Below are 40,790 nucleotides of genomic sequence, written 5' to 3' on the forward strand. Positions count from 1 at the left end.
GAACTAAAGATTAGTTGTAGATTAGGAGGTATATAAATGAAAAATATATAGTTTGAAATTTATGTAGAATCACTGCTTAAGAAAAATAATACAGGGTTTTGTTCAGCTTCGTTAAAAATTCAGAATAATTGTTTATATTAATAATTTTATATTTAAAAAAGGATAAGGGGGCTGATTTTACATTACATGCCCATTAACTTAAGACATTTTACTACCACCAAGTGTAAAAAAACTATAAAGCTAAACTTTTTATTTTGAAGGTCTTTACAAAAAAGAAACCCTTATTAAGTTCTAAAATTCAAAAAAATTTAGGGGGATTTATTATGAAAAAATTAAAAGTTGCTGTTTTAACAGGTATTTTCGCTACATCAATAGCTACAAGCGCTTTCGCTGCTTCTCTATCATTTAGTGAGACTTCAACCGAACTTGAAAAAAGTTCTAGCTTGATAACAGCAGTCGGAACAACGGTTGGTGGGTCTGGAACTGGATATGCTAAAGCATATACTGAGACTTATATTAATGGTGTTTACTACACTAGTGATGATAGCGGTAAAGTGAATGGAAAAGAAGCAACTACTAAAGCTAAAGTTGCGTATGGTAAAGGTAAAGTAACTGCAAAAACAGATCACAGAATTTGGGATTCATCTGGAGAAAAGAGTATCAGTGATGTTTCAAGAGCAACTTGGTAAAAATCTCACACAAGAGGTAATAAATATATGAACTTAAAAAAAATACTTCTTTATAGCTTATTACCCACCTGCATTCTCGCCTTTACAATTTCAGCAGTTGTAACTAAATTTTACACTAAAGATAATGTAGAATTAGTAGAAGCGGGAGCAAAAGTAGCCGATACCCGCAATGAAGAATTAAATAAAAAAATCAAAGCATCCTGGGAAAGAGCTAATACACAATTTAATATTAAAGAAACAAATTACACAAAAACTGAATGGCTAGATATTAATCATATTGCAGATAAATTAGAAGAACCAGCTAAGACAAATTATCTGGATACTTTAAGGGAATCCATCAACAAAGTTCGTCAAAAAGGCGACTATATTCCTGTAGTATATACAAACGCTGATTTATCTGAAAACATTATCTTATTTGAGAGAGAAAATAGGAAAATAGTCAAATTGGTAATAAACGAAGAATCGTCTAATCAAAAACAAGAAAGACACTGGATACTTACTTCTACGGAAGAAAAATAATAAATGAGCGTTCATAATGTCAGCCCCCTCAAAAAATGAGGGGGTTCTCCTGTTACAATTATTTGTTTGCATCAAAAGATAAAATAAGTACTTCTACTCCTTAGTTCCATATATGGTGACCCCTTAAAGCTGAAACTTTCTATTGTTATCATGGTGGAAAATTCACTTTATAATTGGGAGCTAAACGTAGAAATTTAGGCTTGACGGTGGATTCACTCATTAATTTCATCCGAAGACTTAACATAATGCAGTAAGCAGCAGTGAGCATATACCTTTATTATTCCTATTAGTTTATAAATTTTTTCATATCTAGCAAACCTCATGTAAGCATCCAAATAGGATACTTTTTTCCTTGTTATATAAAATTTATATAATAAACATGAAGTTGAACAAATTAGACGACTTCTAGAACTAATGTCTTAAACAAATGTTTGTTAAATTTCCCCACAATTAATTTCTACATAATATAGCTAGGCGATAATCTAAATGGTTTCCCTGTTTTGTATGTTGAATTAGTTTGTTTTACCCTTCTTTACATTATCTGAAAAAGAACTTGTAGTGATTCCTACAAGTTCTTTTTGTTTTTCTAGCTCAACACAAAATACAACGTTCAAACAACCGTATACCTTGAAAATAGAATAAAAAAATACAAATGAGGTATTGGTTCAAAGTGCTGAGAGTGCAATTGATTAAATTAATATTTGTAAATTGAAAATTAGTTTTACAAAACATACAAAATGTTCGTAAAATTATCTTTCTTGTCCCTCTGTTTGATTGGCTTGGAACTCCATTTTTAGTGCGATACTATCCCCCTGGAACATGTTTTGATCCATTCCGTTGTCTTCAAATATAAACTTCATCCAAAACCAATCCATTTTCCCAGACTTTAATCCCCCTGTTTCAGCCCACTTAGGATGAAATACTTTTTTGGAGGCAATTTCTGGACTTTGTGATTTTAGTTCTGCAAGAGTTGTTTCGTGTACAGGGCTTTTTGCTGGATCCCAATCCCAAAGAAATTGTACTTTAATATATTTGCCGAAATCCTCTGTATTATTATTTTGTTTTAAATCGTTTACAGTATAATCAATTTTCATCATGATATCTTTAATATCTAATGTACCACTATTTGTTAAATTGAATTTCTTTAATATTTTGTCCCCAGGTTTCAAATTTCCTAAGTTAAGTGAAGTAGTTGGTTGCATAGCTAAATCTAATGTACCTGCAGCAAATGTATTATTTGTTACAGCTTGATCGCTAAAATATGCATATGTTCCCCCACCAATTAAAGATAAACCAAGAGCGGCTGAAACCACTCCAACACCTAATTTCTTTTTCAATGACATTTTTTGTTCCTCCCATATCATTTTTATAATTTTTCTCCCTAATTAACTGAAAAGCTCCCCTCAATACAGGTATAGCATTAATTGTAAAAAATTTATATTAAAATCAAAAAATTACTTATTGAGAAAATTATGTTATTGTTTAGCTTTTCTATTTTTCAACGCCCCAAAAAATAAAGATTTTGGGATGTTCAAAATAGGCATACGCGTCCTCTTTTGGTATTTCAATACCTTTGCATAAAATCCTTTTTTGTACTTAGGGGGTATGAAAATTCTTAAGTTGATGGGCATGGGGTCCCGCCAACATAACGCGAATTTCGTACGCTTAGGAATTTTATATTTAAAAAACTTGATTTCTCCGTACGTTAAGAAGGTTCCAGAAACGATATTTATTGTTTAGTATGATACTTTGTTTTTGGTAATGAGTTTTAGAACTAGATTTCAAACATAATTCAGTCAGTTTTGATAGATGTAAATAAAGTTCCTTAAACGACGAGTTTTGGAACAAATAATAATATGTGTGCTTTTTTAACTTTGTTCAGCAATCGGGCCAGATTGTTGAATAACAGTCTTTTAAGAAATGTTATCTAACGACGCTTGTGCAAAAATAATATTGTTGTTTAATTTACAATAAAGTCATTTAAAAAATAATATTAGTTGTTTAAAAATCCTTATTCCACGAACGGAGCAAGTTAGTGAAAGCAATAGTAATTAGGTTTGACTGGGAAAATTGTCGATGATATTAAAAAAGACACCGAAGTGTCTTATGTTTTTCAAATTAAGCATACCGATAAATTGAAATTTAATTACTTAACATTATGCTTATCTTGGGAGCGAGGTATTTTATCGGTGAGTGTATACAAACCATGTAATGCTTGCTGTTAATAATGCTGACGAAATCAAAGCTGTAAGAACACTATATGTTTGCCAAATAAGTATCGTTGACCAATCGAAAGCACAGCACAGTATACCCAGGGCAATCGTAGCGATCAGGAAAATAACTGTTACGATTATTCTCTTTTTTGTCATTGGCTGCCGCTCATTCGTTTTCCTTCTGCGTAATCCTAAGAGAAATAGGAGAACGGCCAATAGGCAAAGAATAATAGTGATAGACGACAAAATGATATCCAAAAGCTGTGTGCCGCTTATTTCATATGACTGAGTTAGATTGCCGTCTAATATATCTTTAACTTTTAGTACCAGATTTATATTGGTATTTGCACCGTTGCTCAGCAAGCAGACGGCTGTTCGTTCATTTAGCAGTATGACTACTTCGGTTCTGAAATTTGGATTGCCCCCAGTGTGTTCTATAATCGTTTGTTCGGCGTTTACCGACCAGCCTGCCGCATAATACATATCGTTGACAGCCGAAACAGACATATCACCCCTATGTGATTTTTCGATAACCGTGTGAAATATTTCGGGTATGTCCTGCACAATACCCATCTGTATGCCCATCCAACGCGCCATATCTTTTGTATTAGAAATGATGTAGCCTGCGGGCTTATTCCCAGCATAATCCGGAGCTTTAAATGGAGTTGTCATAAAAAAGGAAGAACGGTAGCCCTGTGCCAACTGTCCAGTGGCTTGAGCATCTTCTTTATAAACATACGTCTGGTAAAGACCTAACGGCTGAAATACCTGTTCCCTCATAAAGTCTTCATAGCTTTGTCGCGACACAATCTCAATAACCAAACCCAATACGTCATAATTAACGGTTCCATAGTTATACTGTTCACCGGGAGGGAACGCCAATTCAGCATCTACGAGCATTTCCACAGTCTTTTGCAACATATCCGGTGTATTGCCTTGTGGAATACTTTGAGTATGCCTAATATTTGTTAGACCACTGGTATGGTGAAGAAAGTTATTTAGTGTAAGGCTTTGCATATCAACAGGTTTCCCTTGATACTTTAACGTAAACCAAGGTAAATATTTTTGGACAGGGTCAGTCATTGAGAGCAGCCCTTGCTCTTCCAACAGCATAATACCCATACCGGTAAAAGCTTTACTGACCGAGGCTAACTCATAGAGTGTATTTTCACTTGCAGACAACCCCTTTTCACGGTCTGCATACCCTGAAGAAAAGTAGAACACTTCATCATCAGCAAGTATTGAGATTGACATTCCCGGCACACCTGATATACGAGAGGCATCATCTAGCAACGCTTGTATTGCCGCAGATTTCGAATCAGACAACGCATAACTTTGTGTGGCGAATCCTGAGAATAATATAAATATCGTTAATACAAAAACAATAATCTTTTTCATAAACTCTCCTTTTTGAAAAAATATAATAGAATAATATAAATAACCTACTTTTACAACTACTAAACTAAATTTTAGTTTATCTTTCTATTCACCTATATAATATCAAGTAATTGTGAAGAGTTACACCTAACGAACAGATGCGTTAGTTCAATAAGAAAAACGAGCTTCAACAATCGGGCGCTTTTCCGGAGTAACGATAAAATCCCAATTTCTCAATTTTAATGCGAGAAATTGGGCTTATTTATGTTTACTTATAGTGCAAAATAACGCTTAAAATAAGCGCAAATTACCTCCTAAAGTGACACTTTGTAATAAAGTTTGATCAAAAAAGCCTTATAAATCCATATTTTACGATAAATCAATAAAATCCATTTTGAAAAAAGTTTGATCAAAATGGATTCTTCTTCAGTAGAATTAAAATTAGTTTTTATAAAAAAGTTTAATCATTTTTTGCCTTTGTTATTCAAAAATCGTACCCGATTGTTGAATAATTCTACTTTTATCTAATACTCTGGTCAAACATCCTACAAATAATCCTGGCTATTATAAATCAGGATGAGTCCAACTATACACATAATCCACGAAAGAGCCGATCCTGTATTATTAGCGATTTTCACTCGAAGCTTCTCGAGAGATGTTTGCATCCACCGCCCAAACAGGAGATAGAAGAGAAACAGCACGAGGGAAGGCAAGACCATGATAAAGTTGTATCCAGCTAAAATAGAAGACCATTCCACCCACGATAGATTAGAAGTAGTCATTATGCCAATTGCTACAAAATACGGAAAAGCAGTACCTACTTCAATTAGTGAGGTAGTGAATCCCAGCGCAACCATTGAAAGAATGCTTTTTGATTTTGGTGCAGGTAGGTCTGAACTTTTCTTTGTTGGAACATAAAAACTTGCTATGAACAATATCACCCCAATAATAAAGAACGTCCAGCTTACGATTCGATTTTGAAATACGCCAGAAATAATCTCAAGCAAGAAATCTAATCCTAACATGAGTGAAACTCCAACAGCAAAATAAAATCCTGCTATCGTCAATAAATAAACCAATAAACGTTTGGTAAGTCTCTCTTTATCTGTTAAAAGCAAATATACTGTTACCCCTAATGTGGCAGGGCTTAGCGTGTCCAGTAGGGCCAATCCCCCTATTAGGAGAAGTAGTTCTGTACTCATCATTCTTTCCCCCTTATTCCGGTTGAAGATTATTCTTTTCAGCCATAAAAATGGCATATGCCTGATCCATAAACTCAAGCACATCCTGTTCAATTGGGTATAATCCCAGTTTCTCTGATTGCTTTGGCGACATCCTTATTTCCCACAGCTTATCTAAAAATTCATCCTCACCTTCAAACTCCTCTAAGCATTTTTCATCCATTCTTCTAATGATATTTTGGACTTTGGGTGCTTTTGGGCCGTCCCCCATATAATGCTTTAACTGACCTATCAGAGCAATCCATTCGAGCGACTGAGGGTTGTCACTCGTCATACTGGGAACCTTTTCCCATAATTTTATATCTCTGTCTTTAAATAAAGATTCACGATAATACTGCTGTATTTCTTTATCTTTATTGGATAATTGCATAATCTTTTGAATCGCGGTCCAGTTTTCTATTCCTTCTATCGCAATTCCATGTATCAATTCCCTTATGGATAACTCTATTTTCTTTAAATTTTCCTGTTCTTTTATTACAAAAGATAATTGACTCTTTAAACTCTCCGACCAATCCCACTCACTGGAAGCGAGCATATTTTTAATCTCGTGTAACGAAAATCCAATCTTTTTTAAAAATTGAACTTGCTGTAGTTTTTTTATCTCTTCATTCGTATATAAACGATGGCCGCCTTCTGTTTTGGATGCTGGTTTTAACAGGCCAATTTTATCGTAGTAACGCAGTGTTCTTACTGTAACACCTGCCAGCTCTCCAACCTTATTAATGTGTATCAACTAATAAACCTACCTTCCTGTACGTTAAGATTCTAGCATTAACAACTGCCTTATTCTTTTCTCACTTGTCCTTACCATAAGTCTTTATGTATTTATTCTTCTTTACTAAAAAAATTCTGAAGTAAGTATCCTGCTCCCAAGCCAATCAGTACACCTGGAAATGCATGATGCATGATCAATCCAATACCTGCACCTATAATGACACACCCATAAATAATAATATCTTTTTGTTTCATTTATAAACCTCCTAATTTTTTAATCACATTTATCTCGAGAACACTAAGTAGTTACTAAATAGTATATAAAATGACCTAACGTCAGCTTCAAGTTTTTATTTTCTTTTTTGATTTCCATATATTAATTTATACGGAAATTACAATTACTGTGGCATCAGCATATTCTGTAGGTTTGAAATAAAGTTCGATTAAAAATACTTCGCAAACTCATGCTTTACGATAAATAAAAAGAAACCATTTTGAAAAAAAGATTGATTAAAATGGTTTCTTCTATAGCAGATTTAAGTTTGATTTACATAAATAAGTTTAATCATTTTCTATCTGTGTTATTCAACAATCGTGCCCAATTGTTGAATAACATAACTGGCGTTTTTTAAACAACTTTATTATCGCTGTACATAAAGATTGATTAAAACAGATTAAAGATTTAAAATGAAGAATAATTAACATAGCGGGAGGGGAAATACGTGATTACACTAAAGCCTATGGCCGAAGAGGAGTTTCAGCGTTATTGTGAATATGCGATTGAAGATTATGCGAAAGAGAAGGTTGCTGCTGGAAATTGGAGTGAAGATGAAGCCGTTAACTTGTCCAAAATAGAATTTGACCGGCTGTTACCAAAAGGTGAAAAAACTGAGTACAATTATTTATACTCTATCTTTCATGATCAAAATCTAGTTGGAATGATTTGGATTGCGCAAAAAGCGCCTACAAGTAATGAGGCAGGTTTTATTTATGACTTTATTATTTTTGAACAATATCAAGGGTTAGGGTATGGTAAAAAGGCAATGAAAGAACTTGAAGTGATTGCTAAAGAATTAGGAATGAAAAAAATTGGACTTCATGTTTTTGGTCATAACAAAGTTGCTCGTGGATTATATGAAAAATTAGGCTATGAAATTACAAATATAGATATGATAAAATCCATTTAAGAAAGCTATTTATAAGTATTAAAAGGGGACTTATGCTCATATCATTGCATTCACAAGTGAAAGTTATCGTTTACGAAATGCTTTATCTTCTGGAAATACCAAAATTAACATTTAAAAAAGTAGCTGCGCGCCTCTGGAATTTTTTCTGCATTTTTCAGGAATTGCTGCTTGCACAAAACATGATTAAATTACAACTTTTTATAATAAAGTCTGATCATTTCTTACTCCACAAAAGCCCCTGTTAGCGACATAAGGATACTCTCGCTTTTTTAAATTCTTTTGAGATCTCCTTGAATGATTGCGTACATATATAAATCATCAAATTTCCCACAAGTGTATTCATAATGCCTCAATAAACCTTCTCTTTTAAACCCCTGATTTTCTACTAATTTTTGTGATGATAAATTCGCAGGATCAATTAGAGCCTCAATTCGTTCTATTTCAAAGTGTTTATAGCCATATTTAATAACAGCTTCTAAAGCTTCACCAGCTATTCCTTGTCCCCAATATTCTTTATTTAATTCAAACCCTATTTCAGCTCGATAATGTTTAGGGCGCATATTAAGAAAGCCACAACTACCTATAACAACACCAATGTTTTTCTGTGTAATCCCCCACCTTATACCTGTACCTTCTTCCAATATAGATTTATACCATCTTATTTCGCTCAAGACGTCATTTGGTGATTTGTATGGTTCTAACCCCATATGTTTAACAACGTCTTTATCTGAAAGGTATTTATACATATCGTTAGCATCCTCTGGTGTCACTTCTTTTAAAATTAACCTTTCTGTTTCTATGATTGGAAATTTATTCATCAGAAAGTCTCCCTCTATAAGTATTGGTTTTAGTAATCTTATAATATTTTCTATTCGGGGTCACCATCAACTTAAGAAATTGATTGTTCTCCATAACAAAAGAAATGAACCGAATTCTCATGAATAACTGTAAAAAGTTAAAATTTTCGTTATGGAGGTCTCTCAAAATCTTAGCTTGATGGCGATGTGGCGGTACCCATTAAATAGCAAGTGTAGAGATTGCTTGTTTGTAGATTAGTTGTTGTTTACCATGAATCATCATTAGGACGGTAAATTTATCTGTTGCAAGGATCTTCCCACGTACTGGAACGCCATTCTTTAAAAATACTGTAACTGCTCCTTTTTTCTCTTTCAATTGTTCATACATATCTTCTTGTAAATTAAACATGAAATGCGCCCCCTGGTTTCTTTGTATTTACTATTCTTCTAATACCTGCTGCTTTTCACTGTTGGATATTTGTGATTCCCATTCACTTTCTATTTTTCTAAACCATTTTCCTATTTTGCTTAGATAATATCTTTTTACTTCACCATTAGGAATCCAAATTTCACGTTCTTGTATTTGATTCATCACTTCATGAAGAATCTCATCATGTTCATACTTCCTAGGTTTTCTATAATGTGTTTTTACAAACTGTGTATATTCTCTACGTAACCAATTAGAAATATGTTGCCTTTGTCTTTGCTTGAGATGTGACCATTTTTTATTTGTTTGAAGGATTTTTCCATTTACTTTTATGTGGTTTTTCATCGACACTCATCCCCTTTTACTAGCAAAACGAATATATCACTATCGTATCACATTTAAATCGAAATACTGCTCTAGATACATATTTCGCAAGAAATCTATCCGAAACAAACCATACATGATCTATTTAGCGGCTGACTTCAACATAAGATTAAATGTAGAATATTAATTAGGTATTTAGTTTTTTATTAAATATTACGGTACGTGAAATTTTATATTTCCTTTATTAAAAAAAGCCCCTTGAAAGGAGCATTTATTTTACAAGATACTGTTCTACTTCTTTTAGTAATAATTCTGCACCTTCTGGACTTAATGTTATCTTACCATTTGCTAATGCTATGTTACGATTTGACACTTCTCCTGTTAATGCACAAACATGACCAGGCTGATACTTCTGTAAAATGATGTCTTCCCCTTCTACAAAAATCTCTAAAGGTGATTTTTCTTTAATCCCAAGCGTATTTCTAAGTTCCTTTGGAATTACTATACGCCCTAATTCATCCACTTTTCTAGTTACTCCGGTTGCTTTCATCCAGCATATTTCCCCATTTCATTATCAATTTGTACCCAAGTTATTCTTTACTATTGTAACAGGCTTTTTCCATACACGGGAAACATAATGATCCAAAAACTAACGATCATAACCAGAATTTCTTTAAACCTTTGCTGAAAGGAAATACGCCCTTCTCCCATTCTACATGCCCCTTTTCTCTACATCTTTTTATATGTTAAAACATAGAGGAACGAAACCTGCCCATTTATTTTCCTGATGATCACTCATGACTTTGCTCTTTGTTTTCTTTTGCCAATCAATACCTTTTATTTTACATACTTATACTTGTTTCCCAGCATCACAAAACATAAACTCTTTAATTTTCTTGACCTTGCTTTATTAAAAATAGAAGATTGTTCATCACTTTATTGATTTTTCGATCCATTCTCTGTTTCCCCTCTTAACAATTTTATAACTAATAATCCATTTTATAAAGGAGCTTGTAAAATAGCCGTTTATAAAAGAACAAGTAAAATATAGTAAGGATTTTCAATATCATTCTTATATTTATACAATTTTATCGTCATTGTATACATCACATACTTTAATTAAACTAAAAGTAATTAGATATTATTATATATACTATTTCATCTATAAATTTGTTGTAAAACTTTAAAAAATAAACAAGAGTTTTTTCTCTTCAGGGATACCTAGTCTTGTACGTCAAAGTTACGGCATTAAACAGGTATCTAATTCTGCTATTAACTATTGATTTAATAGGCTTTATGAACTTTTTCTTATTGTTAGGCCGGAATACTATTTGATATCTAACAAACCTTTGAATAAAAAATCTTAAATAATTAAATGTTAGGACAGAATAGCATTTAATATTGGTTATACACTTAAAACTGAGGTATTCTAAATATACAGCAAATATAACAAAATATGACTGAATTCAATTTTAAGTTTTTATTAATTTTTAATTTCTAAAACATGATTTATTAAATCTAGTATTTTGTCTCTTTTTGTTGATTTTTAGGGAGACTTAGTATATCTACTAGAAGATTCCCTAATTTTTTACTTAATTAGATAAACTGTACTCATATTAGTTGAATAGATACAATTAAATTTTATTTTTTTATTCCTTGAACCACTGCTACTACATAGTCTATATTTTGCTTCAATATATTATCTATTGTTTTAAGCATTTATTGGAAATCTTTCATGTTAACAATTATTTGATAGGCTAAGATTAACGGGATGGAATTTCATAGTATTACATTTTTTACTTTTTTGAAGCAGGATTTATATATTATTGTACCCATAATATATAAACTTTCATTGTCTATCCTTAAGGAAGTCCGTCATTCTAACAGTTAATATGCAAAATTGTATACTTGCATTGTATTGTATTCCTTTAAATCTAACAAAATAATATTAAATTCTTTCTTCCATTTATTTTTTCTTTTAATATATTTTAGTTCAAAGTATGATCGTCACACTAATAAATGCCTAAATCTATTGCCCCTTCCCCCTATATTCATTTCATATCGAATTATAGATGTATATTATTCAGAAATCTGGCCCATACTAATACACATGAAACCTAAAACTGAGTTTTTAAAGCTATGTATATTTAATATTTAAACAACACATTTAATCTCCGAATAACCCTCATTTGAGATTCACAACCTAACAAATAATATCAGCACCTTTTTAAAATTCAAGTAATACATACTATGCAAACTTTTATACAATAACAAAACGCTACTTTAACGCATAGCGTTCACATATAAATAAAGCTTTTTATTTGCTTTTTAGGCATATGTAATATAAAAACCGTACTTAATTGCTAATTCTATTAATGAAAGCTTTGATTCTATTGCAAATATCTAGTAAAATTCTTATATCAGCAACAAACTTCTAATATTAATAGTTAGTTTTAAAATAATTTTCTACGTACATTAATGTTGTATAAATACTTGTTCACTTCCAACAATAAACGCTATTAGAACGAATAGCGTTTATTATTGAAAAAACATTAACGCTAGATGTATAGACTGACTTAATATATAAGTATGTATACAAACAAACTGATATGAGTACAAATGATTAGATGGCTGCCTATAAAAATTTCTACTCTTAAAGGAAAGATCTTTTCAAGAACGAATCAATATCTAACACACAAATAATGGAGGTGTGAAGTTTGGAATATGGATATTTTGCACAAGAAGTAGCAAAACAACTAGATATAAACACCAATACACTTCGCAGATGGTCAATTGAACTAGAAAAAATGGAATATATATTTGAAAGAAATGAGCGTAATCAACGAATTTACTATGAGAATGATATAGATATCTTAAAGCAAATGAAAGAATACTTAAATCAAAACTGGAAACTAGAAGAAGCTGCAACAAGAAGCATGGAAAACACTGAAGAGAACGCTCGGAAAACGGATAGCGTTCATGAGGAAAATGAAGTTCAAGTAACGCTCAGAAAACGTTCAGAAACTGATATTTTGATGATTCAAGAAAAATTTTCTCACATGCTTGAGCAACAAGATAAAATTGTACAACAGAACCAAGATATCATTAAATTGTTATTACAGGAACGTTCAGAAAAAGAAGACAAAGATCTACAGATTCAGTTATTACAAGAAAAACTAGATAAAGCAATTGAACTATTAAATGAAGATCGCCAAGAACAGCAAGATAACACCAAAAAAACGTTCATTCAACGTTTATTTAATCTAAATTAAATCATATATACGTTTTTTATCAAATATATCTAATTGGGCAAAAAAAAGCGGTAGCTACCGCTTTTTTTTACTCATTCTTACAACACGAATACGTAGTTCTGTAAAAAAATTTCTATGATATGTTTTTTTCTCGTTTAATTTCAAAGAGTGTAACTTGTGTTACTATTCCTAACTAGAATAAACAGCCCCTGATAATTGAATGAATCCATGAACATGATGCTATTATAAGGGTTGATTAATTACATAAACTTTATACTAAAATCATCAAAAAGCATCCTGTCATTGGCAAAGAATACTTATAATTCAGTGGTATGCTCAAAAATAGAAAGCTTGTAAAAGCGATTAGTGACATGTCTTGGTCACAATTTCAAACAATATTGAAATATAAAGTAAAGTGGTGTAGTGAACAATTAGTTGTAATATCTAAAACATTTGCTTATAGTCAATTATGTTCCAATTGCGACTATAAAAACATAGATGCTAAAAATCTAATCATTCGTGAGTAGGATTATCCTTATTGTGGCACACATCATGATGAAGATCATAACACAGCGCTCAATCTTAGAAATGAAGCTAACCGTAGGAACTCTCGGGATAGCCTACTGAATTAGAAACCGTTAGGATTCTGTACTTAGGTATCTATTACCTCAAGGATACTAAGTGCTCAGTTGTCCAATATATATTGCTAATAGAAACATGTTAATCCTATTTCCTAAAATTAGTTAAGTGTATTCTTTGCCGATTTTTAGGGAGGATTGACTAATCCTCTAATTCCTCAACTACATAATAAATCCATATAGGAAACCGCATGCTTTTTCTAGTATTCTTTAATTCATTTTGCCAGATTAGATTTTTTTATATAAATTGTCATCAATCACAGCATTCATTATTACTAAATCCTACGCGTTATAAACGCTATTAATAAAGACTATATCTTTACTTCTAAAATTACATTATGTCCTTAAAGGAAAAGTATTATATTAATGCACTGAATCTCTAGTGAACGCTATGCGTTCACTATTTACAAAACGTTAAATTAACGTTTTGTAAGCGCTCATCTCATTTTTCCATATTGTATTAAACTATTTTCCATTTAATATCCTTACAGATCGTTTCGGTTTCAAAACACTAAACACAGAAAATCTTCCATTCTCTAATTTGTTAGGTCGCTATAACATAGTTCCTAGGCCTTTTAGACGAATCAAATCGCCCTTATGATTTAAAGATATGTACCACAAGAAGAACACGCCCATTAATGTCTATGTTTCCGTAATCATACTTCGAACATAGTCAGCTAACATCATCTGCTTTTAATGTAACAACTACTTTTTTTCATACCACTTCGGTTTAAATTCTTCATAACATATATATAACATTGTGAAGCTCTATGCTTCATTTAGTCAGGATCGTTATTATAACGTTCATTAGTTATTACAACATAGAAACATACAACTTTATTATTGGGCTATTAATTGATACACCTGTTATCAGATTTTATATATTGCTTTAGCATAAATTGCGTCCTTTAAACAACACGGAATATTGATATTAAAGGGATAGACGCTGAAATAACGGGTAGCGTTCACGTTAAAAAAACAATCGATAACATTTAAGTTAAAGACAATTTCAGCATAACCACAACTACATATTTTTTTGTCCTTTCTTATAGGTTCCAAAAACACTCCATATATTCCCAGTCCACTTTAATATATTTGTCAGATTGTATTTGTTATATTAAGTGTAACATTCAATTAAGATAAATCTTAAGATCTGTAATAATAAAACAGCATTATACAATCGCAGCATTCATTATTACTAATCCATACGCGTTATGAACACTGTTAAATAAAACATATCTATTCTAAAATCACATGATACTTTTAGATGTAAATATATCTTAACGTATCATATTAATGAACCGAATCCCTTGTAAACGCTATGCGTTCACATTTCACAAAGCGTTAAATTAACGTTTCCCAAGCGCTCATACTATTTTATTTCTTACTATTGTATTAAACATATTGCGCCTAAACAGCCTGCGAGAATGTTTGAGGCGCAAGATCACTAAGTAAAAAGACACTCCATTTCTTAATTTGTTAGGTGACTATTCTCCTAATTCCTACGCTTTATAAATGAACCACTTCGTTTTTATGATATAAACTTTTGTTAATACCTTTATCATAATGTGTGTTATAAGAAGGAAACTCTCATTAACATCTATGACACGGATAAACTTAGGGGATTTCTTAAAATATGCCCATGGAAGATTATACTTTGCTTCTTGCAAGTTAATTCCTACTTAAAGAATTTAATACGATATATTTTTACTTCATTTCGTTGGAATTGTTGTTATAACATTCAGTACTATTTATAAAACACTTAATATATATATTAATATATATTATACTAATTTATGCATAAATATATTTTAGGTCGGTTTTATCATTCCAATGGAACAAAACATCATTTGAGCACTTATTTTATTAATTGATACGCCTGTTATGAGTAACGCTCTTTGAACAACTCCTAACGTTGTAGTTAAAGGATTAGTCGGTGAAATAACGGATAGCGTTCACGTGAAAACAAACAGTAAAATAACACTTCGATAACGTTTAGATTATACAAGAATCCTGATTCCTTAAAATATCCATTTAATCTATAACGTCTTCGATTTAGTGATATCATTTAAAAACATAGTTGCTTAAATGTAGCATTCTCAAAATTATTGCATAAGTTTTATCAATTCCTGACAAAGGATTTCTTCTTCAAAAATGTGAAGGTGGGAGATGCATACCGATTGGCTTGTTACCATATAATTGTACAGATTGCTTTTTTACGAATACTTTAGATTTGATATTCGTTGCAGAAAACTGATTGCAATTGTAAAAGCTTCAACGTTCTATCGTCCCACACTTGACGAAATTACGAAAACCAAGATAAAGCAGGAATGTTAAATAGGTCGCAACACTGTTAAGTCGCGTAGTTCAATATTAATAGTATTCTCATATTAAATACATTCTATGCAAAAAAATATTTAGTAGTGTTAAAAATATATTTTGATAGCAACATGACCGTTTTTATAACGTTCATGAAACCCACAATGTATGATAGTAATTTTCATTACATTCATAAATCCCTATTACACAATATTACTATTTCTTTATAACTATATTGTAAGGCTAAGAAATGAATTGATTTGTTTTTTAAATTAATCCTAGATTAATATATCTATTATGATATATGTCATAATAATGAAAAATTCATTCGCAAAACTTCTAAAATAACTGACTAGAAGCACGGGATCCGATACAACTATAACTTTCTCCTCATTCCATTTTGCTTTGGGTTCCAACATTCTTGAAAATTATATCTAAGATACTTCAAAAATCATTGCCTTCTTTATGCTACATATGCCACTTTTCAAAATTCTTCGTTCTTCTGAAAAGAGTACGCCTTGCTTTTGCTAGCTAGTTTCTACTGTCCGAACGAATTTAGTTTTTTATAACTTGAAAAACTCTTTAATTCCTAATCACATATCATTTCCAACATAAGTACCAACTTTCCTTAATTCTTTTATGTAACGTCTAACAGTTGTACTAAATCACGATCTTCGCAAACTACGTTCTACTATAGATATTTTTGTTTGATTACCTATTGTAACGATATTTCCATTCGTTTGTTTCTTGTGGAAGATTTTATTTTGTTTGAACTAGAGTCATACATATGATTACGTCTACCGCACTCCCCCCCGAACTAAGGTTGATATTCCACATCTTCATATGTTTAAGAAAAGAATCTTCTTTTTAATTGCAATCATATTATCTCTTAGCCAAAGTTTCTGCTCTACCCATCAAAAACATCTAATTAATAACTATATAAATATGCCATTAAAAATTGATTCAAGAACGCCCCGACACCAAATAACAACGCCTAAATAACACTTCTAAAACGTTCATAAAATAAAACTTTTGCATTTACTTCAACTTAAGAAATTTAAATATATACTCCAAGAAGAATATCAGATGATATAAAATTTTTGTTAAAGAATTTGGTATCTTATCATACAAATTTAGAGTTAATTTCAAAAATAAAACAAGAGCAATAAAGGTTATTCATTGTCTATTTAAACATCTTACTTTTAAACTTTAAATCAGCATTCCCGCGATTAGTATAATTGATTCTCCGTGAACGCTATGCGTTCACGGAGAATCAATTACTACATTCCTACTAAAAAACAGTAAATGTATGCAAACCAAACAACACCTTAGATATATACCCAATCCCAAATCTTATTATATTAATTGCTTCAGAAAGAAGTTTTACTTTTAAAAGTATGTTACCAATGGATTTCCTAAAAACACCTTTTCAACATAGCTTTATATTGCCACTATGATCTAAGTAAGTATGTATGTAGAAACTACTTTGATATCTATGTCATTATTTATATAGAAATATTTCAATTGAATTTCTTTTCAACATATACCAAACTACTTTTTTAATATCGAACTCGAAAATTAAATTTATAGATTTTATCATTTCGTAAACTTTTTTCTCTTTAAAATCAACTTTAAATGTTGCTATTACAATGTTTAACGCTTTAAAAACGCCTAGTGTTCATCTGCTAAGTTCGCCAAGTAAACACCATAATAACGTTTGTTTAGCGAATATATATGAATCTGTAATTAATCCTGTTCAATTTTTATATTCAAATCAAATTTCATAGATTCTCTATTCTTTTAAAGGAGTGCTACAGATACAAATAGAACATATACAACAAAAATACATACTCAAGATATTTTTTTCTACATATTACACTTGATATGTAGAGGGTTAATTTGCATACTACTTTTTTAGTCTGTTTGTTATAGATATCATCAAAATAGCCAAAAACAAACTTATATAATAAAGATCTCAATTTAATACCGTCTTTCAATGCGTTATTACACCAAAAAACATCTAAACTTCCAATCTCATTTCCTTATCAGCAACTTGTTTATAAAAAACATTAAAAATGTTGATTTAAAGGGGTTTAACGCATTGAAAACGCCTAGCGTTCACACAATATCAAACACCGAAATAACACTTTTATAACGTTTATTGGGCTAACCATTTTTACTATTCAAGTATGTATAAGTCATATTCGCAATTAATCTTATTTGCATTCTAAATTTCCTTCTCTCGATTAAAATATATACCTCATTCCACTAGATATCCCTTGGATTCCCGAAATATATCATCAATAGTCTATCCATAAATCACAGAAATAACTTGATATTTAAAAAGACATCTTCAACAAACGTATCCCTCCCGCCAATAACACACTTTATATATTCTAGATATATTTAAAATATATCTAGAATATATAAAGTGTTAAAACCGCCCAAAAATAACTTGAATACTTTAATTGAATATCTAATTTATATCTAAAATATATTTATTTTAGATTTTAGATATATTTATTCTTCAAAAACCTTATAAAATCCTTGTCGCTAGGGATTTTATAGGTTATAATATATTTATTAGATATAAATTAGAAATAAAATTCCTAGAGGTGATGTATAATGGCAAGTTTAAAAGGCAAAACTCTTCATATAGACATAGAAGGTGATATTGGGAACGATTCGTTTAAAGGTTACATCAATGGTGAATACATAAAAATGAAAAATGTATATCAAAGTGTCTACTCAATGCCTAATGTTACTGAGACAAACATCCAAAAAAACGTAGTTAATTTAGTAGATAATATGTTCGTGAATATTGCTAGTAAATCAATTCGAAGATCTGGAATGTATTTCATTGGTAATCGTGCGATGTTAACAGGGAAAAACCCTAAAAACATGAACATTAAAGTAGGTCAAAAATATAATGATGATTTACCACTAATTAATATGCTAGGATTAATTGCAAACAAATCAGTTCAACTTGAATGGGAACGCACAGAACAACTACCACAATCAATCAATGTGACTGTTGACCTTATTTCAGCTATCCCAGCAAGCCAATGGACACCCGTAAACGCTAAACATTTAGAACAACGTTTTACTAATTCAAATCATGTTGTAGTGGTTTATGTAGGAGAAGAGCAGGTAACGGTTAGCTTAACATTTAATAGTGCAAACATTACACAAGAGGGTGTTCCTCCGTTATTTGCAATTCTTGAAGGGGAAGAGGAGATGTTTACTGATTTCACTAAACTATATGCAAAAAAACTTGAAATCAAAAAAATTGACGGCTCTTTCTTTAAAAACAAAAAGATTTTACATTCTGATATTGGGGACGGAACAACTGAGTATATCTACACAGTGGGCGTGAATCCAGTAATTGATGCTTGTAGCGGTGAAAGACGCGGTGTCGGTCATGCTACAGAAGAAGCTGTAAAATTATTAAATCAAGAACGTGGCACAAACATTAAACGCCAACAATTCTCTCAAATTCTTCAAGATATAGATCATAAATACCATGAAGAGGCAACAACACACTTTAATATTACAAAAGTAGAACAAGCAGAACTAATCCTAGAAGATACAGATGAAAAATATGTAAACAATACAGCCAGTGAAGCTGAAGTTTTATGTGTGTATGGTGGGGGAAGTATTACTTTTAAAGATGAATTATATAATCAATTATTAGATTATTGTGAGCGAGTTGGAATGTATTTATTGTGGATTCCGGAGAAATACGCTGTAGATATGAATGCTAAAGGGATGCAAATTATCAAGAAAATTCTTTCTCGAAAAAAGGTGAAATAGTATGTCCGACAAAAAAAGAGAGTCCTTCTTCTGGAACCTCAAAAAGATTGAGAATGAAGAATTCTTTAAATGGTTCGAGTCACAAAGTAATATAGCCGATTCTTTATATAAACTTGTATGCTATTTTATTGATAAACACGGATTACAAGACGTAGCTGATTATAAGATACAGCAACAAATGCAAAAAGAAATTTTACTTCAAGATAAAGACTTTTTAAATGATGTTAAGCGTATACTATTAAATAATTCAAATCTTGCTATTCAAAAAGAAAACCAAGCAAATGAAGAAGAGGCAGCAGATCAAAATAAAATAGTCTCATCTCTTGAAAAAAATTCTACTTCTAAAGATACACATAGAGAAAATGAATCAACAACTGAAAAAGCGGTACTAAAAGATGAATATGAAGACCTGGATACAGCTAATTTATTTGGTAACTAGCGTTATGCATCGATGATAAAAAAGAGTCCCTAAAATAGGGACTCTTTTTTATCATCGATGCAAGCTTTTTCTACATCTTATCAATAATAATTTGTCTTTTATACCACTGATTTAATTTATCTTTAGCCGTGCCTGAAAGGCGTTTTGTTTTCTTATTATAAAACCTAGAAAGGGTAGGTTGTGATATACCTATTTCTTTTGAAAGGTCTCGCATTGTAATATTTTTATTCATATGGAAGAATGATATTTTTTCTCTAATCGAATTTTCATACTCATCAACATCTAAATTGTTATTTTCTATTTTTACAGGAGACTCTTCTTCTATGATATCTACTGTTTTTTTCTTCACTATTTTTTCTATTGAATTCATTAATTCTTTCGGCGGTAAAATTATTATACCTAACTGAGCATAATAGTTCTTAAACCAATTCTTTTTAGTTAACATTTCCTCTTTTAAATCTTCACTGTACTCCCAATGTGATATTACCTTTTCCTTCTCTAAATCAATAAGAACATTTTCTAGCTGTTCACGAATACGATTTGGCTTTTGATTTTGATTTACACCCATGACTGCCAGTAATCCCTTATCTCCTCCTATAGAGTAAGGCCTTTTTAAACTAGAGAACATTTGACGAATTCTCCATTGCCAAGTTAAATAACGAATCAATCTCTTATGATATTTATGTCTATAACTATTATATTCCAACGCTTTTTTTGATAACAGTGCCGTTGTACTACTAGAACCATATAAATAACTTGATAAGAAGCTTCCTGGCTTAATCCTGCAAGATTCTATCCCCATATATTCGTTAGTGTTATTATCTCTCCAGAGTACCACAGAATCTAATACAAAAAGCCTCTTAATAACTTCTCGCTTTACTTCATAATGTTTACCTGCTTCAGCTCGATCATTTAATACAACTACCTCATTATCATCATTTAAATAGATAAAAATACTTGCTAAAGCAGCAATACGTTTGGCAACCTTTATTTTATCTTCTGCTCGATAATATTCTGTGTTATTAGCCTTTGCTTTAGGTATGCTACACATTTCTAATACCTGATTATATGAAAAGTCTATGAATTCATCTGGGGACTTTGCCTCATTTAACCATTGGATAGTAATTGCATCTAGACAGTCAGCAGTTAAATCATCCATATTACTCATTACACCATCAACCAATGTATTCCAACGAGCGGCTTCTTCAATATTTATTAATCTTAAATCTTCATCTTTATGTGAAGAAAGTTGTGCAACTCCACTACTATCTTTCGTTTCAATTGGATAAGATTTCAACTTTGTATTTTCATCTTCTTCAAATTGATTCTTTGCTATACCATCTCTTAATTTATAATAAACTGCAGAATTATTTACTTCATAATAATTCTCGTGCTCTAAACCTGTATTAGATTCCTTTGGTTCCTGCAAGTTTTCATTGTTAGCTCTTGAAAACTCTTGCTCAACAAATAATCCTATCGCCACATCAATTTCAATTTGGTAAGCTTCTATATTGGTGAATATTTCCAAAGAGGAGATTCCCTTTTTTTGCTGCTGTTCAAGCCACTGTACAAGCATTGAAAATGATGGGGAAAAATAGTCCGAAGTTACAATCCTACTAGTATCTTCTTTAACTTCTAAGTAATAAGCATTCCATTTATACCACAATTGTTCATTATGTTTATAGATAGGTGCTGATATTACTAATGCATCTTTAAACAATTGTAGAACATTATCCATATACATCCTTCTCCTTATTTAATTTACAATTGAGAATGATTTAAACTTAAATCTATATAGCCTTATGATGTTCCTATTCATGAAAATAAAAAAGAATACAGTAAGTTCTATCCAACCATCCCTTAGTGATAATCTAGCACGTATGCGTATAACCACCTCTTTTACTGATTATACAAGACTGTATCCATTTGGAAAAGGTAAGACGTTATAAGGAACCCAATATTTTTCAAGGGATTAGCTGAAACATGAAATTCTTTTGCGATATCATGTCCCTTTTGACTAAACATGAAAAAGCTAGGTTATTCATGTTTTAACAGTTTCGTTGTATATATGGTAAAACTCATTAATTTTTGCATACAAAGTGAAAATTCATAGCGGTATCATGTCCCTTTTGACTAAAACATGAAAAAAATCTTGCCTTAAATATTTCATGAAATTAAAATTTATATTTTTTCATAATCCTTTCTATCCTTGATACAAAAGGGTTTCTTCTATATTCAAGGTATGAAACAAGAAAATTTATAGCGGTATCATGTCCCTTTCTTGTTTCATAAATCCTCTTAAATCCCTTATATACCATACATTTATACAACATCTTCTCAAATTTCAGGGAATTATAGAACATGAAAATTTATAGCGGTATCATGTCCCTTTCTATCTGAAAAGATGAATCACCCCTAGCGGTATCACGTTCCTTTTATAAATACCAAATTTCATATAAATCCCTTTAATATCAATGTTTATTGAGGATTTTCATGTGAATTATAATAAAAAGAAATATGAAAATCCACAGCCCTATCATGTCCCTTATATTTTTGTGAAAATAAGCTTCCAACCCCATTAGAACAACGTTTATTAGCATTTTACAACTCATTTTCTTATTTACTCGGAACATGAAAATCCATAGTGATATCATGTCCATAAAAAAAATAGAACAAAATCCGAAACCCCTTGATATGAAAGGGATTAACGTACATTTCATTTTTTCATGTTGGCTCTTAAAGGGGCCCATTTCATCAAATTTTGATTTGCTATAATTAAAATCGGTATATTTTATATTGTACGGATATGTATATTTTAATTTGTATAGGAGGTGAAAAAGATGAGCAAATCATTTGTTATTCGTAATCAACGTAGTCTAGATGGACAATCTACTAATGCGGTTATAGTTACATTAAAATCTTGGCAAGCACTTGTTGATGCATTGGAAGGAAAATACTATAGCTATAAAGATACATACCTTGAAGATATTATTAATCAAATGTCGTATGAAGAACGTATTGCGGATATCGATGGATTTGTTGCACAAGCAAAGCCATCTTTTTCACGTCATACTATTTCAAAGACAATGGGAAGAAAACATAAATTGTACGGTATTACAAATGCAGATCTTGAAGTATTCCTTTACCTACATAAAAAATGCTATACGAATGGTATTATTCCAAACGTAACAGTACATATGCTTTGGGAAGACTATAAGCAATACAAAGAAGAATTGGCATGTATACAGCATTCTCAATTCTATATTGCATTAAAAAAATTAAGCCTACATAACATTATTACGATTGAAAATGAATTAGATAGTCGATACACCATTAAAATAACTCATTTTATGAATGAAGAAACTGAAAAAGCAAATCCTTATGTTTACATTAGTCCTGTAGTCTTTACAAAAGCTTTCTTTGAACTTTCAGTAGCATCTAAGAAGCTATTCTTAGATATTGCTATGCAACAGCATAGAGAAACTACATTAAAACGTTCTTTAGACAAACAGGATGAAAGAGGTAATAAGACTCACTTTGGTGGGATGTACCGCTTTCTACATAAGAAGTATCCACATCAAATTCGTGCAGTTATGAAAGAACTAACGACTGTATTGCCTTGTACAGGAACTCCACTATTCAAAATCTGTAAACTACAAAAAGGGGTTCAAAACAAGAAAAAATACACGACTTTATTTTTATCTATTCATTCAGACTTCTTATGTGGAAAAGAATCAGGCGAACTACAGTATCGTGATCCTTTTACTCCAAAGGTTACGTATGCCCGTAAAGCCCGATTTATTGAATCTACACTACAAGAAATGCATATTGGGGAATTTACACGAGACATGAATAAATTTATTCATGTACTTAAAAATACCTGTCATCGACAAATCCGAAGTGTAATACATAGTTTGCGTGACATGATTGATCGCACTGAAAAATATCCAAGTAAGTTAGTATATACACTGAAAAAATTATTGAATCAAACATCACAGTATCATATTCTTGATACCGCAGCTAAAGAAGGGGTTTATCCTCTTATTACACAGCACGTACCAGCAAAACAAAAAGAACAAGCTATATTTGATTTCGGATTGCATTTCTCTATGTACTCTCGCCGAAGCATCAAGAAGCTGTTCCGAAAAACATTTGAGTTATTAAAGAACAAATTTGCCGTACCTGTTACAGAGGAATCTTACCATCGTAATTATCTAAGATATCAAGAAGAAACATTATTTAGAAAATACGCTTATGAACAAGGTGCAAATCTAAATGCTTATATGGCTTTAGAAATAGAAATGCGTGAACTTCTAAAAATAAAAGGACATAAAGAACGCTTTATTCCTAGTGATGTACGTGAACTGTTCATTGAAAAGATAGATAAATTACCAAAAGAAAAGCTAAGGGTAATTGAAGTACCTGGTAGCATAAATTTAATTACCTTTATACGTGCCTTGGAACAGCTGATACGTGCTGGAATTCAAGTAACATCAACTGAACAGGTATTAAAAGTAATGGAAGAAATGTAATCATTTTCAGCTCTCTATATTTGAAAAAAATCAAAGTAGAGGGCTATTCGTGTTGGCTCTATCATTCAAAGTCTTTCTATTAGATCCATTTATATACTTTTCTAAAAGATTCTATTGAAAATAGAATCTTTTTTTATGCACTTCTATACAATAAAAGTTATTCATCATTGTTAATTTCCACAATAGTAACTTGAAAAGGCATCCAATACCTATATAAATAGAGATTTTACTCTACATAAAATCATAAGAAAAATTAAATTTTTAGTGGATATGTTTATAAAAAGTATCATTTGTGAATAAAAATATCATACTATTGTTGCTATATAAGGGTTCTATAAGTAAATCTACTAAAATTCATCAAGTTTTATGTGATTAAATATGAATAACTGAATTAAGTGGATTAAATAATGATCATTGTGTATAGATTGTGTACAAAAGACTACAAATTGGGGACAAATATCGAGAATGTCTTCTTATTTACGAATGAATAAATATACTCATTACTGAATTATTTTTCTTCATTTTTTATGTAGGTATAGTGGTATTATTTTATGATTTTATGTAGAAAGGATGATACAACAAAGTCTATTTTCACACTCCCATTACATACCATTTATGATTTTTTACAGTAGGGCATGTTAAAAACATTGTCATAGCAGGCTTTATTCTATATTTTATGAACCTATAAAAGTTTTATCTTTATATTTTTAATATATATAAGATATATATTTATATAAGATTTTAAGAAAAGGGGGAATATTTTAGAGAGGATGGGGACAAACAAAATATTTTTAAATAAAAAAATAATTTATATTATATATACTAATGTTTTCAAAATTTATTAATAAAAAGTTCTAACTACTATACACATAAAATACTACTAGATAAATTACATATAAGTGTTAAATGTCTTCTTTAGTAGAGTTATCACAACAAAGAGATTTACATACTATAACAAATTAATAGTCCTTTACAAGAAGATGAATTACTGTTGCTTTAGAAAATTAATAGTTATAAACTTATAGGCAAAGTCGAGATCCTCGCTATAAGTTTGTAAAAATAAAGTATAAATTTATTATACTTTATTAAATTTTTTATACATGAATAGGAGTGATATTTATGCAACTAAAAAATGTAACACCTATGGGATTAAATGATGAGGTATTCAAAACAATTATTAATAAAACTGAAAATACATTTCCATCATTTTTTTTCATTAATCCGTCAGGTAATGTTGTCATACCAAAATATTTGAACAAGGATATATGTATGTATGCAGTTTTCGGTGAAACAATGGTTATAATTGATAATGAAATTGAGATATTAAGGCATCAACAAATATTGTATTTTAATGCTGAGGTGTACATTGAATTGAGAAATAATACAACTGAGAATGTAATTGTATATATTGATGGTGTAAATAAGTAATTATTGATTAGAATTATTATAAATATTTGTGAAATACTTCACAAAAAATACACAATAAAAAATAGTCATTTCATGTATAGTAGGAGTAGTTGAAAATTTCATATTATCATTTGTGAAATACTTCACATGATTTAAGCTTTTACTTAATAGGCAAGATGAAAACAATAAGTTCCAACATTTTAAATCTACTTTTATAGTGATCTGGAGGCTTTAATATGACAAACAAGACAGATGAAAAAGAAGTACAAGCAATGGTCAACGTAGTAATTAAAGATGAAAATGATGTACAAGAAGTTGTTAATACTTTAGTTGAAAATGGAAAAGAAGCACTAAAAGCACTAGAATCTTATACGCAAGAGCAAGTAGATCATATTGTTCATGAAATGGCACTATCTGGATTAGATCAACATATGCCATTAGCAAAAATGGCGGTTGAGGAAACTGGTCGAGGTGTGTATGAGGATAAATGTACAAAGAACATATTTGCGACTGAATATATTTGGCATAGCATAAAAAAAGATAAGACTGTAGGAATTATTCATGAAGATCCACATGAAGAAGTCATCGAAATTGCCGAACCAGTAGGTGTAGTTGCTGGTGTGACACCAGTAACGAATCCTACATCAACAACTATGTTTAAAGCAATTATTGCAATGAAAACACGGAATCCAATTATTTTCGCTTTTCATCCATCTGCTCAGCAATGCTCTGTTGCAGCGGCTAAAATTTTAAGAGATGCTGCAATTAAGGCAGGGGCACCGGAGAATTGCATTCAATGGATCGAAAAACCTTCTGTTGAGGCAACAAAAAGATTAATGAACCATGAGGGGGTTGCACTTGTTCTTGCAACCGGGGGTGCTGGAATGGTGAAATCAGCATATTCTACAGGGAAACCGGCCTTAGGGGTAGGACCTGGGAATGTACCTTGTTATTTAGAGAAATCAGCACATGTAAAACGAGCTGTAAATGATTTAATTTTATCAAAAACATTTGATAATGGTATGATTTGTGCTTCTGAACAAGCAATCATTGTAGATAAAGAAATCTATAATAGTGTAAAAAAAGAAATGCAAGACAACAATTGTTATTTTGTTACCGAAGAAGAGAGAATAAAATTAGAGAAGCTTGTTATTAATGAAAATACATGTGCAGTAAATAGTGATATCGTTGGGAAATCAGCACATTATATTGCATCATTAGTAGGCATTAAGGTACCAGAAGATACAAAAATACTTGTAGCTGAAATTAAGGGAGTGGGTGCAGAATATCCACTATCACGTGAAAAATTGAGCCCAGTATTAGCTTGTATCAAAGCAAATTCACAAGAAGAAGGATTTAAATACTGTGAAGAAATGTTAAATTTAGGTGGCTTAGGGCATTCAGCGGTTATTCATTCTACAAATAAAGAAGTACAAAAACAATTTGGTTTAAGAATGAAAGCTTGTCGCCTTATTGTAAATTCACCGTCAGCACAAGGTGGGATTGGTGATATATATAACGCATTTATTCCATCTTTAACATTAGGTTGTGGATCATACGGTAAAAATTCTGTTTCTCAAAACGTAACAGCTACACATTTAATAAATGTAAAGCGTTTGGCGAATAGAAAAAATAATATGCAATGGTTCAAATTACCACCTAAGGTTTTTTTTGAAAAACATGCGACACAATATTTAGCTAAGATGCCAAACATTTCACGAGCATTCATTGTAACGGATCCAGGAATGGTAGAACTGGGATATGTGGATACAGTTACACATTACTTACAACAGCATTTAAATGATGTAAAAGTAGGTGTTTTCTCAGAGGTAGAACCAGATCCATCAGATGAAACAGTATTCAAGGGTGCTGAGATGATGAGAAGCTTCAAACCTGATGTAATTATTGCATTGGGCGGAGGTTCAGCAATGGATGCAGCAAAAGGAATGTGGCTATTTTATGAATATCCAGAAACAAAATTCTTTGGAATCAAACAAAAGTTTTTAGATATTAGAAAACGTACATGTAAATTTCCAACACTAGGGCAAAAAGCACAATTTGTTGCGATTCCAACAACATCAGGAACAGGGTCAGAAGTGACACCATTCGCGGTTATTACAGATAAAAAAAATAATATAAAATATCCACTTGCTGATTATGAATTAACACCAGATGTAGCGATTATTGATCCACAGTTTGTAATGACAGTGCCACCTCATGTAACAGCAGACACTGGAATGGATGTGTTAACACATGCAATTGAAGCATACGTGTCTATTATGGCAAATGACTATACAGATGGATTGGCCTTAAAAGCCATTGATCTAGTATTTAAATATTTACCGAGAGCATATAAAAATGGAAATGATGAAGAAGCACGTGAGAAAATGCATAATGCTTCTGCAATTGCAGGTATGGCTTTTGCAAATGCATTTCTTGGTATTAATCATAGTTTGGCGCATAAGCTTGGACCAGAATTTCACATTCCACATGGACGCGCTAACGCAATCTTAATGCCGCATGTAATTCGCTATAATGCAATTAAGCCGAGAAAACATGCATTGTTCCCAAAATATGAGCATTTTGTGGCAGATGAACGTTATGCATATATTGCAAGAACATTGGGGCTGCCAGCAAGTACAGTAGAAGAAGGGGTAGAATCTCTTGTACAAGCAATTATCAGCCTTGGAAAAGAATTGAATATTAATATGAGTATTGCAGGACAAGGAGTAAAACAAGAAGCATTTGAAAATGTTGTGGATGTTTTATCGGAAAGAGCATTTGAAGATCAATGTACACCAGCAAATCCGAAACTTCCATTGATTTCAGAATTAAAAGAAGTATATAAACAAGCATATAAAGGTGTGTAATAAGTTAAGTAGGTATAACTTTTTTAGTTCATAGATTTTGTATTTGATATTTGTAAATATATTGTATATGGGTTTTAAGGGGAAATAAATATTATAAACAGCTGTGTTCTAAATAGAACATCTAACAAAAATGCTGCCTAGATGACCTGTATGTAGGTAAGACGGGAGTGTACAAAAACTATGTCTAACTATAAGAAATTAAATCAAGTAATTGAAAAAAAGAGGAATTAATATCGCTTGTTAAGCATTATGGATTCACTCATGAAAAGGTAATTTGTTATAGTAGAGAATTGGATTTATTAATATATGATTTGATGAAATCTAATAGAAATAATAAGTAAATCAAATTTATATAAAAAAGAAATAAAATATAAATATTTAAGATATTTTTAAAATAAAAAGCACTCACCTATAAATAGGAGAGTGCTTTTTTATCTTAATTTCATTTATTTTGGTGAGGGATTTTTAAATGCTAAAAACTTATGCGTGATAAATTTCACAACATAAATGCACATATAATTTTACAATATAGTATGTAAGTTGATGGGAGGTTTTCTTTTTGATAAATCGTGATTATAATAAAAACCCATTTATTGTAATATGGGAGTTAACAAGAGCATGTGAATTAAAATGTCTACATTGTCGTGCTGAAGCTCAGCATTATCGTGATCCTTTTGAGTTAACATTAGAAGAAGGAAAAAAACTAATTGATGATATATATGAAATGGATAATCCGATGCTGGTTTTTACTGGTGGGGATCCATTAATGCGTTCGGATATATATGATATTGCTGAATACGCGGTGAAGAAAGGTATTCGGGTTTCCATGACACCCAGTGCTACTCCAAAGGTTACTAAAGAAGCGATTAAAAAAGCAAAAGATGTTGGGATTTCTAGATGGGCATTTAGTATAGATGGACCAACAGCTGAAGTACACGATCATTTTAGAGGAACAGAGGGGTCATTTAAATTAACAATGGATGCAATTCATCATTTAAATGAATTAAAAATCCCTATTCAAATTAATACAGTTGTTTCTAATTATAATTTGAGTGTACTTAAAGATATGGCAAATTTAGTAGAAGAATTAGGTTGTGTGTTGTGGAGTGTATTTTTCTTAGTCCCAACAGGACGTGGTAAAGAGAAAGATATGATTTCACCAATTCAACATGAAAGAGTGTTCCGCTGGCTATATCAGCTTAGTAAAACTGTTTCTTTTGATATAAAAACCACAGCTGCTCAGCACTATAGACGCGTTGTTCTTCAAGAAAAAATGAAAGGAATTAAAAAAATTGATCAAATTATTCAATATAGAGATGTACTGATGGAAGGGATGATGGACGGAATTAATGGATTTGGACGCGCTCCAAAAGGAGTGAATGATGGAAATGGCGTTGTATTTATTTCTCATATTGGAGATGTATACCCAAGTGGGCTATTGCCAATTAAAACCGGGAATATTAAATCAAAACCGATAGCTGAAATTTATCGAAATTCTCCTGTTTTTCAAAGCCTTCGTAATCCAGATAATTATAAAGGAAAATGCGGTGTTTGTGAGTTTCGATATGTTTGTGGGGGATCTCGTTCTAGAGCATTTGCGATGACGGGGGATTACATGGAAAGCGAACCTTTTTGTGTATATGTTCCAAAAGCATTGCAAAAAAAGTGTAAGAATTGAGCATGTCCCTTTTTTATAACCTGTTTTTATAAATTTTCTTATTGTATATTTCCAATATTTATGAGCAGATACTTTCTGCTCATAAATATTGGATTAGTGATGACTAATAATCGAAGAAAAGCAAGGGAATTATACTTATTTTAGGCGTATAATACGTTGATTTGAGCTTCCGCGAAATGGAAGAGTCAAATCTCTTTTTTGGATTTCAAATCTTCCATCAACTAAAACATCTCCATAATGTAACAGCTCAATCATATCTTTGTTTTGTGAGTTTTGTATCTCTTCTAGTGTATAGCCAGTGTAAATCCAAAGATTTTTGTTTAAACTTTTTACAGCCTTTGCAACTTCTTTGACCTCGATAGCTTGAAAAAATGGGTCACCACCTGAAAATGTTACATCAGTTAGAGGATTTGTGGATATTTCTTTTATAATTTCTTTCACACTCATCTCGGTACCATTATAAAGATTCCATGATTTGGGGTTATGGCAACCTAAACAATGATGCGGACAACCGGCAAAAAACACAACTGTCCGTAATCCTTCACCATCTACTACACTATCATGAATAATATTCATTACCTTCATTTATGTTTCACACGATCTGCTTCTTCACTACGCTTTGCATTGTTCCATTTTGACATGTCCCCTACAAGATATCCAGTAATACGGCGAATTCTTTCAATATGATGATCTTCTATATTTCCACAGCTAGGGCACTCATTTTCAATCACTCCATTATAGTCACAACATTTACAACGATCCACTGGGTGATTAATTGAACCATATCCTACTTCATACTGTGCCATTGCTTGAACAATCTGTTTTAAAGCCATTTGATTATGCGCTGCCGCCCCATCTAGTTCAATATACGTAATATGACCACCGTTGCAAAGAGCATGAAACGGTCCTTCTAAACGTATTTTATTAATTGCTTGAATAGGATAATAAACTGGAATATGAAATGAATTTGTATAGTAATCATGATCGGTTACACCTGTAATAGTTCCAAAATCAGCACGATCCTTTTTGATGAACTTCCCTGATAGTCCCTCGGCAGGAGTTGCAATTAAGGTAAAATTCAAGCAATGATCTTTTGTTGCTTGGTCCATCTTTTTTCTCATAAAGGTAACAATTTCTTTTCCAAGTCGCCATGAATCTGTATCTTCCCCATGGTGTTTTCCTGTTAGGGCAACCAGGCATTCCGCAAGTCCAATAAAACCAAGACTCAATGTTCCTTGCTTTAAAATCTCAGTAACTGAGTCTTCTGGTTGTAGTTTTTCTCCATTGCGCCAAATCCCTTGTGAATATAGGAATTGAAAATCTCTTGCCTTTTTTGTACATTGATATGAATATCTTTCTAGCAATTGACGAATGCCAAGTTTGATATAATGATTTAACGATTTGAAAAATCCCTCTTTTGAATCATTTATTAAAGCCAATTTTACTAGATTAATAGAGGTAAATGATAGATTTCCTCTGCCAATTGCTGTCTCCTCACCATGAATATTAGACATCACACGAGTACGACAACCCATATAACATACTTCACTTTCTGGGTGCCCATTATAATACGCTGCATTAAATGGCGCATCTAAAAATGAAAAGTTAGGGAACAATCGCTTCGCTGTTGTTTCTAATGCAAGTTCAAATAAATCATAATTTGGATCTTTTTCTTCAAAATTTACACCTTTTTTTAACTTAAAAATTTGAATCGGGAAAATAGGCGTTTCGCTTTTTCCTAATCCCGCTTGTGTTGCCTGTAGTAATTGTTTAATTAATAGTCTTCCTTCCTTTGATGTGTCCGTTCCGTAATTAATTGAAATAAACGGAACTTGTCCACCACCACGGCTATGCATACTATTGGAATTATGAATAAATGCTTCACATGCTTGATATGTATCGTTTTCTGTTTCTCTCCATGCAAACACTTCAATTTCTTCCTTTGTTAGTGGATAGTCTTTTAACTTTTTCTTGTTTTTTTCAAATGTTTTCCTCACATAGGGTGCTAAATCTATATCAAACATGGCAAGAGATTGCCCACCATGCTGCATATTTTGATTAGCTTGAAGAATAATAGACGAGAGTGCTAATGCACTTTTAATATCTTGTGGTTGTCTCATATGGCCGTGTCCAGTGTGGAACCCTTTTTTCAGCAATTGTGCTAAAGGGATTTGTGAACACGTGGTTGTTCCTGTTGCATAAAAATCTAAATCGTGTGGGTATAAAATATTTTGATTAATAGCTTCTTTTACTTGTTTAGAAAGCAAATGTTCCCTTACATAAAGTTTTGCGCTCTCTGATGCAAATGTTCCCATCATTCCCATTGGAGATCGACCATCAACATTTGCATTTTCTTGCATTAAGTCTTGATCGTTACTGTTTATAATTTTATCAAAAGTTGTCCATAAAGTATTTTTTTGCTGTTTTACATTGTCTGAGTTGTTCATCAAATTCACTCCATCTCAATATGTAGTATCTAACATCGATAAATAATACTATATACAGTTCTTTTCTGCAATGGTACTAATAAATGAAGTATGTAATCTTTTCTGTTTAGAAGAGATTAAATCTAGAAGTTTATCGTATTACCTTGCTCATAAAAAATAAAAAGATATAGAATGATTCAATTATTTATAGATAAAAATTCTTTTGTTTTAGATTCAAAGAGTGAGGATATCAATAGAGAGTAAAAACACACTGAACAATGTTTTATTTTATGAAATAAAAGGTATAAAAATAAAATGCAGTGATTTCACTCACAGTATTTTTTAAAAACATAGTTTATCTTATAAGAGAAGAGTGAGTATGAGAAATTCATTATATTTTACTATTTGGGATGGGTATTCCCTAAATTGGTGGAGTATGATTACCAGTGGGGGGATTCTCTCACTGGTAAAGTTTTTTATCTATAAATTTAATGATATATATGCTACTTATTATCATTCTTACGTAACATTTTGATAAAAAATTAAATGTGAGGTGTGGAAGAATGAAGTTAATTATTCCAAAGCAGCATGGAGCCTGGGGAATGCTGCTTATTCCATTTGTTTTAGGTATTTTAACTGGTAAATGGACATGGTATCATATACCTCTTTTTTTAGCGTGGTTTTTTGTGTATTTAGCTACATATCCCTTATTAATGTATGTAAAACAGCCGCGAAAGAAGTATTATTTATATTATTTTTTTCTTTACTTTGGTGAGGCTTGTATATGTACAGCTATTGCTCTTAGTTATGAATGGCGTATAGTTTACTTTTCTATTATTATGCTCCCGTTTTTTTGTATAAACATTTATTTTTCTAGCAAAAAAAATGAACGAGCCTTATTAAATGATGTATGTGCAATTCTTTTGTTTTGTATAGGGGGCATTATAAGTTATTACTTCACAATGAAAACAGTCGATAAAAATATATTGATAATAGCGACTATAACATTTTTATATTTTATAGGAAGTACGTTTTATGTAAAAACAATGATACGTGAAAAAAAGAATCCAACGTATCGCATTCTGTCATGGTGGTACCATTTATTACTTGTGATTGTTACGCTTATTTTATCACCAACGATTACCATTATTTTTATCCCAAGTTTGATACGGTCTATAGTACTGTATGGAAGAAATATTTCAATCTTAAAAGTGGGGATTTTAGAGAGTATAAATGCTATTTACGTTTTTATTACAACAATAATAGTATTTAAATATTTTGTCTCGTAAAGACTAATAATGATTCATATTGTTTATATTATATTCATATATTAATTCGTTTGGATTAATTGTTGTATTAATATTTTCTCCAATCCTGGATGTAGAAAGGAATGTATAAATAATGACTTTTTACCAAAAATTAATGCCGTATTATGATGGAATTTTTCCAGAAAATGAAAAACAATTGAATTTTATTGCTTCATATTTACAAGAGGGGGACTCCGTAATTGATGTAGGTGCGGCAACAGGGAATGTGGCTAATGCATTAGTTGAAAAAGGAATGATTGTAACTGCGATGGAACCAGAGAAGAAAATGGCTGATAAAATTTCTGAGAAGGCTATAACCCATAAGGGAAGACTTTTTGTAAATACACTTAGAATGCAGCAAATAGACGATGTGCCTGGGATATTTGATGGTATTTATTGTATTGGAAATACGTTGGTTCATTTGGACAATGTACAGGAAATTACTGATTTCATTCAACGTTCTTTTAAAAAACTTAAGAAAAATGGAAAGTTCATAGTTCAAATTGTAAACTATGAAAAAGTATTAAATCAAAAAAATTTCATATTTCCAGTAATTACGAAAGAACATTTCTCATTCAAACGAGATTATGCAATCGTGAGAAAAAAGGTACTATTTACTGTAACATTAAATACAAGTGATGAAGAATTCTCAAATAGTATAGAGTTATATCCAATTACAAAAAAACAATTACTTCCCATATTAATAGATTGTGGATTTGAGTCAGTAGAAACTTACTCTAATTTTGATAAAAAAATATATTCACTTGATGGTCCGGCATTAGTAATTGTAGCAACAAAATAAATTTTAAAAACACCTGAGTAGAAAGCTGTTACTCAGGTGTTTTTTTATTAATTTTTTTAAAATGTGATTCTAGTCCTCTTTTAATTATAAAAAAGTTTATATAATTCAGTGGTAAATCGAATCTGATTGAGGAGGAATTGAGTTATATGGGCAAAGAAATTCAGTTAACTAAAGATATATATTGGGTAGGAAAAGTTGATAATAGAGAAGTTCCATTTCACCGTTTAATCTTAGCAAAAGGAACAACTTATAACGCGTACTTGCTAAAAACGGAAAAACCAACAGTGATTGATACAGTTGATATAGAGTTTGGAAGAGAATTTGTAGAATCATTAAGTAAATTAATTGATCCACAAGAAATTCAGTATATCGTAGTGAATCATACAGAACCCGACCATTCAGGGGGATTGGCAGCATTAGCATCAAGAGCTACTAATGCAACGATTGTATGTACAGAAATTGCAGTACCAGAAATACAAGAGATGTATAAACTGCATAATCGAAAGTTTTTAGTAGTAAAAGACGGTGATACATTAGATATTGGTGGAAAAACATTGAAATTTAAAGAAACGCCATATCTTCATACTGAAGAAACAATGATTACCTACTGTGTAGAGGATAAAATTTTATTTCCTTGTGATATTTTTAGTACTCATATAGCAAATGACGAGATTTTCAGTGATAAAGCGAATGTAGATATTACGGAAGACTTTATTGGTTATTATAATGCCATTATCCATCCACATAGAAGATATGTAAGAACATTAATAGAAGCTCTAAAAGGTTTGGATTTACAAATGATTGCACCATCTCATGGCTACATTTTACGTCAGGATATACAGAAGTATATTAAATTATATGCGGATATGAGTAGAGATACGAATCAAGATAAGAAAGTAACAATTGTATATACAACAATTAAAAATAATACAAAAAAAGTGGCAAATATTATTAAAGAAACTTTAGAAGCAGATAATATTCATGTAACAGTATTTAACGCTGATAAATCAAAAAAATTAGAGGTTTTAAAGAGTATCCAAGAAGCAGATGCAGTCTTTATAGGATCTTCAACTAGATATGCAGATATGATTGGTAATTTAGAAGACATTTTAAAAGAAATGACAGAAATGAACCTAGAAGGGAAAATTGCAGCTTCATTCGGTTCATATGGTTGGAGTGGAGAGGCAATTGAAGTGATACAAGATTACCTCAATGAAACAAATATGAATGTACAAAGCACATCAAAAGTTATCCAATCTACAGGTATGACTCATGTTGAATTTCCTATTCGGATTAGATTCTCTCCAAAAGATGAGGGGAAAGTAAAGAAAATTCAACATGCAACAACATTTGTTACAGATTTATTATTGAGTTCTATTTAATAGAAAAATGGAGGTGAAAACATGGAAAAGAATTTTGTTATTATTGGGAGTGGTGTAGCTGCTGTAAATGCCGCTAAAACTATTAGAGAGTATGATAAAGGATCAAATATATTTATTTTTGGTGAAGAGCCATTACTACCTTATAAAAGAATTAAATTATCAAAGGATCTGTATTCAGATTTACACAGTGAAAAAGTGTTAATTAAAAAGAAAAAGTGGTATCAAGATAATCACATATCAGTTTTTATAAATACAAAGGTGGTAAAAATTAATACAGAAGAGCAATTTATTGTTACATCCAATGAAGCGGTATTTTCTTATCATAAACTATTAATTTGTACAGGAGCGAATAATAGAAGATTAGAGATAAATGGAATTAATAAAAAAAATATTTTTACTATTAGGGACATGAAAGAAGTAGATGAGCTTAAAGGTCATTTAGAGGACAAAGAAAGTGTTGTGACCATTGGTGGGGGTGTACAAGGGTTAGAAACAGCATGGTCTATTCTGAAAGCTGGTAAAAAGGTATCCATTGTAGAAGTAGCTCCTTTATTAATGAGAAGACAATTAGATACAAAATCTTCGCTTCTCTTGAAACGAAAAATTGAAAAGGAAGGAGTAAAGGTGTATTTAAATACTTCTATTGATTCTATTCTCGGGAAAGAATCCGTAACTGGCATAAAGATGAACGACAATTCTCAAATTAATTGTGATAGTATTGTTTACTCAATTGGCGTTACTCCGAACACTAAACTTGTACATGATACTGCTATTAAATTAAATAGAGGTATTGTTGTGGATGAGAAGATGAGAACAAATATAGACTCCGTATACGCTGCGGGAGATGTTGCAGAAGTAAATAATGAAATTGAAGGCTTATGGGGGACTGCCTTGGAACAAGGAAGAGTAGCAGGTAGTAATATGGTCTCTAAAACTGCCATTTATAAAAAAGAAATTCCAACCACTATTTTTAACGCATTCAATGTATCTTTATTTTCAATTGGAGTTGTTAATGAAGAGCAATGTGATACAACAATTGTTGAAGAAGACGGTAAGGAGAAGTATACAAGGTTATTTATTAAGGATAATAAAATAGTCGGTGTGATTTCATTAGAAGGAGTTGCTGCATCTATTCCTTACAAATCTGCGATTGAAAAGCATGTGTCGTTAGAAGGAATAGATTTATTAAATACAAACATAAGTGAAATAATGAGCAAGTTAAAATAAAAAATATAAAGCTGTACAAAAAGGAGAGGAAATCATGAAAAAATACATTTGTTTACCATGTGGATATATTTATAACCCAGAGGTAGGGGATCCAGATGAGGATATAGAACCAGGAACAAGTTTCGAAGATTTACCAGAGGACTGGGTTTGTCCTGTGTGTGGAGAAGATAAAAATCATTTTGCACCACTAGATGAATAAGAAGGAAAAAACAATGAGAATACTGCACAGTATTCTCATTGTTTTTTATATTTTTGAATGTGATTCTGGTCACAGAAATATTCTTTAAAAAATTCTATAATAATTATGTAGCAGATACTTATACCGATTCAGCCATTCTCGGTACACTCTATATGGCCCTGGCGCCACCCTTTCTCCTCAGGGCCTTATTTTTCTATGCCATATTCAAAATATGTTTATGAAGATAGTGTATATCACTGTCTTCATAAACATATAGTTGTGATTTGGGTCACTGCAATATTTGATAAAAATGTCTATAATAACCTTGGATATCAGTATATTTTTAATTCTATAGTTAAAGTAAGGTGAGAAAATATGGACGATAATCATAAAAAATCAAGAGAGCTTTGCCCAAGAAAAGTACTAATTTTTAAGACCCTTTCCGAAGAGGAAATTAGTAATATAGCTTCAATGACAAAACATAGGAAGTTTAAAAAGGGTCAGCCATTAATTCTTGAGGGAGATAAATCAGATACATTATTTATTATTAATAGTGGACAAGTAAAGCTAGGTACATTAACTCTTCAAGGGAAAGAGCAAATATTGCATATACTAACAAGTGGTGAATCCTTTTGTGAATTAAATATATTTAATTATGATGAAAAAAGTAATTTTAGTGCGTATGCTATAGAAGATACTCATATCTGTATGCTAAAAAAAGAAAATATGGATTATATAATGGAACGAAATCCAAGTATTGCATTAAAGTTGTTAAAAGTTGTCACAAAACGTTTAGCTAAGATAGAGAATTTAGTGCAAAATTTAGCGACAAACAATCCTGAAGTTAGAATTGCTCATATACTATTGGAGTTTTGTGATAAATATGGCAAAAGTACAGAGGATGGAATACTTATTAACTTGCCATTGACACGAGAGGAATTGGCAAATTATGCGGGGGTAACAAGAGAGACTATTAGTCGTAAATTGAATAAGTTTGAAAGTTTAGGGCTCATGGCCTCTGTTGGAAATAAGAAAATAATAATAAAAAATCAGTTAGCTATTAGAAGACTTATCAGTTTCTGACAAAAGACCCCTTTCTCAGAATATAAAAGAGGAGTTATTACAAATTAGTAAGTATTTTAATTATGTGAATTCTTAAAATCATTATATATGAGTAAATCACAAAAAAGGGAATATGTGTTACCAATCGGTTTAATTGATAAGGTATGGATTTTTTGAGCCGCAAAATATCACATGCCTTATAATCAAACTTAAAAAATAAATTTCAAATTATTTTATCTTATATTTTTGATTTATGCGAGGGACACACCTTAGGTACCACTCCAATGGTATAGGTGTGTCCTTTAATTTTATATAATTAAATAACGTTAGTGATTCTTGTGTAAACTAGGGATTATTATATAATAATTATATAATGAGAGATTAGTAATTTGAAGTTTATCTCAAATCTTATAGCTCTGTGTTTTTTTAAGGAATGATAGTTAGGGCTTGTCTGCCTAATTGAACCCATGCTTCTTCAAAATCCTTCTTATCAATTCTTTTATTTTTTTCCGTATCTAATGGATCATTAATGTATACATATTGATCGGTGTATCCAGTTAGTAAAACACTATGTTGACGGTATGTAACCTGTCTCTCACCCATATTTGTTTTCCAAGTACGAAATTCATAATCAGGTAGTTTGCGAAAGCTCGCGTTTGTTAAAATCCAAACAGGGTGTTCTTTATCAATTGCTTTATATAAATCCTCAGGATTACTTCCGGTTAAGTCTATAATACAATTCTCTGATATGTATAATTTGGCTAACTCTAAAATCGGCTTAATATGCACACCTAAACCAGGCATATCTATGTCATACATATCTCCAACAAATCCTTCGTCCATATTTCCCATAAATCCATTGTTTTGAAAAGGTACATATTTAATATTTTCAGCTAACTCTAATTTATCAACGGATAGACCGTTAAAATTTAAAAGCATTGCTAAACTTGTAACTTCGCATCCACGTTCTAATTCTGGATTTTGTAAAATCAAAGGGACTTCTAAAGGATTATTCTCTTTAGAAGATAGTTTTTTTTCATCGATTTTAACAAGTTTATCCATCTCATATGTTGTATTTTTAACGCTATTATTTTCACCTTTATGGACTAGAGTTATTATACATAATACCGTGCATAAAATAATTAATAGATAAATATTTTTGTGTCGTTGCATTTTAGTATGTCTCCTTAAGTGAACTACCCGCCACTTAACGTCCTAACGGACTGTTTGAAATGGGGGCTTCTCGGTTAGTCGTTACTTTTGGTAGCTAACGAATTCGTCCTAAGACAGTCGAGCTAACTCCCTTGTTCCAAGGGTTATTTTATTGCTATCTATGCTAACACCAATAGGCGTATTGCTTCATTTTTGATATTGATAGCTGCGTTATAATCTCTATCGATATTTACACCGCATATACAAGAATAAACTCGCTCAGACAATGACATATTTTTCACATTTCCACAACTGCTACATGTTTTTGTGGAAGGAAACCATCTGTCTATTTTCACAAGCTGTTTGCCTTGTTCATTTAGTTTATAAGCTAAGAAAGAAGTGAACATACCCCAAGCATTATCAGCGACGCTTTTTCCAAAATGAAGTGCTTGCGATATTCCCTTCATATTTAGATCTTCAATAGCTACAACATCAAAATGAGTAGCTAACTCTTTAGACTTACGATGAAGGAAGTTCTTACGTTGGTTTGCTACTTTTTCATGCAGCTTAGCTACACGGATACGTTGTTTATTCCAACGCCCTGAACCTTTTGTACGTCTTGATAATATTCGTTGAGCCTTTGCTAATCGGTCTAACATTTCACGATAGAACTTAGGATAATTGGCTCTCTCATCCTCAGAACTGACGTATAATTGATTCATCGCAAAGTCTAATCCAACAACTGTTTCTACTTCTTTTTGTACGATCTCTTTTTCGTATTCAGTCAAAATGGACACATAGTATTTACCAGTAGGTGTC

General features: G+C 31.3%; 30 protein-coding genes and 3 pseudogenes. 19 read left to right on the forward strand and 14 right to left on the reverse strand.

Annotation, left to right across the window (positions count from 1 at the left end):
* Window positions 1-323 precede the first annotated feature (323 nt).
* The gene (locus ACTJJY_RS28530; protein ID WP_440607153.1) at window positions 324-689 is read left to right on the forward strand and encodes a hypothetical protein; all 366 of its coding nucleotides are present in this window, start codon (window positions 324-326) and stop codon (window positions 687-689) included.
* Between the two features lie 27 nt (window positions 690-716).
* Window positions 717-1,208, forward strand: coding sequence for a hypothetical protein (locus tag ACTJJY_RS28535; RefSeq protein ID WP_440607154.1), 492 nt, complete (start codon window positions 717-719; stop codon window positions 1,206-1,208).
* A gap of 749 nt (window positions 1,209-1,957) precedes the next feature.
* Here ACTJJY_RS28535 and ACTJJY_RS28540 read toward each other — a convergent pair.
* From ACTJJY_RS28540 to ACTJJY_RS28560, 5 genes are all read right to left on the reverse strand, one after another.
* Complete coding sequence (locus ACTJJY_RS28540; RefSeq protein ID WP_440607155.1) at window positions 1,958-2,551, reverse strand: TasA family protein; 594 nt, start codon at window positions 2,549-2,551, stop codon at window positions 1,958-1,960.
* Between the two features lie 840 nt (window positions 2,552-3,391).
* Window positions 3,392-4,819, reverse strand: a complete 1,428-nt coding sequence (locus tag ACTJJY_RS28545) for a serine hydrolase domain-containing protein (RefSeq protein ID WP_440607156.1) — start codon at window positions 4,817-4,819, stop codon at window positions 3,392-3,394.
* Window positions 4,820-5,343: 524 nt separating this feature from the next.
* Window positions 5,344-6,000 carry a GAP family protein gene (locus tag ACTJJY_RS28550; protein WP_172852259.1) on the reverse strand — a complete coding sequence of 219 codons (657 nt, stop codon included), beginning with the start codon at window positions 5,998-6,000 and terminating at the stop codon, window positions 5,344-5,346.
* 13 nt (window positions 6,001-6,013) lie between these two features.
* Window positions 6,014-6,772, reverse strand: a complete 759-nt coding sequence (locus ACTJJY_RS28555) for a MerR family transcriptional regulator (RefSeq protein ID WP_440607157.1) — start codon at window positions 6,770-6,772, stop codon at window positions 6,014-6,016.
* Window positions 6,773-6,864: 92 nt separating this feature from the next.
* Window positions 6,865-7,008, reverse strand: coding sequence for a hypothetical protein (locus ACTJJY_RS28560; RefSeq protein WP_440607158.1), 144 nt, complete (start codon window positions 7,006-7,008; stop codon window positions 6,865-6,867).
* A 467-nt stretch (window positions 7,009-7,475) separates the two neighbouring features.
* On the opposite strand from ACTJJY_RS28560, the gene ACTJJY_RS28565 reads away from it, so the two are divergent.
* Both ACTJJY_RS28565 and ACTJJY_RS28570 read left to right on the forward strand, forming a co-directional pair.
* Window positions 7,476-7,940: a GNAT family N-acetyltransferase gene (locus tag ACTJJY_RS28565; RefSeq protein ID WP_440607159.1), complete on the forward strand. Its 465-nt coding sequence runs from the start codon at window positions 7,476-7,478 to the stop codon at window positions 7,938-7,940.
* A gap of 31 nt (window positions 7,941-7,971) precedes the next feature.
* Window positions 7,972-8,055, forward strand: a pseudogene (locus tag ACTJJY_RS28570) (ATP-binding protein); the annotation flags it as partial.
* 154 nt (window positions 8,056-8,209) lie between these two features.
* On the opposite strand, the gene ACTJJY_RS28575 reads toward ACTJJY_RS28570, so the two are convergent.
* From ACTJJY_RS28575 to ACTJJY_RS28590, 4 genes are all read right to left on the reverse strand, one after another.
* Window positions 8,210-8,758 carry a GNAT family N-acetyltransferase gene (locus ACTJJY_RS28575; RefSeq protein ID WP_440607160.1) on the reverse strand — a complete coding sequence of 183 codons (549 nt, stop codon included), beginning with the start codon at window positions 8,756-8,758 and terminating at the stop codon, window positions 8,210-8,212.
* 199 nt (window positions 8,759-8,957) lie between these two features.
* The gene (gene hfq / locus ACTJJY_RS28580) at window positions 8,958-9,146 is read right to left on the reverse strand and encodes an RNA chaperone Hfq (protein WP_440607161.1); all 189 of its coding nucleotides are present in this window, start codon (window positions 9,144-9,146) and stop codon (window positions 8,958-8,960) included.
* Window positions 9,147-9,176: 30 nt separating this feature from the next.
* The gene (locus tag ACTJJY_RS28585) at window positions 9,177-9,509 is read right to left on the reverse strand and encodes a transposase (protein WP_440607162.1); all 333 of its coding nucleotides are present in this window, start codon (window positions 9,507-9,509) and stop codon (window positions 9,177-9,179) included.
* A gap of 250 nt (window positions 9,510-9,759) precedes the next feature.
* Window positions 9,760-10,038: an AbrB/MazE/SpoVT family DNA-binding domain-containing protein gene (locus ACTJJY_RS28590; protein ID WP_002090664.1), complete on the reverse strand. Its 279-nt coding sequence runs from the start codon at window positions 10,036-10,038 to the stop codon at window positions 9,760-9,762.
* A gap of 2,167 nt (window positions 10,039-12,205) precedes the next feature.
* Here ACTJJY_RS28590 and ACTJJY_RS28595 point away from each other — a divergent pair.
* The 4 genes and pseudogenes from ACTJJY_RS28595 (at window position 12,206) to ACTJJY_RS28610 (ending at window position 19,948) form a co-directional block, all read left to right on the forward strand.
* Complete coding sequence (locus ACTJJY_RS28595) at window positions 12,206-12,760, forward strand: MerR family transcriptional regulator (RefSeq protein ID WP_440607163.1); 555 nt, start codon at window positions 12,206-12,208, stop codon at window positions 12,758-12,760.
* A 203-nt stretch (window positions 12,761-12,963) separates the two neighbouring features.
* Window positions 12,964-13,371, forward strand: a pseudogene (locus tag ACTJJY_RS28600) (zinc ribbon domain-containing protein); the annotation flags it as partial.
* A gap of 4,950 nt (window positions 13,372-18,321) precedes the next feature.
* Window positions 18,322-19,509: a ParM/StbA family protein gene (locus tag ACTJJY_RS28605; protein WP_098852355.1), complete on the forward strand. Its 1,188-nt coding sequence runs from the start codon at window positions 18,322-18,324 to the stop codon at window positions 19,507-19,509.
* A 1-nt stretch (window position 19,510) separates the two neighbouring features.
* Window positions 19,511-19,948 carry a hypothetical protein gene (locus tag ACTJJY_RS28610; protein WP_440607164.1) on the forward strand — a complete coding sequence of 146 codons (438 nt, stop codon included), beginning with the start codon at window positions 19,511-19,513 and terminating at the stop codon, window positions 19,946-19,948.
* A 70-nt stretch (window positions 19,949-20,018) separates the two neighbouring features.
* Here ACTJJY_RS28610 and ACTJJY_RS28615 read toward each other — a convergent pair whose 3' ends face one another.
* Window positions 20,019-21,686, reverse strand: a complete 1,668-nt coding sequence (locus ACTJJY_RS28615) for a helix-turn-helix domain-containing protein (RefSeq protein ID WP_440607165.1) — start codon at window positions 21,684-21,686, stop codon at window positions 20,019-20,021.
* Between the two features lie 1,102 nt (window positions 21,687-22,788).
* On the opposite strand from ACTJJY_RS28615, the gene ACTJJY_RS28620 reads away from it, so the two are divergent.
* The 5 genes and pseudogenes from ACTJJY_RS28620 (at window position 22,789) to ACTJJY_RS28640 (ending at window position 30,435) form a co-directional block, all read left to right on the forward strand.
* Window positions 22,789-24,480, forward strand: coding sequence for a hypothetical protein (locus ACTJJY_RS28620; RefSeq protein ID WP_061664424.1), 1,692 nt, complete (start codon window positions 22,789-22,791; stop codon window positions 24,478-24,480).
* A 1,119-nt stretch (window positions 24,481-25,599) separates the two neighbouring features.
* Window positions 25,600-25,908: a hypothetical protein gene (locus tag ACTJJY_RS28625; protein ID WP_001176240.1), complete on the forward strand. Its 309-nt coding sequence runs from the start codon at window positions 25,600-25,602 to the stop codon at window positions 25,906-25,908.
* A 251-nt stretch (window positions 25,909-26,159) separates the two neighbouring features.
* A complete protein-coding gene (gene adhE, locus ACTJJY_RS28630; protein WP_098277394.1) occupies window positions 26,160-28,757 on the forward strand; it encodes a bifunctional acetaldehyde-CoA/alcohol dehydrogenase in 2,598 nt (865 codons plus the stop codon).
* 180 nt (window positions 28,758-28,937) lie between these two features.
* Window positions 28,938-29,098: pseudogene (locus tag ACTJJY_RS28635) on the forward strand (Spo0E family sporulation regulatory protein-aspartic acid phosphatase).
* 218 nt (window positions 29,099-29,316) lie between these two features.
* On the forward strand, window positions 29,317-30,435 hold the full coding sequence (locus ACTJJY_RS28640) for a TIGR04053 family radical SAM/SPASM domain-containing protein (RefSeq protein ID WP_440607166.1): 1,119 nt from the start codon (window positions 29,317-29,319) through the stop codon (window positions 30,433-30,435).
* Between the two features lie 135 nt (window positions 30,436-30,570).
* On the opposite strand, the gene nrdG is transcribed toward ACTJJY_RS28640, so the two are convergent.
* Both nrdG and ACTJJY_RS28650 read right to left on the reverse strand, forming a co-directional pair.
* Window positions 30,571-31,020, reverse strand: coding sequence for an anaerobic ribonucleoside-triphosphate reductase activating protein (gene nrdG / locus ACTJJY_RS28645; RefSeq protein WP_000867052.1), 450 nt, complete (start codon window positions 31,018-31,020; stop codon window positions 30,571-30,573).
* Window positions 31,017-32,882, reverse strand: a complete 1,866-nt coding sequence (locus ACTJJY_RS28650; protein ID WP_259593099.1) for an anaerobic ribonucleoside triphosphate reductase — start codon at window positions 32,880-32,882, stop codon at window positions 31,017-31,019. Before ACTJJY_RS28650 ends, nrdG begins: the two co-directional genes overlap by 4 nt.
* A gap of 542 nt (window positions 32,883-33,424) precedes the next feature.
* Between ACTJJY_RS28650 and ACTJJY_RS28655 the strand changes: the two genes are divergently transcribed.
* From ACTJJY_RS28655 to ACTJJY_RS28680, 6 genes are all read left to right on the forward strand, one after another.
* The gene (locus ACTJJY_RS28655) at window positions 33,425-34,150 is read left to right on the forward strand and encodes a YwiC-like family protein (RefSeq protein WP_000766863.1); all 726 of its coding nucleotides are present in this window, start codon (window positions 33,425-33,427) and stop codon (window positions 34,148-34,150) included.
* Window positions 34,151-34,262: 112 nt separating this feature from the next.
* Window positions 34,263-34,970 carry a class I SAM-dependent methyltransferase gene (locus ACTJJY_RS28660; protein ID WP_440607167.1) on the forward strand — a complete coding sequence of 236 codons (708 nt, stop codon included), beginning with the start codon at window positions 34,263-34,265 and terminating at the stop codon, window positions 34,968-34,970.
* A gap of 146 nt (window positions 34,971-35,116) precedes the next feature.
* Window positions 35,117-36,352 (forward strand): FprA family A-type flavoprotein, encoded by a 1,236-nt coding sequence (locus tag ACTJJY_RS28665; protein ID WP_377827145.1) that lies wholly within the window; start codon window positions 35,117-35,119, stop codon window positions 36,350-36,352.
* Between the two features lie 21 nt (window positions 36,353-36,373).
* Window positions 36,374-37,579 (forward strand): NAD(P)/FAD-dependent oxidoreductase, encoded by a 1,206-nt coding sequence (locus tag ACTJJY_RS28670; RefSeq protein ID WP_440607168.1) that lies wholly within the window; start codon window positions 36,374-36,376, stop codon window positions 37,577-37,579.
* A 34-nt stretch (window positions 37,580-37,613) separates the two neighbouring features.
* Window positions 37,614-37,778, forward strand: a complete 165-nt coding sequence (gene rd / locus ACTJJY_RS28675) for a rubredoxin (RefSeq protein ID WP_000759867.1) — start codon at window positions 37,614-37,616, stop codon at window positions 37,776-37,778.
* A gap of 354 nt (window positions 37,779-38,132) precedes the next feature.
* Window positions 38,133-38,840 (forward strand): Crp/Fnr family transcriptional regulator, encoded by a 708-nt coding sequence (locus tag ACTJJY_RS28680; protein ID WP_440607169.1) that lies wholly within the window; start codon window positions 38,133-38,135, stop codon window positions 38,838-38,840.
* Between the two features lie 405 nt (window positions 38,841-39,245).
* Here ACTJJY_RS28680 and ACTJJY_RS28685 read toward each other — a convergent pair whose 3' ends face one another.
* On the reverse strand, window positions 39,246-39,992 hold the full coding sequence (locus ACTJJY_RS28685; RefSeq protein WP_097862100.1) for a C39 family peptidase: 747 nt from the start codon (window positions 39,990-39,992) through the stop codon (window positions 39,246-39,248).
* A 158-nt stretch (window positions 39,993-40,150) separates the two neighbouring features.
* Window positions 40,151-40,790 (reverse strand): RNA-guided endonuclease InsQ/TnpB family protein (locus ACTJJY_RS28690; protein WP_440607170.1); only part of this gene is annotated, 640 nt, incomplete at its 5' end.

The sequence above is a fragment of the Bacillus sp. 22475 genome (genome assembly GCF_052044835.1).
Lineage (GTDB): Bacteria > Bacillota > Bacilli > Bacillales > Bacillaceae_G > Bacillus_A > Bacillus_A cereus.

What these genes read in the sequence shown, in the direction of transcription:
- ACTJJY_RS28530 (WP_440607153.1), top strand. Translation starts at nt 324, where the DNA reads ATGAAAAAATTAAAAGTTGCTGTTTTAACAGGTATTTTCGCTACATCA.
- ACTJJY_RS28535 (WP_440607154.1), top strand. Translation starts at nt 717, where the DNA reads ATGAACTTAAAAAAAATACTTCTTTATAGCTTATTACCCACCTGCATT.
- ACTJJY_RS28540 (WP_440607155.1), bottom strand. Translation starts at nt 2,551, where the DNA reads ATGTCATTGAAAAAGAAATTAGGTGTTGGAGTGGTTTCAGCCGCTCTT.
- ACTJJY_RS28545 (WP_440607156.1), bottom strand. Translation starts at nt 4,819, where the DNA reads ATGAAAAAGATTATTGTTTTTGTATTAACGATATTTATATTATTCTCA.
- ACTJJY_RS28550 (WP_172852259.1), bottom strand. Translation starts at nt 6,000, where the DNA reads ATGAGTACAGAACTACTTCTCCTAATAGGGGGATTGGCCCTACTGGAC.
- ACTJJY_RS28560 (WP_440607158.1), bottom strand. Translation starts at nt 7,008, where the DNA reads ATGAAACAAAAAGATATTATTATTTATGGGTGTGTCATTATAGGTGCA.
- ACTJJY_RS28575 (WP_440607160.1), bottom strand. Translation starts at nt 8,758, where the DNA reads ATGAATAAATTTCCAATCATAGAAACAGAAAGGTTAATTTTAAAAGAA.
- hfq (WP_440607161.1), bottom strand. Translation starts at nt 9,146, where the DNA reads ATGTTTAATTTACAAGAAGATATGTATGAACAATTGAAAGAGAAAAAA.
- ACTJJY_RS28585 (WP_440607162.1), bottom strand. Translation starts at nt 9,509, where the DNA reads ATGAAAAACCACATAAAAGTAAATGGAAAAATCCTTCAAACAAATAAA.
- ACTJJY_RS28590 (WP_002090664.1), bottom strand. Translation starts at nt 10,038, where the DNA reads ATGAAAGCAACCGGAGTAACTAGAAAAGTGGATGAATTAGGGCGTATA.
- ACTJJY_RS28605 (WP_098852355.1), top strand. Translation starts at nt 18,322, where the DNA reads ATGGCAAGTTTAAAAGGCAAAACTCTTCATATAGACATAGAAGGTGAT.
- ACTJJY_RS28610 (WP_440607164.1), top strand. Translation starts at nt 19,511, where the DNA reads ATGTCCGACAAAAAAAGAGAGTCCTTCTTCTGGAACCTCAAAAAGATT.
- ACTJJY_RS28615 (WP_440607165.1), bottom strand. Translation starts at nt 21,686, where the DNA reads ATGGATAATGTTCTACAATTGTTTAAAGATGCATTAGTAATATCAGCA.
- ACTJJY_RS28620 (WP_061664424.1), top strand. Translation starts at nt 22,789, where the DNA reads ATGAGCAAATCATTTGTTATTCGTAATCAACGTAGTCTAGATGGACAA.
- ACTJJY_RS28625 (WP_001176240.1), top strand. Translation starts at nt 25,600, where the DNA reads ATGCAACTAAAAAATGTAACACCTATGGGATTAAATGATGAGGTATTC.
- adhE (WP_098277394.1), top strand. Translation starts at nt 26,160, where the DNA reads ATGGTCAACGTAGTAATTAAAGATGAAAATGATGTACAAGAAGTTGTT.
- nrdG (WP_000867052.1), bottom strand. Translation starts at nt 31,020, where the DNA reads ATGAAGGTAATGAATATTATTCATGATAGTGTAGTAGATGGTGAAGGA.
- ACTJJY_RS28650 (WP_259593099.1), bottom strand. Translation starts at nt 32,882, where the DNA reads ATGAACAACTCAGACAATGTAAAACAGCAAAAAAATACTTTATGGACA.
- ACTJJY_RS28655 (WP_000766863.1), top strand. Translation starts at nt 33,425, where the DNA reads ATGAAGTTAATTATTCCAAAGCAGCATGGAGCCTGGGGAATGCTGCTT.
- ACTJJY_RS28660 (WP_440607167.1), top strand. Translation starts at nt 34,263, where the DNA reads ATGACTTTTTACCAAAAATTAATGCCGTATTATGATGGAATTTTTCCA.
- ACTJJY_RS28665 (WP_377827145.1), top strand. Translation starts at nt 35,117, where the DNA reads ATGGGCAAAGAAATTCAGTTAACTAAAGATATATATTGGGTAGGAAAA.
- ACTJJY_RS28670 (WP_440607168.1), top strand. Translation starts at nt 36,374, where the DNA reads ATGGAAAAGAATTTTGTTATTATTGGGAGTGGTGTAGCTGCTGTAAAT.
- rd (WP_000759867.1), top strand. Translation starts at nt 37,614, where the DNA reads ATGAAAAAATACATTTGTTTACCATGTGGATATATTTATAACCCAGAG.
- ACTJJY_RS28680 (WP_440607169.1), top strand. Translation starts at nt 38,133, where the DNA reads ATGGACGATAATCATAAAAAATCAAGAGAGCTTTGCCCAAGAAAAGTA.
- ACTJJY_RS28685 (WP_097862100.1), bottom strand. Translation starts at nt 39,992, where the DNA reads ATGCAACGACACAAAAATATTTATCTATTAATTATTTTATGCACGGTA.